This is a genomic window from Nocardia sp. JW2 (genome assembly GCF_051843015.1).
GTDB classification, from domain to species: Bacteria; Actinomycetota; Actinomycetes; order Mycobacteriales; family Mycobacteriaceae; genus Nocardia; species Nocardia coubleae.
This window is the reverse complement of sequence record NZ_JBPXLK010000004.1, coordinates 283,550-338,837: the sequence shown is the minus strand read 5'-3', so window position 1 is coordinate 338,837 and position 55,288 is coordinate 283,550. Positions and strand designations below refer to the sequence as shown.

Genomic DNA, 55,288 nt, shown 5'->3' with positions numbered 1-55,288 from the left:
CGGACACCGACCGCAACTGCATGCCGTAGAGCGCACCGCCGAGTCCGGCGATCGCGGCCGACAGCGAGAACACGAGCATCTTGCCGGCCAGCAGGTTGCCGCCGAGCGTGGCGTAGGCCGCCTCGCTGTCGCGCAGGGCGATCATCCGACGTCCGAACGGTGCACGGCGCAGCATCGCGACCGCGAACCCGCACACCGCCAGCGCGATCGCCGCGAAGACGGTGATCTGGGCGGTGCTGGTGAGCTGGGTGCCGAACAGGGCCGGACCCACGAGATTCACCGACCCCTGGTCGAACAGCGCGATCTCGACGCCGAGCACGGAGAACGAGGGCAGGGTGAAGATCCACCGATCGAGGACCACCGCGAATGCCGCCGTACCGAGTGCCAGATATACACCGGACAACCGCAGCGCGGGCAGCGCGATCAACGCGCCGACCGTTCCGGCGATCACCATCGCGGCGGGCAATGCCCACCATTGCCCCTCGGCGCCCAGGTGCGCGTAGGCGACGGCACCGATGCCGGCGATACTCAACTGGCACAGCGAGATCTGGCCCGCGTACCCCGCGAGTGGGACGAACGACAATCCGATCACACCGAAGGCGAAGATCGAGCCGTAGGTGATCAGGTCCGACTCGCTGAGCAGGGTCGCGAGCAGGACACCGACGAGCACGACCACCCCGGCGAACAGGGCCGAACCACGCACGGTCGGCAGGTGCACCGGGCTCAGTCGCCGATCGCGCCCGCGCAACCGTCCGTGAGGGAACAGCAGGAGCGCGACGAGCAGCAACAGCGCGGGCGCGGCCAGCCGCAGCCCCGGCAGGTAGGCGTTCTGCGGCAGGTATCCGGTCAGGTAGCTCTCCAGGCAGCCGACCACGATCGCGCCGAGAAACGTCATCGGGAGACTGCGCAGCCTGCCGAAGATGGCCGCGCTGTAGGCACTCACGATCAGCAGTGACAGTTGCGCGGCGTCGAGCGCGACCATCGGCGCGATGAGAATGCCGCCCACCGCGGCGAGTTCGATGCCGAGGATCCAGGCCACCCGGTTCGCGCGGCGGGGGTCGGCGCCGGTGAGACCGACCAGGGCCCGGTCGTCGACGGTTGCCCGCATCTCGGCCCCGGTCCTGGTGCGATACAACAGGATTCGCAAGCCCACCGCGACCGCTACGGCCACCACCATTGTCAGTGCCTGATGCCAGGTGACGGTCACCGCGCCCACGTGCAGCGGCCGCTGCTCGGCGAAGAACCGGGGCAGTGTGCGCGCCACATCCGGGTTCCAGATCCAGCGCGCCACCAGCATGAGCCCGCTGAGCAACGCCACCGTCATCACCAATTTCTCGGCGTCACCCAGGCCCTGGGCGGGCGCGAGCGCCTGGGCGAACGCCAGCCCGAACAGCGGCGCGAACACCCCGAGCACCACCACCACGGCGAGCGCGGCGGGCAGGCCCCAGCCCACCGTGAGCTGCCAGTAGACGAACGCCGACATCATGCCCGCCGCGCCGTGGGCGAAGTTGAACACACCGGTCGTGGTGAAGGTCAGCACCAGGCCGCTGCCGATGACGGCGTAGATCGCGGCGGTGCTGAGCCCCACGACGCCGAACGCGATGAACTGCTCCATCTACTCGACGTCGCTCATGCTCTTGCCGACGTCCGCCAGCGTCAGCGGGCGGCCGTAATCCTTGGTGTACACATAGGCTTTCATGTCACAGCGGTACGGACCGGTATCCGGTGCGAAGTCGGCCGCGACCCAGCCCTGTGGGGTCGCTTTCATGATGTTGAAACACCTGGGTGCCACGGTCTGGGTCGACATGTCCGCGGGCGCCTGCAAACCGCCTGCCGTCCAGGCTGTTTCCTTGCGAGCGGTCTCGAGCAGGCAGGTGCGCGTCAGGTTGTCGCCGCAGGCGGAGGCGGACTTGGCGAACAGCAACCACTGGGTCAGCGCCCGCAGGCCGAGGAAGGTCAGCTTGCCGTCCGGGGCGTAACGGGCGAACAGATCCTTGGCTCGCTGCACCGCCGCGACACTGCCCGCCGATTCCAGCGGCGCCGTGCCCGACAGATCGGTGAAGTTGTTCTGTGCGGTCAACGCGGTGGCCGCGAGTTCGAGGAACGCCGGGTTGTAGGCGTTGCTCGTGGCGTCGACCCAGTCGAGCTTGTAGTCCATGCTGGTGAGCACGTCCTCGAGCTTGGCGAGGCTGCGGAAGTCACCGAGGAAGATCAGCCCCTTCACCCCCTTGGCCTTGATCGACTGCGCGTACGGCGTCCAATCCGACACGCCCGCAGCGGGATACAGGTCGTTGTAGATCACCGTCGCACCCTCGGCGGGCAGCGATTCCTGGTACCGGTCGGCCATGGACTTCACCACCGGTGAGTCGGCGACGATGATGCCGACGGCACCCGCCGAGGCCGGATAGGCTTCCTTGAACAACCACTGCCGCATGCCGGTGTAGGAGTCGTACGGGCGCGCCGACGACGCCCCGGACCCCACCTGCAGGTCCGAACCGGTGTTCTCCACCTGGCTCACCTGGGCCGGGAACTCCGGCAGTGTGCACGAGAGCCGGTCCTTCACGCCGAGACCGTCGAGTGCGGCGGAGCCGGCGACCAGGGCGAAGTCCTCGCGGCAGGCTTCCAGCATCCGCTGGCGGACTTCGAGCAGCTTCGCGTCGCGCACGGTGTATTTCAGTGTGCGGCCGTTGATTCCACCGTTGTCGTTGCACCAGGAGGTGAACACCTTCGCGGCGTCGACGAGTTCCGGGTTCTTGGTGAAGCCCATGTCGGTGAAGACACCGACCTCGATCTCCTTCGCGGTCACCCCCTGGGTGGGCGAGCTCGTCGAAGTGCCGGGCCCACACACCCCGGTCAGGTCACCGAAATCGGCGGTCACCGGAGCGCTCGGCGCCGCGCCCTCTTCGGTGCCACTGCCGGTCCGGCCACCACAACCGGCCACGAGCAACGTGGTCGCCATCATGGCGACGAGAATTCGCTGCGATCTCACTGCTGTCGTCCTTATCGGCACGCGGGCGAGGTTCCGCCCTGGATCGCCATCAGGGCGCAGTAGGTGGCCGCGGCCACCTTCCATTTCCCGCCCTCGCGCACTGCCTGACCCGTCTGATCGGGCAGCACCGGGGTGCCGTTCATCAGCAGCGAATAGGTGACGTCGGCGGCGTCGGCGCCGGTGGTCTTCACCGCGCTCACGGTGACCGAGGTGGTCTTCGCCTGCGGGTTCTCGCCCTGCGCGCGCAGCACCGGTTCGAACTCGGCGCCCTTCTCGACCACGGCGATCTTCTCCTCGGCGGAGACCTTGCCGTCGAAGAACAGCAGGTATGCGTCGGAGACCGCCCGGACGGTCGCGGCATCGGCCGTCGCCGCAGCCGCGGAGGTCACGACGCTCGACGTGCGCGGGGCGGCGGTCGACTCTTCGTCGTCACCGCAACCCGCGACCGCCACGGCGGCGAATGCCACCACTCCGCAACAGGTCATCGCCTTGCGGCGCAGCATGTTTCGCATCACTCGATCCTCTGTTTCATCTCGTCCAGTGCCATCAGGATGGGGAAGCCGTTGACGCTCAGCGCGTTTCCGTGGCCGGTCGAGTGCACGTCGAAGACGGACTGGATCGCGGCGTAGAAGCCCTGGACGTCGAGAGTCTGATTGACCGCTCGTTTGGCCTGTCGCAGGCCGAAGGGCGGCATGGCGGCGATGGTGGTCGCCAGTGCGCGGGTCTGCGCGTCGAGCTCCTCGCGCGCGACCACCTTGTTCACCATGCCGACCTGCTCGGCTTCGCGTGCGGTCACCGCGCGGCCGGTGAACAGGATCTCCTTGGCCTTGCGCGCGCCGAGTTCCCAGGTGTGCCCGTGGTATTCGACGCCGCCGATGCCCATGAACACCACCGGATCGGAGAAGAGCGCGTCCTCGGCGGCGACGATGAGGTCACACGGCCAGCACAGCAGCAGTCCCCCGGCGATGCAGCGGCCCTGCACGGCCGCGATCGAGGGTTTGGGCACGTTGCGCCAGCGCAGGGAGTACTCGAGATAGCGGCGGCTCTCGGTCTGGTAGATCCATTCCAGCGTGATGTCCTTGGGCGCGGGCCAGCGATCCTTCAGGTCGTGACCGGCCGAGAAGTGTTTTCCTTCACCGCGAAGCACGATCACCGCGACGTCGTCGTCGGTGGCGGCTCTGGTCCAGGCGGCGTCGAGTTCGTCGAGCAGGTCCGCGTTCTGCGCGTTGGCGGCCTGGGGCCGGTCGAGGGTGATGGTCGCGATCTTGTCGGCGACCTCGTAGCGGATGTACACGGCGAGCTCCTCAACTCCGGGGGAGGCCGAGCACACGCTCGGCGATGATGTTGCGCTGGATCTCCGAGGTGCCGCCCGCGATGGTGCCTGCGAAGCTGCGCACGTATCGCTCGAACCAGCTGCACGAGAAGTTGTCCAGATTCAGCGGATCGAACGCCCGGGTGATCGCCGGGTGCACGAGGCCGTCGGCGCCCGAGGCGAGCAGTGCCTGTTCGGCCGCGCTCTGCACGGCCTCCGAACCGAGGACCTTGAGTACCGACAGTGCGGCGACATCGCTCTCGCCCCTGGCCGCTCTGGCCAGCGCGGCGGAACCGAGCAGGCGCAGGGCCTGGTTGTCCATGATCGCCGTGGCGTAGCGGTCGCGCTCGAGCACGGTGCTGGGCCGGTAGTCCTCGATCAGTTCCCGCAGCCGGTCGGCGAAGCTGAGCCACAACAGTGTTCGCTCGTGCCCGAGGGAACCGTTGGCCACCGTCCAGCCGCCGTGCAGGGGTCCGACCAGGTTCTCGGCGGGCACGACGACGTCCTCGAAGAACACCTCGTTGAAGTCCAGGTCGTGCCGGTCGCAGATCGAGGCGAACGGGCGCCTGGTCACGCCCGGGGTGTCGGTCGGGATCAACAGCACACTGATCCCTTTGTGTTTGGGTGCTTCGGGGTCGGTGCGGACGAAGGTGAGCAGGACGTCGGCGTCGTGGGCCCCGGAGGTCCAGACCTTCTGCCCGTTGACGACGAAGTGGTCGCCGTCGAGTACGGCGCGGGTGCGCAGGCCCGCCAGATCGGAGCCGGCCCCCGGTTCGCTCATGCCGAGTGCGGCGGTGATCTCGGCCCGCAGGATCGGCACCGCCCACCGGCGCTTCTGCTGTTCGGTGCCGAAGGACAGCAGGGAGGCGGCGATGATGCCGAGCCCCTGCGGATTGAAGCTGTGATACATGTGCCGCCTGGACAGCTCCTCCAGGTGCACGTACTGCTGCAGCAGCGTCGCGTCGCGGCCGCCGAACTCCGGTGGATTGCCGGGAAGCAGCCAGCCGCTGTCGAATTGGCGGCGCTGCCATTCGCGCGACCACGCGGGAATGTCCGCGCTCGACCGGGCTCGGTCGCGGGCGGCGAGCGCGGGGTCGGGGCCGTGTTCGGCCAGGAAGGCCACGAATTCGGCACGGAAGGATTCGACGTCGCTGTCAAAAGTCAGTTGCATGGTATTCCTCGGCGATCAGGGCCCGGTGGATGTGCGCTCCGCCGAGCAGCAGCTCGCCCGCCTTGGCCCGCTTGAGCGCGAATTGCAGGTCGTTCTCCCAGGTGAAACCCATGGCGCCGAACAACTGGACGCCGTGCCGGAACACCGAGGACTGGCATTCACCGGCGGCGGCCTTGGCCATCGAGGCCGCGATCCGGCGGCGCGGATCGTCGGCGGCGATGGTCAGCGCCGCGAAATAGGCCAGCGCCCTCGCCCGTTCGATGGCTATCTGCATATCGGCGGCCTTGTGTTTGACCGCCTGGAAGGTGCCCAGCGCCACCCCGAACTGCTGCCGGGTGCGCACGTGCTCGAGCACCATGTCCAGAATGCGCTGGCAGGCACCGACCATGGTCAGCGCCAGCCCCGTCAGCGCGAGGTGGCGGGCCCGTTCGGGGTCGGTGTCCACGCGGAAGTCGTCGCGCACCCGCACGTCGGCGAAGCTCACCTCGGCGATGTGCAGTACCGGGTCGAAGACCGAGGTGCGCCGGGCCGTCACGTCGGCGGCGGGGACCACGAACACTCCCGCGCCCGTGACGACAGCGAGCTGCTCGGCCCGATCACCGTCGAGCACGTGTTCGGCGGTGCCGTTCAGCAACCAGTCGCTGCCGTCGCGGCGCGCGCTGACACCGTCGAACACCGCCGACCCGGTGCCGCCCGGCCGCGCGAATCGCGGTGCCAGGGGGGCGAAGTGGGTCATGGTCGCCAGATAGGGCGTGGGATCGGTTGCCCGGCCGAGCGCTTCGAGCACGATGGCCAGTTCCACCGCGTCGGCGGCATCGGTCAGCTCGGTCCAGCCCTGCTCGACGAAGGTCTGCCAGAGCGGGGCGGGATCGGCGTCCTGGTCGGCGATCGCACGAATCAGTGTCGGCGGACATTCCTTGACGAGAACGGCGTGCACGGTCTCCTGCCACAGCCGTTGATCGGAGTCGAGCTCCACAAGCATCCCGACGGCCTCCTCGTTGATTACCGCGATGAACAAACAGGAGAATAGCATTCTCGTCAAAGGAAAGTAATAGTCTCGCATCAGGTCGTTCCGGCGTGCCTGGCGCCGATGAATATGACGTTCTCCGGTACAGTGCACTCATGTTCTGCACAGATGACCGAGAACTGAGGCGCCCGTGACCAGCGTCGGCGAAGAGCCCGCGTGGAAGCAGCGTGCCGTCGAGCGCTCACTGCGCAGCGCGAAACTGCGCGCCGAGCAGCGGGTGCAGAAGTTCCTCGACGCGGCGCAGGCGATCATCACCGAGAAGGGCAGTACCGACTTCACCGTGCAGGAGGTCGTCGACCGCTCACGGCAGTCGCTGCGCAGCTTCTACCTGCAGTTCGACGGCAAGCACGAGCTGCTGCTCGCCCTGTTCGAGGACGCGCTGAACCGGACGGCCGATCAGCTGGCCGCGGCCGCCGAGGGCAAGAAGACGCCGCTCGAGCGCCTGCAGGTCGCCGTGGAGCTGCTGTTCGAATTGTGCAGGCCCGACCCGACCGCGCAGCGACCGCTGTTCACCGACTTCGCACCGCAACTGCTGGTCTCCCACCCCGCCCAGGTCAAGGTGGCCCACGCACCGCTGCTGAGCCTGTTCACCGAGCTGATGGAAGAGGCCAAGAAGGCCGGTGAGATGCGCGCCGACCTCGAACCGCGCCGGATGGCCGCCGTGGTGATGCAGACGGTGATGTTCACCGCGCAGTCCGCGGGCGGCTCCGACGAGGACGGCACGCACCCGATCACCGCGGGCGAGATCTGGAACTTCTGCGCGTACGGGTTCGCGGTGGCGTGAACCCCGGGTGACCGCTCGGTCACCCGGGACAGGTCACGGCGCGGGCACCTCGATGACGGTCGCCGACCCCATGCCACCGCCGGCACACAGGGCGGCGACACCGAAACCGCCACCGCGCCTGCGCAATTCGTGCACCAACGTGACGATCAGCCGGGCACCGGTCGCCGCGACCGGATGCCCGAGCGAGCAGCCGCTCCCGTTCACGTTGACGAGTTCGGGATCGAGGCCGAGCGTCTTGATCGCCGCCAGCGGTACCGAGGCGAACGCCTCGTTGATCTCGAACAGCCCGACATCGCCGAGCGAGATACCCGCCCGGGCCACAGCTTTGGTGATCGCCTCGATCGGCGCGAGTCCCATCAACGCCGGATCGATACCGACCGAAGCCCACGACCGGATGACACCGAGCACCGGCCAGCCGAACCGGTCACTCGCGATCATCATGGCCGCGGCACCGTCGTTGGCGCCCGCCGCATTGCCCGCGGTGATGCTGAAGCCCTCGATCTCGGGGTGCAGCACCTTCAGCCCGGCCAGTTTCTCGGCACTGGTGTCGCGGCGGGGATGCTCGTCGACCTCGAACAATCCGTGTGGGGTCTCGAGCGGCACGATCTCGTCGACGAAGCGGCCGGTGTCGATCGCCTCGATCGCCCGCCGGTGCGAGCGCAGCGCCCAGGCGTCCATCTCGGCGCGGGTGAGCCCGGTCTCCACCGCCGTGTTCCACCCGACCGTGATCGACATGTCCTGGTTGGGCGCGTCGGGACGGTCGGGGTGGGAGGGCGAGGTCCAGGGCTCGAGCCACTCGTCCTCGCCGACGCGGAACCGCTGCCGGGGCGCGGTGGAGTCGGAGTTCACCCCGCCCGCGATGACGAGCCGGTCCATCCCCGCACGAATGTTCGCGGCCGCGGTCTGCACCGCGGCCATCCCGGCGGCGCAGTGCCGGTTGGTGGCCAGCCCGGGGACCGTGGTCAGCCCGGCGGTGACGGCCGCGTGCCTGGCGAGCACACCGCCGCCGTAGCGCCCCTCCCCCAGCACCACGTCGTCGATGTGGCCGGGCTCCCAGTCCTGCGCCACGGCGGAGACCACGTGATCGGCCAGGACGAACGCGTCCGTGTCGCGCAGCGTCCCCTTGCGCGCGGTGCCGATGGGGGTCCGCACGGCGGAGACTATGACTGCTTCAGGCATCGGTGTTCTCCATTTCGGCGACGAGGTTGCGTCGCAGTAGTTTTCCGGTCTCGGTCTTGGGCAGTTCGGCGCGGAAGACGACGGCGTCGGGCGTCTTCGACGAGCGCAGACGCGAGCGCACCCACTCCTTGAGGTCGTCTTCGTCGCCGGTCCCGACGACCACGGCGACGAGTCGCTGCCCCCACTCCGGGTCCGGAACACCGATCACCGCCGCCTCGGTGATCCCGGGGCAGGCGAGCAGCACGTCCTCGATCTCGGCGGGTGCGATGTTCTCCCCACCCCGGATGATGGTGTCGTCGGCGCGGCCCTCGATGTACAGATAGCCCTCGTCGTCGAGGCGCCCCAGATCGCGGGTGGGGAACCAGCCCTCGGCATCGAGCGCGGTGTGCCCGCCGTACTCCCCCGAGATCTGGTCACCACGGACGTACACCAGTCCGGTGTCACCGGTCGGCACGGGTTCGCCTGTCGCGGTGCGTATCTCGAATTCGATGCCGGGCAGCGCGCGGCCGACGGACCCGAGCCGGGCCCGCACCGCCGGGTCCTGGGAGCTTGCCGCCGCGCGGTGGTCGTCCGGGCCGAGAACCGCCACCGAGGACGCGGTCTCGGTGAGCCCGTAGGCATTGACGAAGCCGGTCGACGGGAAGACCCGCAGCGCGCGCTCGATGACCGGGCGCGGTGTCCGGGAACCGCCGTAGGACAGGGTCGCCAGCGACGGGGTGGCGGCATCGGGGCCGTCGACGTGCGCCACGATGCGGGCCAGCATGGTCGGCACGAGCATGGCCTGGGTGATCTGTTCGCGGCGCACGGTGGCCAACCAGTCGGCGGCGTCGAAGGCGGGCAGGTAGACCACCCGGCGCCCGGCGTAGAGGTTGGAGAGCAGGTTCGTCAGGCCCGCGATGTGGTACGGGGGCACCGAGACCAGGGCCGCGTCGGTCGCTGCGGCGGAACCGAATTCGACGGTGTTGAGCAGGTAGGCCATCAGGTGCCGGTGCCGCAGCAGCGCGGCCTTGGGTTCGGAGGTCGTGCCGCTGGTGTAGATGATCACCGCGACCGCGTCGCCGTCCCACGGTGTGGGTAGCTCCGGCGCGGCGGCAGTCGGCGTCGGGGTGACGAGGGCGTCGAGATCGCCGGGTTCCAAAACCAACGCGCCGGGGTGCCTGCGAAGCAGCGCTGCCGTCTGCTCGGCACCGAGCCGGTAGTTCAGCGGCACGAACGGCACACCGGCCAGGACGGAGCCGAACAACGCGACCGGATAGGCGAGGTGACTGGTGCCCAGATACAGCACCGCGGAGTACTCCCCGAAGCGTGGTGCCGCGCGCCGGGCGTAGTCGAGCAGGCCCGCAGCCGTCAGCGAGCGGTCGCCGACCGTGATCACCGATCGATTTCCGGCCGAAGCCGCCATGTCTAGAATCATGCCAATGTTCATGAGAACATTATTCTCTCAATAAGAGAGTATTGATTTCAAGAGAGGGCATCATCATGCAGATCAGCGGTAGCTCCGCACTCGTGGTCGGCGGCACCGGCGGGCTCGGCGCGGCGACAGCGCGCCGCCTCCACGCCGCGGGCGCGAAGGTCGTCGTGGCCGATGTCGCCGACGACAAGGGCAAGGAACTCGAGAACGAACTCGGGATCCGCTACGTGCACACCGATGCCACCAGCGAGGAGTCGGTCGGTGCCGCGATCGAGCAGGCGCAGGCGCTCGGCCCGTTGCGCATCTCGGTGGATGCCCACGGTGGGCCCGCCAGCGGAGGTCGGCTCGTCGGCAAGGACGGTAAGCCGTTGCCGCTGGAGGGCTTTCGCACCACGATCGAGTTCTATCTGACCTCGGTGTTCAACGTCCTGCGGCTCTCGGCCGCGGCCATCGCCGAAGCGGAACCGCTCGCCGAAGGCGGCCGCGGCGTCATCGTCAACACCGCCTCGATCGCCGCCTACGAGGGGCAGGTCGGTCAGCTCCCCTATGCCGCCGCCAAGGGTGGCGTGGTCGGGATGACGTTGGTCGCCGCCCGGGATCTGGCCCCACTCGGCATCCGGGTCGTCACCGTCGCACCCGGCACCTTCAACACCCCCGCCTACGGCGCGGCCGCCGACCGACTGGAGGCGCACTGGAGCACACAGGTTCCGCACCCCAAGCGGATGGGGCGTTCGGCCGAGTACGCGCAACTGGTGCAGGCGATCATCGACAACGACTACCTCAACGGCGAGGTGATCCGGCTCGACGGCGCCCTGCGGTTCCCGCCGAAATAGCCTGTGCCCCAGACCGATCGCCGGTCAGGCGGGACGGCGGGTGAGCACCGCGTCGGCGGCGGCCCAGTGCTCGTCCGCGACCCACAGTCGCGCGAAGGCGCCGACCGCCTCCTCGGGCGTGACACCGCCGACCACCCGCTTGATCTCCCCGGCCTGCGGGGTGGCGAGCGCACGGGCCAGCGCGCGCCAGCCGTTCTCGAAATCCGGCCGCTCCCAGACCTGGTCGATCAGCCCGAGCCGCTCGGCCTCGGCCGCGCCGAGAATCGTCCCCGCGCCGGCCAGCATGATCGCCCGGCCCTTACCGACCAGGGCGGCGAGCCGTTCGGCGCCGCCCCAGGCGGGCATGATCGCCAGCGCGGACTGGTTGAAGCCGATCTTGATGTCGGCCGCGGCGACCCGGATGTCGGCGGCCACGGCCACTTCGGCGCCACCACCGAACGCATGCCCGTTCAGAGCCGCGATCACCGGTCCGGGAAACGCGGCGAGCCGGTCGCAGATGGTTCGCATCCGCCAAGCCATCGCGGCGGCCTGCTCTTCGGTGCGCAGCGCGCTGAGTTCCTTGAGGTCCCCACCGGAGACGAATGCCTTGTCACCGGCGCCCCGGATCACCAGCACATGCGCCTCGTCGGCGGCGTCGAGCGCCTCGTCGAGCTGGTCCATGGTGATCGGCGCGATCGCGTTGCGTGCCTGTGGTCGGTCGATCGTGACGACCGCGACGCCCTGCTCCAGCTCCAGCTCGACCATTCGGCATTCTCCCGTCTGAGATTGTCATTCTTGCTGCGAGAGAATAACATCACCGAGACGTTTTCTCGGTTCGGGCATCGGAGTCTCACGTGCGCACTATTCCCGCCGATCTGATCGAGCAGTACCGGGCCGACGGCTGGTGGACCGGCGAGACGATCGGCGAGCTGCTGAGCCGGGGTCTGGCTGCCGCGTCCGATACCGAGTTCCGGGTGCACTCGGCGCAGCGGCCGTGGGCGGGCACGGTAGGTGCTGTCGAGCAGCAGGCCCGCCGCCTGGCAGCGGGATTGCGCGCCCGGGGTGTCGGCCCCGGAGATGTGGTGGCGTTCCAGCTGCCGAACTGGGTCGAGGCCGCGACGACGTTCTGGGCGTCGGCGTTCCTCGGGGCGGTGGTGGTGCCGATCGTCCACTTCTACGGCCGCAAGGAACTCGCCTACATTCTCGAGTCCACGCGGCCGAGTGTGTTCGTCACCGCGGACCGGTTCGGGCGGATGGAGTTCCAGCCGGATCTGTGTGCCGATGTGCCGATCGTCGGGGTGGTCGGGCGCGACTTCGAGGCGCTGTTCGACGCGGATCCGCTGACTGGTTCGCTGCCCGTCGACCCGGCGGGCCCGGCCTTGATCGCGTTCACCTCGGGCACCACGAGCGCACCGAAAGGTGTTGTGCACAGCCATGAAACGCTCGGGCACGAGACCCGTCAGCTCGCCGGGCTGTACCCATCGGACCGCGATACCCAACTCACCGCGGCCCCGGTGGGGCATTTCATCGGGATGATCAACGCCTTCCTGATCCCGGTGCTCGCGGGCACCCCGATCCATCTCACCGATGTCTGGGATCCGGGTCGGGTGCTGGGCCTGATGCGCGAGCACGGTCTCGCCGTCGGCGGTGGTGCTACGTATTTCGTCACCAGCCTGCTCGATCACCCGAACTTCACCCCCGAATATCTGCCGAGGATGCGGTATGCCGGACTCGGCGGGTCGTCGGTCCCCGCCGCGGTCACCCGGCGTCTCGATGATCTCGGCATCACGGTGTTCCGGTCCTATGGCAGCACCGAGCATCCCTCGATCACAGGATCGCGGGTCACCGCGCCAGTGGACAAACGGCTGTTCACCGACGGGAATCCGCTGCCGGGTGTGGAGGTCCGGCTCGCGGCCGACGGGGAGATCCTCAGCCGAGGGCCCGAGCTGTGTCTCGGCTATACCGACGAAGCCCTCACCGCGGCCGCCTTCGATGCCGAGGGCTGGTACCACACCGGCGATATCGGCACCCTCGACGCCGACGGCTATCTCACGATCACCGATCGCAAGGCCGACATCATCATCCGGGGTGGCGAGAACATCAGCGCCCTCGAGGTGGAGGAGGTGCTGCTGACGATGCCGGGGGTGGCCGAGGCGGTAGTGGTCGCCGCACCCGACGACCGGTTGGGTGAACGCGCGGCGGCGGTACTCCGGTTGCGCGCGGGTCATCGATTGCCGACTCTCGACGAGGTCAGGGCGCATTTCGCGCGGGCCGCGATCGCCACTCAGAAATGGCCCGAGGAGCTGCACGAGGTCACGGATTTTCCGCGGACGGCCAGTGGCAAAGTGCGCAAGTTCGAGGTTCGCCGCGCCGTCGCGCAGCGTTCGATCACCCCGACGGTGCGGTGATGTCCGCCACGGCCCGGTACGGCGATCCGCTGCTCGACGACGGGACCGCGCTCACCGAGTCGGGTGTGCCTGCCCGACCGCTCGTCGTCCTCGAACTCGACGACCTGTGTGGCGCACCGGCCGAGCGGGTCGAGCTGACGGCGAGCCGGATCCGGGATTCGGTGGCCCTGGTGGTGGGTGTGCTGCGTCGGCCACCGACCGAACGCCTCGAGCCCGCGCTCACCGCGACGACCCTGACCTTGTCCGAGCTGCCGGCACCCGCGCAGCTGAAATCTCTTGTCACCGTGCCGGATATCGATGATTCCCTGGAGATTCTGCGGACCGCCGTGGCTCGGTCACCGCAGGCTGCCCTGTGCCTGGGGCAGTTGCTTCGCCGCAACGCGGCACAGCCGACAATGCCCGCACTGGCCGCCGAGGCCGCCGTGTACTCGATGCTGCTGGGCGGAACCGAGTTCGCCCGGTGGCTCGGCGAGCGCGGGCCACTCCCCCAGGCGGTCGACACTCCGGATCCCCTGGTCCGGCTGCACCGAACCGGGCAGCACCTGGCGATCGTCCTCGACCATCCCCGCCGCCGCAACGCCCTGAGCGTGCGGCTGCGAGAGGAACTGCTCGCCGCCGCACAGGTCGCGGCCGCCGATCCCACGATCACCTCGATCGAGCTCAGCGGCGCGGGACCGGTGTTCTGTAGCGGTGGCGACCTGGCCGAATTCGGGATGTCGACCGATCCGGTCGCGGCCTACCTGGTGCGCCTCGAGCGCGCGCCGTGGCGGGTATTCGACCGCCTCGCCGACCGCCTCGTCGTCCACACGCACGGCGCCTGCATCGGCGCCGGTGCCGAACTCGCCGCGTTCGCCGGTACCGTAACCGCCACCGCGCGAACATATTTCCGCTTCCCCGAGGTGCGGATGGGACTCGTTCCCGGCGCGGGTGGCACGGTCGGTGTGCCGCGTCGCATCGGCCGCTGGCGTGCGGCCTGGCTGATGCTGAGCGAGCAGCGGCTGGACGCGCGGTCAGCGCTGCGGTGGGGGCTGGTCGACCGGATCGTCGATGAGAGGGGCTGAGATGCCACACGACCGTTGTCGCACAGCCGAACCGCAGCCATCACTTCGGACGCGGTCCTCGAATGGCAACAGGGCCCAGGTCCGGGGAACCCGGCCCTGCGGCGCGTGCTGGACGCTGGGCCGGGCAGGGTCGATCTGCGAAGGGTGGCGCTGAGATGTCACGACATTCGCTGCGCCGCAGTGTGACCGGAGCACCCACTCCAGAAGAGGTCGTCAACGCTTGGTTGCGCACACTCACCGACTCGGTGCCTACCGAATTTCCAGGTGCTGTCGAATGTCCGGCGCTGGGTTGGGCCGGTTCGGGTGCGATGGCCTTGACCGGGCATCCGGAGGCTGCGCCGGATCCGTCTCCCGCGCCCGCGTTCGCCTTGCTCGGCGCCGCGCTGCGGGCATTGTCGTGGGTCACCGGGGAGATCGGTTCGCGAGTGGATCTCGAGCCAGGGGCCGTGCTGACTGCGCGGGCCGAGGAAGGGGGTCTGCGGCGGGCCGGTCGCCGTTCGGCCGGGGGTGCGAGCAGGCTGGTTCGGACGGCGGACGGATGGTTCGCGCTGACGCTCGGTCGGCGCGACGATATCGAGGCGGTTCCCGCGCTGCTTGGCGGGGTGTTCCAGGGGGATGCGTGGGGGGCGATCGAGGCTGCGGCGGTGGGGTTCGGGGCACGGGCGCTCGCCGAGCGCGCGCAGCTGCTCGGCATACCGGCGGCGGCCCTCCCCGATCGAGGTACACGTCTGCGTCGAACTCCCCAGCCCTGGAAGGTTTCTCGCATTGCCGCGCCGGTGGCGCAAAGATCGCTGCGCGGACTGGTGGTGGTCGATCTGACCTCGATGTGGGCCGGGCCGCTGTGCGGCCGGATACTCGGGGCGGCAGGTGCACACGTGATCAAGGTGGAGAGCCCACACCGGCCCGACGGTGCCCGCGCCAATCCGGGCTTCTTCGACTGGCTGCACGCCGGGCAGGAGTTCCGCACTGTCGACTTCCGCACGCCGGCGGGCCGCACCGCCCTGGTCCACCTCCTCGATTCGGCGGATGTCGTGCTCGAGGCTTCCCGGCCCCGGGCGCTGGCTCAGCTCGGTCTCGCACCCGAAGACCGCACGCACCCGGACGGGCAGATCTGGTTGAGCCTCACCGGTTACGGCCGCTCGGAGCCCCTGCGGGTGGCCTTCGGTGACGACGCCGCCGTAGCAGGCGGTCTGGTGGGCCGCCACCATGGCGAGCCGGTGTTCTGCGCCGATGCGATCGCCGACCCGCTGTCGGGTGTCTGCGCGGCCCTGGCGGTAGCGAGTGCGCGACGGTCCGGTGGCGGGGTGCTGATCGATCTGTCGATGCGTGACACCGCAGCGGCTTTCGCCACCGCACCCTCGATAACGCACGGACCCCATACGGTGCGCGACCACGACGGCACCTGGGTAGTGGAATGCCCACTGGCACAATGTCATCACCCCGTGCGCGAACCAGCACCACGGTCCTCATGGCGCTCTCCCGCCCCGGCCGACCCACACAGCACCAGCGGCACCGGTACAAACCCACGCTCCGGAATGGCCCCGGCATGACACTCATCCGGCGGGCCCGCGTCTTCGGGGCGGAACACACCGACGTTCGCTGGCACGGCACAACGATCGTCGAGTGCGGGCAGGGGCTGCGGCGAATTCCGGGGGAAGACGAGATCGATGCGGCGGGTGGGTGGCTGCTGCCGGGGCTGCACGATCATCACCTGCATCTGCGATCGCTGGCTGCGACCGCTGATTCGCTGACGCTCGGGCCGCCGCAGGTCCGCACCGCCGCCGAGCTCCGGTCCCGGCTCCGGCGAGCCGAGGCGGACCTGCGTCCCGGTGCGTGGATTCGTGCCGTCGGCTACCACGAATCTGTTGCCGGACAACTGGGTCGGCACACGCTGGATCTGGTGACCGCAGAACACCCGGTCCGTATCCAGCACCGTTCCGGCGCCCTCTGGATGCTCAATTCGCGTGCCTGCGCCGAGCTGGGCCTCGATGACGACCCGCACCCAGGCATCGAGCGCGCCGCCGACGGCCGCGCCACCGGACGTCTCTTTCGAATGGACGGCTGGCTCGGTGCGCGCCTCACCGCGCAAGCCGGCGAGCCGGGGTCCGCACGGCTCGATCTGGCGGCGGTCAGCGCACGGGCGGCCGCACGCGGAGTCACCGGTCTCACCGACGCGACCCCGGCACTCGACCAGGCGGCGGTCGACGATCTGGCCCGAGCCGTCGACGACGGTCGCATCGTTCAGCGCGTGCACTGCATGGCGCCACCGGATATCGAGGTGCCCGGTGTCGAGCGATTCTCCCTGGGCCCCACCAAGATCCTGCTCGACGACACCACCCTGCCCGACCTCGACCGGTTCGTCGACCGGATCCGCGAGACCCACACCGCGGGCAGGCCCGTAGCGGTGCACTGTGTGACCCGGGTCCAGTTGATCCTCACGATGACCGCACTCGACATCGCGGGTATCCGGTCCGGGGACCGCATCGAGCACGGTGCGATCGTGCCGAGCGAGACGATCGACTGGTTACGCACCCGGCGGGTTCCGGTGGTGACCCAACCGCATTTCCTCGTCGAACGTGCCGAGCAGTACGGGCGCGAGGTCCCGGCGACCGACCGGCCGGACCTGTGGCGCCTCGGTTCCCTCGTGCGGGCGAATGTGTGCGTGGCCGCCGGGACGGACGCACCTTTCGGCAGCGCCGATCCGTGGCGCGTCATCGATGCCGCCGTCAACCGCCCGCCATATCACGATGTGCCCGAACATCTTTCGCTCGAATCGGCAGTGCGCCTGTTCACCGGCCACCCCGACCGTCCGACCGTACCGCGCGCGATCACACCCGGCGCGGTCGCCGACCTCACTCTCTTGGCCGTACCGCCGGAGGACATGCCAGCGGTGCTCGCCGACCCGCCGATCGCGGCCACCGTCGTCGATGGCCGCGTCGTCCACTAGTAACCGTCGCCCGAGGACAGGATCGTCACAGCCGATACCGCCGTCGGCCCACCGACAGTGTGCGCCAAGCCGATTCGCGCCCGATCGACCTGATTCGCCGCGGTACCACGCAACTGCTCGAACAGTTCCACGCACTGGGCGACCCCCGTCGCGCCCGGCGGGTGCCCCTTCGCCTTCAGACCGCCGCTCGGATTCACCGGCAGGGCACCACCCACACTGGTGACCTCCGACTCCAGCAGCTTGTACGCCTCGAACCGCTCGGCGAAACCGAGGTCCTCGTAGCTCATCAGCTCGATGCCGGTGAAGAAGTCGTGGACCTCCGCGACATCGACATCACGGGGCGTCAGGCCCGCCATGGCGAACGCCTGCTTGGCGGCGCGCACCGTCGACGGGAAGGTCGTCATGTCCCGCTTGTGCTGGTGCATCACCGAATCCATGCCGAGACCGACACCGCGGATCCAGACCGGGTGATCGGTGTAGCGGTCGACGACGTCCGCGGCGGCCAGCACCAGCGCGGCGGCGCCGTCGCTCTGCGGCGCGCAGTCGTAGAGACCGAACGGGGTGACGACGGTCGGCGCCGCGAGCACGTCCTCGATGCTGATCTCGAAACGCAACCGCGCCTTGAGGTTCCGCACACCGTGCCGGTGATTCTTCACCGCCACCATCGCCATGTGTTCCCGGGTCGCCGGGGATTCGTGCAGATAGCGCGCGACGTGCAGGGCGAAGCCCGCCGGTGCGACGAGCCCGAGCGGATAGTCCCAGGCCATGTCGCGGGTCATCGCCTCCCACTCCCACAGCATGTCCTTGGACGCCGATTCACGCAGCTTGTCCGCGCCGACCACCAGGGCCACGTCGAACGCGCCGGAGGCGATGCCGAACAGGGCGTTGCGCACCGCGTCGTGCCCGGTGGCACAGGCGTTTTCGACCCTGGTCACCGGAACCTCGGGCAGCCCGAGGGTGTCGGCGAGGATGCCGGAGGGGAATCCGTCGGTGGTGCCGAGTTCACCGAACCACGCGGCCTGGATATCGGACCTGCGCAACCCCTTGTCGACGCTGCTCGCGCATTCGGCGAACGCCATCGGCACCAGATCCTTGATACCCAGGGCGAAATGCTCGGCGAACGGCGTCATCCCGGCACCGACGATCGCGACTCTTCTCATGCTGCGGCCTCCTGTTCCAGCGGGCTCTCGGGTTCGAAGGCGTAGCCGTAGTCCGGCACTCCCGACCGCACGGCCACCCGGCGCAACACCATGCGACCCCGGGCACCGATCGCGACCGAACCCGGTTCGGCACCGGTGACTTTCACCAGCGCACGGACACCCACCCCGTCGAGTTCGACGATGACCAGCGAATACGGTGTCGTCAGCCCCGGCACCGGAACATGCACGGTCACCGCCGTGTACACCACCGCCGTGCGTGGCAACGGCACCAAGGTGTAGCCGGTGTGCAGGGTGCCGTCCTCGTCGACGCGATACCTGGGCGGGAAGTCCAGTTCACTCGACCCCTCGTGCCGACCGGCGACCCACCGCACCTTCGCCTCGAACGCTCGCTCGTAGGCGGCCAGCGAGATCGGGATATCGGCACCGGAAACCAAGGCGCCCAACGGTTTCCCCCGAGGTGGCGATTCGCGACGGTGGACCTGCGCGGTGCCGGCCCCGACGGTCAGCGCGGACAGACTGCCCTGTTCCACTCCGACCAGCGGGCCGGCTTGTGCGGCCTCGATCATGGCCGTCAGCGCGAACAACCCCGAACCGGCTCCCAGGGTAGGGAGCACCGGCGGCGTACCGAGACACAGGTCGGCGGCCTGTCCGTGGTCGATCCCGGCCACGGCGATCGGGGTGTCGAGCCAGGCGGCCGCCAGCGAACCGAGCAGTCCCCGATCGCGCAGCAACCGGGGGTCACCGTAGTCGTGCACGACACCGGTGGCGGTGCGCGTGCGCACCGGCAGGCTGCGTGCGATCCGGGCGGCGGTCCTGACCGGCACTCCGCGCTCGGCGGTGATCGCGGCGGCCGCGCCCGCGGGTTCGAGATCGACACCGATGACCAGGGTGCGCGGGCGGGCCGAGCCGAGCGCGTCCAGCGCCGCCGGTGCGCCGCCGAGCCGCTCGGCCACCTCGAGTTCGGGGTCGAGCCCGAGCCCGGCCAGCAGGACGGCGGCGTGCCCGCCCTCGAGCAGGGGCAGGTCCCGGCTCACCAGCACCACGTGTTCCACGGCGGACCCGGCGGCCAACGCGGCGCGGCCCGCTTCGACGGCGAGAGTGACCGCGTCCTCGTCGTCGCCGGGTATGCGCTGTTCGGCGGTCCCCCAGCACGGCAGATAGGTGCCGACCGAAGCGATATACGGCATTCCGCTCTCCAGACATAGCGACGATAATGTGATTCTCACTATAGAGAATGAATGATCAGTCTGGAAATAGTAGCGTTCTTGACATACGAACGGAGACTGCCTTGACCGAATCCATCGGCGCGCGAACAGGTCTGCTCGGGCCTGGCGACGAAGCGCCCGTCAGCACCCATGTCGTGGAGGTCGACGGCATCCCGATGTCGGCGCTGCTGGCCGAGGCGAGCGACCCGCGCGCCGTCATCGTCGCCCTGCACGGCGGTGCGACGACCTCGGCGTACTTCGATTGCCCCGGCCACCCGCGACTGTCGCTGCTGCGCACCGCGCCCGCTCTCGGGTTCACCGTGCTCGCTCTTGACCGGCCCGGCTACGGCAGCTCCGCGCCGTTCGCCACCGAGATCTCGGCCGCCGAGCGGCGCGTCGAACTCGCCTACGGCGTCGTCGAGCGGTTACTGGGCGCGCGGCCGCGCGGTGCCGGGGTCTTCGTCCTCGCGCATTCCGCCGGGTGCGAGTTGGCGGTGCGGATGGCCGCCGACGTTCGCGGTGCCGACCTGCTCGGTGTCGAGCTGTCGGGCACCGGCCGTGAGCACCACGCCGACGCCGTCCGCGTGCTGTCGGTGGCCGGACAGGATCGCGGTGCCCGGCTGCGCGAACTGCTCTGGGAACCGAGCGCCCTGTATCCCCCGGAGATCTTCGGCGGCGCGGCGATCGCGGCACGCGGCCCGATGTACGAGGCCACCATGATGCCCACCTGGACCACCCACGACTTCCCGCGGCTGGCCGCCCGGATCGCGGTGCCCGTACAGCTGACCGTGGCCGCACACGAAAGAGTCTGGCGCACCGACCGACTCGCGCTGGCGGAGATGCTCGCCCTGTTCGCCGGGGCACCGCGCGTGGTGCTCAACGAACAGGCCGACAGCGGGCACAACATCAGCATGGGGCACTCCGCGACGGCCTATCACCTGAAGGTGATGTCGTTCGTCGAGGAGTGCGTCCTCGTCAGAGACCCAGCGATTTGGCGACGATCACCTTCATGACCTCGCTGGTCCCCGCGTAGATGCGGGCCACTCGGGCGTCGGTGTACAGCCGTGCGATCGGATATTCGGTCATGTACCCGTATCCGCCGAACAGCTGCAGGCACCGGTCGACCACCCGGCCCTGCATCTCGGTGGTGAACAGCTTCACCCGCGCGGCGTCGGCCCCGGACAGCTCCCCCGCCACCAGATCGAGCACGGCGCGATCGACCATGGTCTGGGCGGCCTCGAGTTCGGCCGACATCGCCGCGAGCTCGAACTTCGTGTTCTGGAACGACGCGACCGAGATGCCGAATGCCTTGCGCTGCTTGACATACTCGACGGTGGCGCCGATCGCGGCCCGCGCCTGGGCCACCGAGCCGACGGCCACGGTCATCCGTTCCTGCGACAGGTTGCTGCCGAGATAGCCGAAGGCCGCGCCCTCGGCGCCGAGCCGGTTCGCGACCGGCACCCGGACGTCGTCGAAGGACAGCTCGACGGTGTCCTGCACCTTGCAGCCCATCTTGTCCAGCACCCGGCCCCGCTCGAAGCCGGGCATGCCGTCCTCGACGACGAGCAGGGTCAGGCCGGCGCGCCGATCGAGTGCGTCGGTCGAGGTCCTGGCCACCACGATCACCAGGTCGGCCAGTAACCCACCGGTGATGAAAGTCTTCGCGCCGTTGAGCACGTAGTCGTCGCCGTCGCGGACCGCGCGAGTGCTCATCCCCGCCAGATCCGAGCCGGTGCCGGGTTCGGTCATGGCGATGGCCGTCAGCAGCGTCCCGTTCGCCAGACCGGGGAACCAGCGTTCGCGCTGCTGGTCGTCGGCATAGGACAGGAAGTACGGCAGGATGACGTCGAGCTGGGTGCGCACGGTGCTCAACGTGACGAGTGCGCGCGCCGCCTCCTCCTGCAACACCGCGTTGTAGCGGTAGTCGCGCAACCCGGCTCCCCCGTATTCCGGTGGGATCGCGACGCCGAGAATGCCTGCCGCCCCGAGCTTTTCGAAGACCGCGCGGGGCATCTGCCCGGCCTTCTCCCAGTCGGCGTAGTGCGGAACGACCTCCTTCTCGATGAACTCCGCGGCCAGCCCACGGAAGGCTTCGTGGTCCTCGGTATAGATTTCCCGGCGCACCGATGTCTCCTTGTGGTCAGGCCGCGGATTCGACGACGGTGGCGTTGGCGGTGCCACCGCCCTCGCACATCGTCTGCAGGCCGTAGCGAATGTCGTTGTCGCGCATGTGATGGATCATGCGCACCAGCAGTCCCGCGCCGGAACCGCCGAGTGGATGACCGAGGGCGATCGCCCCGCCGAGCGGATTGACCAGCCCGGGGTCGGCGCCGGTTTCGGCGAGCCAGGCCAGCGGCACCGACGCGAACGCCTCGTTCACCTCGAACACCCCGATGTCGGACAGGGCGAGACCGGCTTTGCGCAGCACCTTCTCGGTCGCCGGAATCGGGCCGGTGAGCATGAGCACCGGGTCGGCGCCGGTCACCGCGCCCGCGCGGTAGCGCACCAGCGGGGTGAGGCCGAGTTCGCGGGCGCGCCGCGGCGTGGTCACCAGGACAGCGGCGGCGCCGTCGGAGATCTGGGAGGAGTTGCCCGCGTGGATCACCCCGTCCGGGCGGAACGCGGGCTTCAGCGCGGCCAGGGTGGTCGGGCTCGTCCCCCGGCGCACACCTTCGTCGGCGGCGACGGTGCCGCCGTCCGTGACCACCGGCACGAGCTGGCCGTCGAAGGCGCCACTGTCCTGGGCGGCGGCCGCACGCTCGTGCGACAGCGAGGCGAATTCGTCGAGCCGCGCCCGGGAGAGGTTCCACTTCTCGGCGATCAGCTCGGCGGAAATGCCCTGGTTGAAGGAGAAATCGTCATAGCGCGCAAGGGCTTTCGGTCCGTACGGCGCGCCACCGGCCTTCGCGGCACCCAGCGGTACCCGGCTCATCACCTCCACACCACCGGCGACGGCAACGTCCTGCTGTCCCGACATCACCGCCTGCACCGCGAACTCCACCGCCTGCTGACTCGAGCCGCAGGCCCGGTTCACGGTGGTACCGGGAATGCTCTCGGGCCAGCCGGCGGCCAGCACCGCGTAGCGTCCGATATTGCTCGATTGGTCGCCCACCTGCGAGACACAGCCCCAGATCACGTCGTCGATCACGACCGGATCGATTCCGGTGCGCTCGATCAGCGCGGTGAGCACCAGCGCCGACAGATCCGCCGGATGGGTTCCCGCCAGCCCGCCGCGCCGTTTTCCCCACGGTGTACGGACCGCTTCGACCACTACTACCTCGCGCATGGGCGCTCTCCGTTCGATCTACTGATGGTGGCGATCCGGTCGCCGCTCGACTGCCCAGCGACCGGTGAAGTTCGGTTCCCGGCCCGCCGCGAAGGCGGCGAACGCCTCCGGTGCGTCGGCGGTCGCGAGATTGATGCCCTGTACCCGCGCCTCGTTCGCGAGGGCGTCGCGCAGGGTGCGGTCGGCGCCCTCGTTCAGCAACGCCTTGGTCTGGGCGAGGGCCACCGGCGCCCCGGCGGCCAGCCGTTCGGCCAGCCGCACCACGAAGGCGTCGATGTCCGGTTCGGGCGCGATCCAGGTGACCAGGTTCAGCGCCTTCGCCTCGGCGGCGTCGATGGTCTCGGCCAGCAAAGCCAACCGCTTGGCCTGCTGCAACCCGACGAGTCGCGGCAGCAACCAGGAACCACCGAGATCCGGCGAGAGCCCACGCCGGGTGAAGATCTGCGAGAACCGCGAATCCGGCGTCGCCACCACGAGATCACAGCCCAGCGCCAGATTCCAGCCTGCCCCGACCGCCACCCCACGCACCTTGGCGACAGTCGGCATCGGCAGCTCGTGCAGCAGCAACGCGACCTCGGTGAGCACCCGCATCCGGTACACCGGGTGGCGCGGATCCGGGGCGGAGATATCGGCTCCCGAGCAGAACGCGCCGCCCGCACCGGTGAGGACGAGCACGCGGACATCCGGGTCGTTGCCCGCCGCGTCGAGCGCCGTGCGCAGGGCCGACCACAGTTCGCCGTTGATCGCGTTCTTGCGTTCGGGGCGGTGCAATGTCAGCGTGCGCACCCCGTTCCGATCCTCGGTGCGCAGGACCTGTTCGGTCGTCGTCACTGGTGACCGCCCGTACCGATGAGCCCGTACACGCCGAGCAGGGCGATCTCGTCATCGGTGAGACCGATCTCGGCGAGCACGGCGAGAGTGTGTTCACCCAGTGCGGGCACCGCACCCATCGGCGGGTCGAAACCGGCGATGATCGGCGGGGGAAGCAGCGACGGGATCGGGCCCACCGGAGTGTCCACGGCGCGCCAGCGGGCCCGGTCGGTGAGCTGGGGGTGGACGAGCACCTCGGCGGGGGTGTTGTAGCGGGCGTTGCCGATGCCCGCCGCGTCGGCCACGCGCTGGATGTCGGCCAGATCATGGTCGGCACACCAGGCGCGGATCTCGGTGTCGAGCAGGTCGCGGTGGCGCACCCGGTCGGGGTTGGTCCGCAACCGTGGATCCTCGGCCAGATCCGGGCGGTTCATCAGTGCCCGCGAGAACCGTTGCCATTCACCGTCATTGGTGGTTCCCAGCACCACCGTCTGACCGTCGCGAGTCGGGTACGCGCCGTAGGGTGCCACCGCGGGCGAGCTCATGCCGAGCGGTTGCTGTTCGATGCCCGAGTGCCGGGTGTAGGTCAGCTGGTAACCCATCACCTCGGCCATCGTGTCGAACAGGCTGACGCTCACCGCCGACCCACGGCGACCACCCTGTGCACGGGCGTACAGCGTGGCCAGGATCGAGATCGCCGCATACAGACCCGCACTCACATCGGCCACCGGCGGACCCGGTTTGGCGGGCGCACCGGCTAGCCCGGTCACCGCGCACACCCCGGCCTCGGCCTGGACCAGCAGGTCGTAGGCGCGCTTGCCCGACAGCGGCCCACCCGCACCGAAACCGTCGATCTCCACCGCGATCAGATCGGGATGGTGTTCGGCCAGTTCGGCGGGAGCGATGCCGAGCCGCGCGGTGGCACCGGGCGCCAGGTTCGACACCAGCACATCGGCGTGGTCGAGCAGCCGGTGCAGAACTTCCAGTCCGGCGGCCGATTTCAGGTTCAGCGCCACCGATTCCTTGCCGCGGTTCACCCACACGAAGTGTGCGGCGAGGCCCTCGACCACGTCGTCGTAGTGCCGCGCGAAATCACCGCCGTCCGGATTCTCCACCTTCAGCACCCGGGCGCCCAGGTCGGCGAGGGTGCGGGTACACATCGGCGCCGACACCGCCTGCTCGAGCGCCACCACCGTGACACCCGCGAGGGGCGCCCTGCGGTGCTCGCCCATCACATCACCATGCCGCCGTCCACCGGCAGCACCTGCCCGGTGACGAACGAGGCGGCATCGGAGGCGAGGAAGACGAACGCGCCCGCCACCTCGTCGGGTTCGGCCCAGCGCCGCAACGGGATCCGGTTCAGCATCTGCGGTGCGAAACGCTCGTCGGTGCGCAGCGTGCTTGTCATCGGTGTGGCCGCGAGCGGGGCGAGCGCGTTCACCAGGATCTGTTTGCGGGCCAGCTCGCGCGCCAGCGATTTCGTCACGCCGATGAGCCCGGCCTTGGCCGCCGAGTAGTTCACCTGCCCGAGGGTGCCGACGATGCCCGCCGACGAGGTGACATTGATGATGCGGCCGGTGCCGTCGGTCGCGAGCTTCGGCAGCGCGGCCTGGGTGCAGCGGAACGTGCCGAGCAGGTGGATGTCGAGCAGCCGGCGCACCGATTCCTCGGTGGTGTCGGCGAACATCGCGGGATCGGTGACCCCCGCGTTGTTGACCAGGATGTGCAGGGTGCCGCCCGTCAGCTCCGCGGCGGCCGCCACCGCTGCCTTCGCCGAGGCCCGGTTGCGCACGTCGAGAACCGCGCTGCGGGCGATGCCGGATGCGGCGACGATCTTGTCCGCGACCGCGGCCGCAGCTGCCCCGTCGAGGTCGGTGACCAGCACCGACGCGCCCGCCTCGGCCAGCGCACCGGCGACGGCGGCGCCGATGCCGCCCGCCGCGCCCGTCACGAGTGCCGAGCGTCCGGTGAGATCGAAACGTGTTGTCTTGGTGGTCATTCAGTAGCTCCTCGGCATTCCAAGCGTGTGCGATCCCAGGTAGTTCAGGATCATTTCCTGACTGATCGGCGCGATCTTCATCACGCGCGCCTCGCGGAAGTAACGGGCGACGTTGTATTCCTCGGCGTAACCCATCCCGCCGTGGGTCTGCAGGGCCCGGTCGGCGGCGGCGAAACCCGCTTCGGCGCACAGGTATTTGGCCGTGTTGGCCTCCCGGCCGCAGGGCCTGCCGTTGTCATAGAGCCAGGTGGCCTTGCGCAGCACCAGCTCGGCGGCGTCGAGGTGGGCCAGCGAATCGGCAAGCGGGAACTGGACGGCCTGGTTCATCCCGATCGGCCTGCCGAAGACCTCGCGCTGGTTCGCGTAACGCACGGCGCGGTCCACCGCCACGCGGCCGATGCCGAGCGCCTCGGCGGCGATGAGCATCCGCTCGGGGTTCAGGCCGTCCAGCAGGTAGCGGAAGCCCATCCCCTCCTCCCCGACCCGGTCCTCGACCGGAACGCGCAGGTCGTCGATGAACAGCTCGTTGGAGGTGACGGCATTGCGGCCCATCTTGGCGATCGGCCGGATCTCCACGTGGGCGCGGTCGAGATCGGTGAGGAACAGGGTCATCCCGTCGGTCTTCTTCTCGACGTCCTCGTACCGGGTGGTGCGGGTGAGCAACAGGATCTGTTCGGACTCGAGGGCTTTCGAGATCCACACCTTGCGCCCGTTCACCACGTAGTGGTCGCCGTCGCGCCGGGCGAAGGTGCTGATGCGGGTGGTGTCCAGGCCCGCGCCCGGTTCGGTGACCCCGAAGCACACGTGCAGGTCGCCGGTGGCGATCCGGGGCAGCGTACGGCGTTTGAGCTCCTCGGAACCGTGCACGACCACCGGGTGCATGCCGAAGATCGACAGGTGGATGGCGCTGGCGGCGTTCATGCCGCCGCCGGAGCGCGCGACCTGTTCGAGCAGCAGCGAGGCCTCCGTGATGCCGAGGCCGTGCCCGCCGTACTCGGGTGGGATCGTGATGCCGAGCCAGCCGCCCGCGGCGACGGCGTCGTAGAACGCGGTGGGGAATTCGTGTGCCTGATCCCGCTGCATCCAATAGGTGTCGTCGAACTTCTTCATCAGCTCGGCCACGGAATCGCGGATCAGCTGCTGGTCGTCGCTGAGCGCGAAGCTCATTCCCCCTGACATGCCCGTTCCCCTCAGTCCGAGGCGGGCAGCGCTTTGGCCGCCTTGATCGTCATCGGCTCGCCGTCACAGCTCAGCGCGCCCGAACCCGGTGCGGTACAGAGCACTTCCACGCTGTCGGTGGCATCGACATAGCGCTTGCCGAGCAGGGTGACCGCCGCGCCGCCCCCGACGGCCGGCGCGGCGGTGACGGTGGTCGCGGCGACCATCGGGCTCGCACCGCAGGCGAGCACGGGGATCCGGTCGGCAGGCACCCGGATCACCACGACCCGCGTGCCGCAGACGGTGCTGGCGAGTTGATCCCCGGGACGCAGTGGCGCTGCCGTCATGATGGATCTCCCTTCGATGAAAGTGTCATTCTCGTCAGTTGAAAGCTAGCTTCTCATTCGGAGAGAATCAATGGGGCGTTGACTCGGTCGGCAACTCGTGGAAACCTTACAGTTCAAATCTGAGAATGTAATTCTCCTACCCGAGAGGCGGAATCAATGCGGCTACCACCGCTGCCGGCGGACCGTTGGGACGACCAGGTCCGTGGCGCCTTGGCCGGGATGATCCCGCGCGACCGGCAGCACCCGGCCGGCGCCGGAAACGCGCTGGCCACCCTGGTCCGGCACCCCGACCTGACCCGGGCCTACCTCGGTCTCGGTGTGCACCTGCTGTTCCGGTCCACGCTGCCGCCCCGGGTTCGCGAGCTGGCGATCCTGCGGGTCGCGCACCGGCGCGGCTGCGCCTACGAGTGGGACCACCACGTGGCCACGGCCGAGGCCGTCGGGCTGACGGCCGCCGACATCGCGGCGGTCGAGGGCGGACCGAGCACCGACGAATTCGATCGTGTGGTCCTCGACGCCACCGACGAACTCGATGCCACCTCGAACCTCAGCGACGCCACGTGGGCCGCGCTCGGCACCCGGCTCGACGAACGCCAGTGCATGGACCTGGTTTTCACGGTCGGCGGCTACTGCATGGTCGCCATGGCCTTCAACACCTTCGGCGTCGAAGTCGAACAGACGGAAAGGTAAACCCTTGCCCCACTTCACCAAACCGGCCGCGGGTAGCTGGACGGAGCACTACCCCGAACTCGGTACCGAGCCGGTCGACTACACCGACTCCATCGATCCGGCCTTCTACGAGGACGAGCGCAACGCCATCTTCAAGAAGAGCTGGCTCAATGTCGGCCGCGTAGAACGGCTCCCACGTGGTGGCAGCTACTTCACCAGGGAACTGGCCTGTGTTGGCACCTCGCTCATCATCGTCAAGGGCACCGACGGTGTCGTTCGCGCGTTCCACAACATCTGCAGGCACCGCGGCAACAAGCTGGTGTGGGACGACTTCCCCAACGAGGAGACCTCGGGCACCTGCCGCCAGTTCACCTGCAAGTACCACGCCTGGCGCTACAGCCTCGACGGTGCGGTGAACTTCGTCCAGCAGGAGAAGGAGTTCTTCGACCTCGACAAGCAGCTCTACGGCCTGAAATCGGTGCGCTGCGAAGTCTGGGAGGGCTTCGTCTTCGTCAATCTCGACGAGGACGCACCGCCGCTGACCGAGTATCTCGGCCCCCTGATCACCGGCGTGCAGGGCTACCCGTTCCACGAGTTCACCGAGGTCTACAGCTACCGCGCCGAGATCGGCAGCAACTGGAAGCTGTTCATCGACGCCTTCGCCGAGTTCTACCACGCACCGATCCTGCACATGAAGCAGGCGGTGAAGGACGAGGCCGACAAGCTGGCCGGTGTCGGCTACGAGGCGCTGCACTACCAGTTGCAGAGTCCCCATTCGATGATCTCCTCGTGGGGCGGCATGGCTCCGCCGAAGGACCCGAAGATGGTCAAGCCGATCGAGCGGGTACTGCGCAGCGGCCTGTTCGGGCCGTGGGACCGCCCCGATATCGACGGTCTCGACACCCTGCCCGAGGGGATCAACCCGAGCGGCCACCGCGCCTGGGGCGTGGACGAGTTCGAGATCTTCCCCAATATGTCGCTGCTGTTCTGGGCGCCGGGCTGGTACCTCACCTACCACTACTGGCCGACGGCGGTCGACCGGCACATCTTCGAGGCGAACCTCTACTTCGTGCCCCCGAAGACCGCCAGGGACCGGCTCGCGCAGGAACTGGCCGCCGTCACCTTCAAGGAGTACGCGCTGCAGGACGCGAACACCCTCGAAGCCACCCAGACGATGCTGGCCACCCGCGTCGTGTCCGATTTCCCCCTCAACGATCAGGAGATCTTGCTGCGCCACCTGCACAAGGTCGCCAAGGACAAGGTCAAGGAGTACCGAGATGCCGCTGCTGCCCGCTGAATTCGCCGATCTGGAACGCTTCGCCGCGTGGGCGCTGCCCACCGAACCCGAGCGCTACGCCAAACGTCTGGCCTCGGGCATGCCCGAGATGCAGGACTTCTACGACACCGCGTTCCCCCGGCTGGAGGACGCGATCACCTACTGCGACAAGTTCCCCTTGGCCGATCTGCCCGCCGACGCGCGCGCCCTGATGCATCTGATGCAGGCGCTGGTGAATGTGTCCTTCCCCGTGGAGGTCTGGAAGCAGGCGCGGGTACCCGACAGCGGCGCGGCCATGGTGGAACTGATCCGGGAGCCGGTGGTCTGACCGTGCTGACGCTGCTGGCAGCGGGGCTGCTCGACATCGACGCCGGAGAAATCGTCCGGCCCGGCGTGGTGCGGATCGAGGGCGACCGGATCGTCGGTATCGGCGGCGAACCGGAGGGGGAGGTCATCGAGCTGGGTCCGGTCGTCCTGCTGCCGGGCCTGATGGATATGGAGGTCAATCTCCTGATGGGCGGGCGCGGCGAGACCGGGCTGGCCTCGAGCGTGCAGGACGATCCGCCGCTGCGGATGCTGCGTGCGGTGGGCAATGCCCGCCGCACGCTGCGCGCGGGTTTCACCACCGTGCGCAACCTCGGCCTGTTCGTGAAGACCGGTGGCTATCTGCTCGACGTAGCGCTCGGCAAGGCCATCGACGCGGGCTGGGTCGACGGCCCACGGATCGTGCCCGCCGGCCACGCCATCACCCCGACCGGCGGGCATCTGGACCCGACGATGTTCGCCGCGTTCGCGCCGCACGTGCTCGACCTCAGCATCGAGGAGGGCATCGCCAACGGTGTCGACGAGGTACGCAAGGCGGTCAGGTACCAGATCAAGCACGGTGCTCAGCTGATCAAGGTGTGCGTCTCGGGCGGGGTCATGTCGATGACGGGTGCTCCTGGGGCACAGCACTATTCGATGGAGGAGCTGCGCGCCATCGTGGACGAGGCGCACCGGCGTGGACTGCGGGTGGCCTCGCACACCCACGGCGCCGACGCCGTGCGCGCCGCCGTGGAGGCCGGCATCGACTGCATCGAGCACGGTTTCCTGATCGACGACGACGCCATCGCGCTGATGGCCCGGCGCGGCACCTACCTGGTGCCGACCACGCGCCTGGCCGATGCCATGGATGTCTCGAACGCGCCGCCGGAACTGCAGGCCAAGGCCGCGCAGATGTTCCCGCGCGCCCGCACCTCGGTGCTGGCCGCCTACCGGGCCGGGGTGAAGATCGCCGTTGGCACCGATGCCCCGGCGATCCCGCACGGCCGCAACGCAGACGAACTGGTCGCGCTCGTCGAGCGAGGCATGAGCCCGTTGGCCGTGCTGCGCGCCGCGACCGTCACGGCTGCCGAACTGATCGATGTCACCGACCGGGGCCGGCTGGCCGAGGGTCAGCTCGCCGACATCATCGCGGTCCCCGGCGACCCGCTCCAGGACATCACCGTCACCCAGCGGGTGCGGTTCGTGATGAAAGGTGGAAAAGTCCATGTCCACAAGTGACGATGTGATCGCGATCGAACAGTTGCTCGCGCGCTACGCGGTGACCATCACCCAGGGCGATATCGAGGGATTGGTCTCCGTCTTCACCTCCGACGGAACCTACAGCGCCTTCGGCGACACTTATCCGCTCGACGAGTTCCCCGACCTCGTCGCGGCGGCGCCGAAGGGCTTGTTCCTCACCGGGACTCCGGCCCTCGAGATCGACGGCGACACCGCCTCGGGCACGCAGCCGCTGTGCTTCGTCGAGCAGTCGACCCACGACATGCGCATCGGCTACTACCGCGACACCTATGTCCGCACCGAAACGGGCTGGCGGTTGCGCACCCGGGCCATGACCTTCATCCGCCGCAACGGGGACCACGATTCCGGCCGCCCGCACGCCTTCCACCGACCGAGTGCGTGAACCGCGACGACTTCCGGGCCGGGCTGCGGGCCTGGCTCGACACCAACGACCTCTCTCCCGGCGCGCACCGATCGCTCGACGACCAGGTCGCGCAACTGGCGAGAGTGCGGCGCGCGCTCTACGACGCGGGCTGGATGCGTTACGGCTGGCCCGTCGAGGTCGGCGGGCTCGGTGGCAGGCCGGTGCTGCGGGCGATCCTCGGCGAGGAGGTCGCCGCACGCGATCTGGCCGAGCCGGGGATCTTCTCGATGATCGAGGTACTCGCGCCGACGATGATCTCCTACGCCGCACCGGAGTTGGCGGCGCGGATGGTGCCACGCCTGCTCAGTGGGCGTGAGCAATGGTGTCAGGGATTCTCCGAACCGGGCTCGGGCAGCGATCTCGCCTCGTTGCGCACCAAGGCCGAGCGACGCGGTGAGCACTGGGTGATCTCGGGCCAGAAGGTGTGGACGAGCCTGGCCCAGTACGCGCAACGCTGTGTGCTGTTGACCCGCACCGGAATCGGGCACGACGGGATCACCGCGTTCTTCGTCGACATGGACTCCCCCGGCATCACCGTGCGGCCGTTGCGCACGATGCACGGCATCGACGAGTTCGCCGAGGTGTACTTCGATGATGTGGTCGTGCCCGCCGACCGCATGCTCGGCAGGCCGGGCGACGGGTGGCGGGTGGCGATGGATCTGCTTCCGCACGAACGCTCCACCTGCTTCTGGCATCGGATCGCCTACCTCTACACCCGCCTCGACCAGTTGCTCGCGCAGGCGAGCGAACCCGGCGATGCCGAACTCGGCGCCGTATATCTGGCGCTGCACACCGTGCGCTGCCGCTCGCTGGCCACCCAGGAGCGGCTCGACGCGGGCGCGGCACTCGGGCCGGAGACCTCGGTGGACAAGGTGCTGCTCGCGACCGCCGAACAGCACCTGTTCGACACCGTCCGCGAACTGTTGCCCGGTGTCGTCGAACTCACCGATTCGCCGTGGCGCCCGGAGTTTCTGTACTCGCGGGCCGCGACGATCTACGGCGGCACCGCCGAGATCCAGCGCAACATCATCGCCCGGCGACTACTCGACCTGGGCAAGGAGTGATTCATGGATGCCGCCGATCTCGATCTGCTCGCCACCACCCTGCGCGCGGCGATGACCGGTGCGACAGGTGAGGACCTGTACGCCGCGCTCGTCGACCTCGGCTGGCACGAGATGCTCAGCGAGGCAGCCGATTCCACTGTGCCGCTGGTGTTCCGGCTACTCGGGGAGACAGGCGCGCACGCCCCGCTGCTCGACGACGTGATCCGCGCGCAGGGCGGCCTCCAGCACGCCGCTGCCACCGGACCGCTCACGCTGCCCTACGCCGGCGGACGCTGGGTGCGCTGGGAGCGGGCCGACCCGACCGACAGCGCACTGCTCGATCCCGATCTGCCGTTGCGGGAGGTGTCGACGGGTGGCGCGGTTCCGCTCGCCGCGGGCCGGGTCGCGGTGGGTTGGTGGCTGACCGGTGCGAGCCGGGCGATGCTCGCGCTCGCGCGGACGCACGCGCTCGATCGCGTCCAATTCGGCCGTCCGATCGCCTCGTTCCAGGCCGTCCGGCACCGGCTCGCCGAGGCCTTCGTCGCCGTCGAAGGGGCCGAAGCCACCCTCACCGCCGCCACCGGCGATCTCGGTTCGGCGCTGGCCAAGGCCGCGGCGGGCCGGGCCGCGCTGGTGACGGCTCGGCACTGCCAGCAGACGCTCGGCGGTATCGGATTCACCGCCGAGCACGCCTTGCACCGCCACATACGGCGGGCACTCGTGCTCGACGGCTTGCTCGGCAGTTCCCGTGAACTCGTTCGCGAAGCCGGCGCGACCATTCGGGTCGCGGGCACGGCGCCACGGCTGGTGGGGCTGTGAGCGAGCGGGTGCAGCGATTTCTGGATGCGGCGCTGGCGATCATCGGTGAGAACGGCAGCACGGATTTCACCGTGCAGGAGGTGGTCGAGCGTTCACACCAGTCGCTGCGCACCTTCTATCTGCAGTTCGACGGCAAGAACGCGCTGCTGCTCGCCCTGCTGGAGAACGCCCTCGGCCGGGCGGCCGACCGGATCCGGGCCGCCGTCGCGGCCGAACCGGATCCGCTCGGGCGGCTCGCGGTCGCCGTGCGGCTGCTGTTCGCGCTGTGCCGCGACGATCCGGGCGGGCGGGATCCGCTGTTCACCGATTTCGCACCGCGGCTGCTGGTCACCCATCCCGCCCACGTCGAAGCCGCGCACGCCCCGCTGCTCGGCCTCTTCGTCGAGCTGGTCGGCGACGCCGCCGCGGCGGGCGCGCTGCGGCCCGGCCTGAATCCCCGCCGGATCGCGGCGATCACGATGCAGACCGTCATGTTCACCGCGCAGGCCGACGGCGCCGACGAGTCCTCGCTCACGCCCGAAGAAGTCTGGGAATTCTGCACATCCGGTGTCAGCACCATCGCGAGAATGTAATTCTCGCTATTGGAGAACATCAATTACACTAGGTGTATGGACGATCTCTGGAACCCCCTGCTCGAATGTCTTGACCTGCGCCCTCCGGAATCCGACACCGGCACGATGGATCTCCCGCCGGACCGATTCGACGGGAGCCATCTGCCCCTCACCTATCGCAGGCTGTTCGGCGGGCAGATCCTCGGACAATTCGTCCGCGCGGCGGAACTCGCCTGCCCGGACAAGACGGTGAAATCGATCCACACCCTGTTCGCCAAGGAGGGCCGCTACGACGAGCCGATCCGGTACGAGGTGGCCCGGCTGCACGAAGGCCGCTCGTTCGCGAGCCTGGCGATCACGGCCACACAGTCCGGGCGACTCGTCGCCGGCGCCTCGGTGTCCATGCACATCGAGGAGGAGGGTCCGCAGCATCAGCGGGTCGACGGCATCGCCGACCTACCCGGCCCCGAACACCGGGTGCGCTTCGACCTGCTGCCCTGGGAGACGCGCGCCGTCGACGACCTCGACGCCACCACGGCGGAACCACCCGAGTACGAATTCTGGATGCGCACACCGGAAGTCGGCGTCGAACTCGCCGCCGCGCTCACCGCCTACGCCACCGACCTGACCCTCATCGGCACCGCCCTTCGCCCGTTCGAGGGCGTGAATCAGCGCGGCAACGGCACGGTGTTCACCTCCGCCGTCACCGCACACACCCTGTGGTTCCACCGCCCGTTCCGCACCGACGACTGGCTGCTGCTGCGTCAGCACAGCCCACTGCTGGCCCGGGGTCGCTGTTTCGGTCGTGGCGACGTGCTCACCGCGGCAGGCGAACTCGTGGCGTCGTTCGCGCAGGAAGCGGTCGTGCGCTTCGACAGTGCTGCCGCACAGAAGTTTTCGCCGGCGGGTGCGGCACAGTCCGCGTGAGGACGGACAGTCACCGATGCTGGTCTACGGCGGCGGCCAGCAGCCGCTCGGCCGCACCGTAGGCATCGTCACGACCCGTCGCGACGGCGGCGGCGAGTTCGTCCAGACCCGGATGGGCCCGCAGCCGCGACTGCGCGAGGGACAGAATCTGCGCACGCGCACGCGCGGCACCCCGCGCGGCGGAATCGGCGCGATGATGGGCGTCGATCGCATCGATCAAGGCATCGATCCCGGTGCCACGGGCAGCGATCAACTGCAGGATGGGCAGACCGGTCTCCAGGTGGAGTTCCCGGGCGGTCTGCTCCGCCCCGTCGCGGTCGGCCTTGTTCACCACCAGGATGTCGGCGACCTCGAGCAGGCCCGCCTTGGCCGCCTGAATCGCGTCTCCCGCACCGGGATTGAGGATCACGACCGCCGGATCGGCGACCGCGGCGATCTCGATCTCGGACTGCCCCACCCCGACCGTCTCCACCAGGATCACGTCGTAGCCGAGCGCACCGAGCAACCGGATCGCCGCGGGCACTGCGGCCGCGAGTCCGCCGAGGTGCCCCCGCGCGGCCACCGAGCGGATCAGCACGCCCGGGTCACCGATATGCGCGGCCATCCGGATGCGATCACCGAGCAGCGCACCACCGCTGTAGGGCGAGGAGGGATCGACGGCGAGCACCGCCACGCGCAAGCCCCGCGCACGATAGCCGGTGACCAGCGCCGCGACGGTGGTGGACTTGCCGACGCCCGGTGGCCCGGTCAGCCCGATCACCGGCACCGGCACCGGCACCGGCTCGAGTTCGGTGAGCACCTGCGCGCGTCGTGGGCTCTCCACCAGGCTCAGCAGCCGCCCTGCCGCGCGCACCGAACCGGTGCGCGCCAGCCCGATCAGCTCGGCGATGTCCTCGGGCATTGGGCTTCGCTATTTCTTTCCGGCCGTGAGGCGTTCGATGGTCGCGTGGAAATCGGCTGTCTGGAACGACAGGTCCTCGGCGGTGGTCGCGTAGTCGAGACTGGCGAGCACCGCGCGTTCCAGATGCAGATTCAGTAGGCGCTTGGTGCTCTCCACCGCCTGTCTCGGCAACGCGAGCATGCGCTCGGCGCAGGCCAGAGCTTCGGCCATCGGGTCGGCGACCACGTGATTGACCAACCCCATCTCCCCGGCCCGTTCGGCCGGAATACGCGCACCCGTCAGCGCGAATTCCTTGGCGAAGAGCAGGCTGGTGTGCAGCGGCCAGGTGAGCGGGCCGCCGTCGGCCGCGACCAGCCCGACCTGGACGTGCGGGTCGGCCAGATACGCCGTCTCGGCGATATAGACGATGTCGCTGAGCGAGACCAGGCTGCAGCCGAGGCCGACCGCCGGACCGTTGACCGCCGCGATCACCGGAACGCGACAGCGCGCCATGCCGAGCACGATGTCGCGGCCGTGCGCGATCGTCTTCGCCCGCAGCTCGGCGTCGCGGCTCAGCTCGGCGAGATAACCGAAGTCACCACCCGCCGAGAAGGCCTTCCCGCTGCCCGTGAGAATCGCGACGCGGGCGTCGCGGTCCTCGCCGAGGCGCGGCCACAGGTGGGCCAGACCGGTGTGCAGATCGTCGTTGACGGCGTTGAGGGCGTCGGGGCGGTTCAGCGTGATGATCCGCAGCGGCCCCTCGGCCCGGACGTCGATCTCGACGGGCAGGTCATACATGGTCAGGCTCCCAATCCGAGAATGCGCGAGGCGATGATGTTCTTCTGAATCTGTTCGGTGCCACCCATCACGCTCTGCGCGCGGCTGTAGAGGTAGGCACCGAGCAACTCGGGGTCACGGGTGCCACCGACCGCGAGGGCCGCGTGGCCGACGGACTGTTCCACCCAGGTCATGAGCAACTTGTCGAGCGAGCCCTCCGGCCCGTGCGAGACACCGTCGAGCTGTTCGGACAGCCTGCGGCGCACATGCAGGCGCAGCATCTCGGTCTGCACCACGGCCCAGGCCAGGTCGGCGGGCAGCGCGCCGGTGGTGCGCGCCGCGAGCCGGCGCACGAGCTTGCCGTAGCGAGCGGTGTAGCCGAGCGTCGACGGTTCGCGCTCATGCCCGACCACCGTCATCGCCACCGCCCAGCCGTCGCCGGGCACACCGACCATCTGATCGGCGGGCACGCGCGCGCCGTCGAACTGCACCTGCCCGAATTCGGTGGTGATCCCGCTCATCATCCGCAGCGGCAGCTGCCGCACGCCGGGTTGTTTCATCGAGACCACGAAGGCCGAGATGCCTTTGTGCCGTGGCACGTCGGGATCGGTGCGCGCCAGCAGCAGGCACCAGTCGGCCACATCGGAGTAGCTCGTCCAGATCTTGTGTCCCCGAAGGACATACGAATCACCTTCGCGGGTGGCGGTGGTCCGCAGCGACGCCAGATCGGAACCGGCCTCCGGTTCGCTGAACCCCTGGCACCAGCGCTGGGTGCCGTCGATCATCCCGGGCAGGAATCGGCGGCACAGTGCGGTGTCGGCGTGCCTGCCGAGCCCCTGGATCAGGTAGCCGAGGCTGGGCCGGGGTGGCGCACCGGCACGCGCGAGTTCTTCGTCGAGGATCACGTCGTAGACCGGCGGCAGATCGTGGCCGCCGTATTCGCGAGGCCATGACAAACCGAAGAACCCGGCCGAATACAGCGCCCGGTGCCATTTTCCCTGGGTGGCCCAGTATTCGTCGCCGGAGGTCGGGAACTGCCCGGCGACCTCGGCCAACCAGCCGCGCAGCCGGTCGCGGAATCGTGCTTCCTCGGGCGAATCACGAAAGTCCACTGTCGATCTCCTCCAGGCTCGTGGCGAACAGCTCGGTGGAGGTGAGCGCCCGCCGTAGGTACAAGTGCGCCAGGCACTCCCAGGTGTTTCCGATCCCGCCGTGCACCTGCACCGCCGTCTCGCAGACCGTGCGTGCCGCGCGGGCGCAGTACAGCTTGGCGATGACGGCCGCCCGCACCGCCTCGTCGGGAGACAGCTCGTCGACCGCCCATGCCGCGTGCCGCAACACACTCACCGAGCCCTCGATCAGCGCCAGACCCTCGGCCAGCAGATGCGCTACCGCCTGATGGGAGCCGATCGGCTTGCCGTACTGCACACGGACTCTGGCGTACTCGGTGGCGAGCGCGTGGGCTCCGCGTGCGGCGCCGACCAGGTCCGCGCAGGTGGCGACCAGCGCGAGCGATCGCCATTGCGCGGCCTGGGCCGGGGACAACTCGGCGAGCAGGGTCGGTGCGCCCGTCAGTTCGGCTTCGGGCCGGGTCGGATCGGCACCGGTGGCGACCGGGCCGATCGCGCTCGACCAGATGGTTTCCTCCCGCAGCACCAGGGCGTGGGTGCTGCCGCGGGCGTCGACCGCGCGACCGTCGACGGCGACCGTGCACAGCGTGTCATCGGCTGACGTGGGCCGGATGTCGTCGACCAGCATCGGGCCGAGGAACGCCACGTCCACCAGCCCGCGGCCGAATTCTTCGGCCACGATCGCGACTTCGACACCGGAGGCGCCGTCGGAGCGCAGCGCGCGCCATCCGGTCCGCGCGACCGCTTTGTCGAGCCGCTCGACACGCGCCTCGTCGGCGAGGTCGTGCACGGCGCCGGGGCCGAGGTCGCCGGCCAGGTCGGCGGCGGCATCGCGCAACTGCCGCTGTTCAGAGGTCAGCCGGACGTCCATGACGCTCCTTCAGTTCTCGGCGCAGCACCTTGCCCGAAGGCAGACGCGGGATTTCGGGGACGAACACCACTCGGCGCGGACGCTTGTACGAGGCGAGGCGGGTGCCGACCAGGTCGACGAGTTCCTCGGCGGTGACCGCGCCGTCGACGAGCACAGCGGCGACGATCTGTTCGCCGTCGGCGGCGTCGGGTTCACCGAACACCGCGCAGTCCAGGACCGCCGGATGGCTGTGCAGTACGGATTCGACCTCGGCGGGCGCGACCTGGAAGCCGCGCACCTTGATCATCTCCTTGAGCCGGTCGGTGATCCGTAGCCAACCGTCGCTGTCCAGGTAGCCGACGTCGCCGGTCCGGTACCAGCCGTCGGCGTACGCGGCCGCAGTGGACTCCTCGGGCAGATACCCGGCCATCAACGACGGTGAGCGGGCCTGGATTTCGCCGATCTCGCCGGGTTCGACCTCGGCTCCGGTAGTCGTCGAGACCACCCGGATCCCGACGCCCGGCACGGGTCGTCCGACGCTGTCCAATCGTGCGCCGTCGAGCGGGTTGCAAGCGATCACCGGGAGCTCACTGGCACCGTAGGCGGGCACCCAGCCCACGCCGGTGCGACGGGTGACCGTCTCCGCGACACTCGCCGTCACCGGGGTGGCACCCCACATGATGTAGCGCAACGAGGACAGGTCGTAGGACTCGAGGTCGGGGTGGGCGGCCAGCGCGAGTGCGATGGGGGCCACCGCCATCTCCACCGTGATCCGGTCGGCCTCGATGTGGCGCAGCATCCGGTCCAGCTCGAAACGGCGATGCAGCCGCACCCACGCACCGGTGCGCAGCGCGAGCACGATATTGAGCAGGCCGAGGATGTGCGAGGGTGGTGTCACGATCTGGATCCGGTCCTCGGCCCCGAATCCGAGTGCCGTGCGCCAGTGCCGCACCGCCGCGTCGAAGGATGCGTGCGTGTGCCGGACCGCCTTCGGCAAACCCGTTGTGCCGGAACTGAAGACGAGCACCGCATCCGACTCCGGCGCAGGCGGTGCAAAGCTCGTCGAGCCGGGTGCGATGGGCTGGTCGAGCGAGAGCATGGGCATCGCCTCGGCCAGCACCGGCTGATCGCCGACAGCGTGGGTGGGTCGGGTGACGGCCAAGGCGTGCCGCACGTCGTCGCGTTTCCAGGCCGGGCTCAGCAGCACCACCGCCGCACCGGTCAGCCAGATCGCGCCGACCGCGACCACGAACTCCGGCCGGTTCGACGACATCAGCGCGACCCGATCACCCTGGCGCACACCACGTTCGGTCAGCGTCTCGGCCAGTCCGGCGGTCAGCGCGTCGAGTTCGGCGTGGGTGTAGTGCCGATCGTCGAAACTCAGCGCGATCCGGTCGTTCATCTCGCCTCCACGGCCGGGATTGAGAAGATCCCATCTCGCGAGAGAGAATAGTATTCTCTTTCCATAAGAATCTTCATACCAGAAGGAGCCGGTCCATGGCGAGAACTCCCCTGTTCCAACGGGCGACGGTGACCCGGATCATCAAGGAGACAGCGGATGCCCGCACTTTCGTCCTGGCACCGCACTCGGGTCCGATGCCCTATCTGGCCGGGCAGTTCTGTACCTTCCGGGTGCGGGTCGACGGCACCGAGCTGTTCCGGTCCTATTCCATGTCGAGCGCGCCCGAGACCGACGCCGAGCTCATGACAACGGTCAAACGGGTACCCGGCGGCGCGGTGTCGAACTGGCTGATCGACCGGGTCGGTGAGGGCGACGAGGTCGAGATCAGCAGGCCCGCAGGGCGTTTCTGCCTGCGAGCCAGTTCCGGCGCGCTGCTCGGGTTCTGCGGCGGCAGCGGCATCACGCCCATCCTGTCCCTGACCAAGAGCGCCCTGGCCACCACCGATCGCCGGGTGCGGCTGCTGTGCGCCGACCGGGACCGGGCGTCGGCGATCTTCGATTCGGCTCTCGACGATCTGGTGGCGCGCTATCCCGGCCGGCTCGAAGTGACCCGGCATCTGGATGCCGAACGGGGACTGCTGGATCCGGCCGCCGTGCGCGCCTTCGTCGGTCCCGACGTAGCCGCCGACAGCTATCTGTGCGGTCCGGAACCGTTCATGGCGATGGTCGAGGACGCGCTGCCCGGGCCCGGCCAGGTCTACAGCGAGCGGTTCGGCACGACCGAGCCGGTGCCCGTCGCCGAACCCGCACCCACCGCCCCCGCGGGCACCGTCACGATCGTGCTCGGCCGCACGACCACGACCGTGCCGCGCAATGCGGGCGAGACGCTGCTCGAGAGCGCGCGGCGCGCGGGCTTGACGCCGCCGTTCTCCTGCGAAGCGGGCAACTGCGCCACCTGCATGGCCGTGCTCACCCGTGGTTCGGCGACGATGCGGGTGAACGACGCGCTCACCGACGACGAGGTGGCCGACGGCTATGTCCTGACCTGCCAGGCCGTTCCGGACAGCGACGAGACGACCGCGCGCTACGAGTGAGCGCGACGGCCTCGGGATCTCCTCCCGGGGCCGGGGTCGGCTCAGATGTTGTGTTCGCCCAGGCGCGGCGGCGGTCCGTAGCGCGGCGTGTGACCGGCGATCCGGATCGGACTGCCGACCAGGCGGTGCTCACCGGCGTCGACGAGGACTTCCGGTGTGGCCGCCAGTGCCTCGGGCAGGGTCCGCACCGCGGCGGCAGGCACGCCGAGCGGGCGCAGCCGCGCTTCCCAGCCGCGCGCGGAGTCGGCGGCGAGTGCGCGGGTGACGGCCGCCAGGACCTCGTCGCGCCGTGCTGCCCGCTCGGCCATGGTGGCGAAGCCCGCGACCTTCGCCTCCCCCGCGAAGCTCCGCCAGAATCCGTCGTGGGTGATGAACAGCGCGAGATACCCCTCGGCCGTCGGAAAGATCTGGGCGGGAACGTAATACGTGTGCGCGCCGAAGGGGCGGCGCTGCGGGGTCACCCCATCGTTCAGGAAGGCCGAGGCGTGGTAGTTCAGCTGCGAGAGCATCACATCGCGCAGCGACACCTCCACCTGGCCACCGAGGCCGGACACGATCTGGGCGAGCAGGCCGAGGGCCGCGGCCAGTCCGGTGGAGTTGTCGGCCGAGGAATAGCCGGGCAGGGTCGGCGGCCCGGCCGGATCCCCGGTCAGCGCGGCGATTCCGGTCGCCGCCTGGATCACGTAGTCGAACGCGGGGTCGTCACCGGCCGACAGCCCGAAGCCGGTGATCGCCACGCACACGATCTTCGGGTTCCACCGCCGCAGCGCGGCGTAGGTCAGGCCGAGCCGGTGGATGGCCGAGGGCTTCAGATTCACCAGCAGCGCATGGGCATCGGTCACCAACTCACCGAGCTGGTCCTGTCCCTGCGGCGTGGTCAGATCGAGGCAGATACTGCGTTTGCCCCGGTTGAGGCTGGCGAAATAGCTGTCGCCGACCTGCCGGGAGATGTCGCCGCCGGGTGGTTCGAGTTTGGTGACCTGTGCGCCGAGATCGGCCAGCAGCATGGTGGCGTACGGCCCGGCCAGCATGGTTCCCACCTCGAGGATCCGGATACCGGCCAGCGGGCCGTCGGTTCGCGCCGCGTCGGGCCGGTCGCGGGTGCCACCCGCCTCGCCGCGCAGGCCGATCACCGCAGGTCCTGAGCGAGTGCGGCGATCATCTCCCTCGTGCGGCGTTTGGACGCGACCAGTTCGTCGCGGGTGCCGCCGATGGGAAGCAGGCGTACCGAGATGTCGGTGGCGCCCGCGTCGGCGTAGCGCCGGAGGCCCGCGGCGATGGCCTGTTCGTCACCGGCCACGCAGATGTCGCCGATATCGCGCGCGTCGCCTGCCTCGAGCAGCCGCTGATAGTTGGGTGACACCTCGGCCTCGCCGAGGATGCGGTTGGCCCGCGCCTTGGCCTCCTCGACCTCGTCGGGTCGGCACAGGCAGATCGGCAGGCCGGCGACCACGCGCGGCCGCGGCCTGCCCGCTGTTTCGGCCGCCTTCGTGATCCGGGGGACCACGTGGTCGCCCACCGCTCGCTCGTCGGCCATCCAGAGGACCGTGCCGTCGGTACGTTCCCCCGCTATCCGCAACATCACCGGCCCCAGGGCGGCGATCAGTACCGGCAGCGGCGCCACCGGACCCAGATCGAGCGGGTTGTGCACGGTGAACGTCGCGTTCTCCACGTCTACCGGGCCGGGCCCGCGCAGTGCCGAGGTGAGGACGTCGAGATAGTCCGAGGTGTAGGCGGCGGGCCGCTCGTAGGGCAGTCCGAGCATGTCGGCCACGATCCAGTGATGGGAGGGGCCGACGCCGAGCGCCAACCGTCCGCCCGCCGCCGCCTGTGCCGAGAGTGCTTGGCGCGCCAGGGCGATCGGGTGCTGGGCCTGCAACGGCACCACCGCGGTGCCCAATTCGATCCGGGTGGTCACCTGCCCCATCAGGGCCACGGTGACGAGCGCGTCGAAATCGTTGGGCACCTGGGGAATCCAGGCGGTGTCGAGCCCGGCGGCCTCGGCCCAGGCGATGTCGTCCAGCATCCGGGTGAGCTTGCGGGCGGCGTCGCCCTTCTCCGGCCCGATCATCACTCCGATTCGCATGAGCTGCTCCCTGTCATCACGTCGGTGAGGGCCCGCATCTCGGCCACCAGTGTCTCCAGCGACGTGCCGGTCGGAAACACCGCGGCGGCACCCGCTTCGAGCAACCGGGGCACATCGGCGCCCGGGATGGTCCCGCCGACGATCACCGCGATATCGCTCGCCTCCGCCGCACGCAAGGCCTCGACGGTGCGCGTGGTCAGTGCGATGTGCGCGCCGGACAGAATGCTCAGGCCCACCACGCTGACGTCCTCCTGCAGCGCGATGGACACGATGTCCTCGATCCGCTGCCGGATGCCGGTGTAGACCACCTCGAAACCGGCGTCACGCAGGGCCCGGGCGACGATCTTCGCGCCGCGATCGTGCCCGTCGAGACCGGGTTTGGCGATCAGCACGCGCGCGCTCATCAGAACACCACCGGCTGCTGGAACTCGCCCCAGACCCGCTTCAAGGCGCCGGTCATCTCCCCCACCGTGCAATACGCGGTGGCGCAGTCGATCAGGTAGTGCATCAGATTCTCGTTTCCCTCGGCGGCCGTGGACAAGGCGGCGAGCGCGGCCCGGACCGCCGCCGGATCGCGCTCGGTCTTCACCCGGGCCAGCCGCTTCAGTTGCAGATCGCGGCCCTCGGCGTCCAGTTCGTAGGTCGCGATCTCGGGGGCGGGCTCGTCGGAGACGAAACGGTTCACCCCGACCACCGGCCGGGTGCCCGCCTCGATGTCCTGGTGGATCCGGTAGGCCTCGTCGGCGATCAGGCCCTGCAGATAGCCGTCCTCGATGGCGCGCACCATGCCGCCGTGGCGCTCGAGGTCGTCCATGATCGCCACGATGCGGGCCTCGGTCGCGTCGGTGAGCGCCTCGACGAAATAGGAACCGCCGAGTGGATCGGCGACCTTGGTGACCCCGGTTTCGTAGGCCAGGATCTGCTGGGTGCGCAACGCGAGCGTGGCCGATTCCTCGCTCGGCAGCGCGAACGGCTCGTCCCACGCCGCGGTGAACATCGACTGGACGCCACCGAGCACCGACGCCATCGCCTCGTAGGCGACCCGCACCAGATTGTTCTGCGCCTGCGGCGCGTACAGCGACGCACCGCCTGCCACACAGCCGAAGCGGAACATCGACGCCTTGTCCGAACTCGCACCGTAGCGCTCGCGCACCAGCGTGGCCCAACGTCTGCGCCCCGCACGGTATTTGGCGATCTCCTCGAAGAAGTCGCCGTGAGTGTAGAAGAAGAACGAGATCTGGGGTGCGAACTGGTCGATCGTCATCCGGCCGCGCTGCACCACGGTGTCGCAGTAGGTGACGCCGTCGGCAAGGGTGAACGCCATCTCCTGCACGGCATTGGCGCCCGCGTCGCGAAAGTGCGCGCCCGCCACCGAGATCGCGTTGAATCGCGGGACCTCGGCCGCACAGAACTCGATGGTGTCGGCGATCAGCCGCAGCGACGGTTCCGGTGGCCAGATCCAGGTGCCGCGCGAGGCGTATTCCTTGAGGATGTCGTTCTGGATGGTGCCGGTGAGCTTCTCACGCGGCACACCCTTCTTCTCGGCCGCCGCGACATAGAAGGCCAGCAGGATCGCGGCGGTGCCGTTGATCGTGAAGCTGGTGCTGATCTTGTCGAGCGGGATGCCGTCGAAGAGGACTTCGGCGTCGGCCAGAGTGTCGACGGCGACGCCGACCCGCCCGACTTCCTCGGTCACCTCCGGATCGTCGGAGTCGTAACCACATTGGGTCGGTAGATCGAGCGCGACCGACAGCCCGGTACCGCCCTGGTCGAGCAGATAGCGGTACCGGCGGTTGGACTCCTCCGCCGTCCCGAACCCGGAGTACTGGCGAAACGTCCACAGTCGCCCCCGGTAGCCGGTGGCGAAATTGCCGCGCGTGAAAGGGAAGCCACCCGGTGCGGGCGGTTCGGCGGCCAGGTCCGCCGGTCCGTAGACCGGCGAGAGCGGGATGCCGGACGAGGTCTGGATGGGATCGTTCATCGATGAATACGGTACTTGCAAAAAATGAGAATGCCAATACCATCAGAGGGGAACGCCGCGTTGACCAGCGGACTCACCACCCCGAGGAGATCGATGTCCACCGAGCGCGCCCCTCTCACCGACCGAACGCTGGTCGTCTCCGGCGGCTCCCGAGGCATCGGGCTCGCCATCGCCCTCGCCGCGGGCAGGCAGGGCGCAAACGTTGCGGTGCTGGCGAAGACGGCACAACCGCATCCCCGGTTGCCCGGCACCGTGCACACCGCCGTCGCCGCGATCGAAGCCGCCGGCGGCAAGGCCGTGGCGGTGGTCGGTGACGTCCGCGACGAGGCCGATGTCCAGCGCGCGGTGGAGACGGCGGTGGAACGATTCGGCGGGATCGATATCTGCGTGAACAACGCCAGCGCGATCGCGGTCGAGCCGACCGAGGCGCTGACGGCCAAGAAGTTCGACCTGATGGCCCAGATCAATCTGCGCGGGACCTTCCTGCTGACCAAAGCCTGCTTGCCGCACCTGCGTTCGTCGGCCAACCCCCATGTGCTCACCGTGTCGCCACCGGTGAACATGAATCCGCGCTGGCTCGGCGCCCACCCGGCCTACACCTTGTCGAAGTACGGCATGACCCTGCTGTCGCTCGGGTGGGCGGCCGAGTTCGCGGAGGCGGGGATCGCGGTGAACTGCCTGTGGCCGCAGACCTATATCGCCACCTCCGCCGTCGCGAACATGGCCGACGGCGAACAGCTGATCGGCTCCGCGCGCAGCCCGGAGATCATGGCCGACGCGGCGATCGAGATCCTGTCGCGCCCGGCGCGCGACACCAGCGGCCACTGCTACATCGATGCCGAGGTACTCACCGCCGCAGGCGTCGACGACCTTTCCCGGTACGGCGGCGGCGACGCCCCGACGCTCGACCTTTTTCTCGACTGACGCGGCAGGAGGAGAACCGTGCCCGCAACCGTTCACATCACGATCCGCCCGATCCTGGACTACTACGGGAAGTGCCCCCGCTGCGGATATCCGGCGGGAGCCGCGGAAACGGTGCGCAAGTCGCTCGACGGCAAGGTCGAACGGCTCGTGGTCGCCACCTGTGAACTGCCGTGCGGTTGGTACGGTCCCGCGGCGCGAACCACCATGACAGGCGGCACGGCCGCGGACGACCCTGCCGCCTGATCCGGTTCAGTCCTCGTCGAGGACGATCGCCATCGTCGGGCAGGCCGAGGCCGCCGAGCGGACCTCCGACAGCACTGCCTCTTGCGGACTCTCCTCGATCACCACCGCCAGATCGTCGGCGTTCACCTCGAACACCGTCGGCGCGATTCCCGCGCACAGTGCGTGACCCTCACATTTGGTCCCGTCGACCGACACCTTCATTCCCATTCTCCGCGTTCATGATTCGCCGGCCCGTGCCGTGCGCCCACCGGTGCGTAGACGGCGCCGCGCCGACCACGACGGTGGGTTCTCGTGGCCGGCGCGGCGGGGTGGCTACTTCAGCATGCCGCCCGCGTCGATCGGCAAGGGCACACCGGTGACGTAGCGGGCCTCGTCGGAGGCCAGGTACAGCACCGCGTTGCTCACGTCTTCGGGCTCGATCCAGGCCACCGGCAGGGTGTGGAACATCCTGGCGATCGGCACGAGGTCGTCGGGCCCCGGGCTCTCCAGGTCGGGGCGGAACAGCTTGTAGGTGCCCTCGTTCATCACCATCGGCGTGTTCACGTGCGTGGGATGCACCGAGTTCACGCGGATCGAGTGCTGTGCCAGTTCCACGGCGAAGGTCCGCATGAGCCCGACCACGCCGTGTTTGGCGGCCACATAGTGCCCGATGTTCGGGTAGGCCTTGAGCCCGCCCACCGAACTGGTCAGGATGATCGAGCCACCACGTTCACCCGCGACCAGGTGCGGCACAGCGGCTTTCACCGACTTCCAGACACCACCGAGGTTGACGTCGATCATGTCGTCCCACAGGTCCTCGCGCAGATCGGCCAGCGCACCGCCCTCGTTGCCGATGCCCGCGTTGGCGACGACGATGTCGAGCCGTCCGAGTTCCTCGACGCCCGCGTCGAGGGCGGCCTTCACGCCGTCGTAGTCGCGCACGTCCACCTCGGCGGTGACCACCCGCCTGCCCTCGGCCCGGACCAGGTCGGCGGTGGTCGCCAGGTCCTCCGGGGTCGACATCGCGAACGGCACGTTGTCGAGTTGTTTGCAGACATCTATGGCGATGATGTCCGCGCCTTCCTGCGCCAAGCGCACCGCGTGACTGCGGCCTTGACCGCGCGCCGCTCCGGTGATGAACGCGACTTTGCCTTCGACCCGTCCGGTCATGTTTGTTACCTCGGTTCTCTCGTGGTCAGGAGTGGGGAGTGAAAGTGATGTGCAGTTCGCTGAGCCCGCGCAGCAGGAAGGTGGGTTCGTAGGCGTACTCGCGCGCACCCACCGGACCGTGGTGCTCGGCGTCGATCTGGAGATCGAGCAGGCGGTCGAGGATTCGTTCGATCGACACCCGGCCTTCCACCCGGGCGAGCGGGCCCCCGGGGCAGGTGTGCACGCCGCGACCGAAGGCGATGTGCTCGCGGAAGTTGTCGCGGTCCAGGCGGAATTCGTGCGGGTCCTCGAATCGGCGGGGGTCGCGGTTGGCCGCGCCCGGGCAGAACATCACCAGCCCGCCGGCGGGGATCGCCACGTCACCCACGGTCGTCGCGCGCCGCGCGAGCCGGAACCCGCTCTTGACCGGCGCGTCCATCCGCAGGGTCTCCTCGATGAAGGTCGGGATCAGGCTGCGGTCGGCACGCAACCGCTCCTGCACCTCCGGTTGATCGCCGAGCACGCGGATCGCGGCGCCGAGCACCTTGGCGGTGGTTTCCTGACCCGCCGCGAACAGGAAGGTCGCCGAGCGCACGACGTCGATGACCTCCGGGGTGGTGCCGTCCGGGTATTTCGCCAGCGCCAAGGAGGTCAGCACGTCGTCGCGCGGTTCCGTACGGCGGTCGGAGATATAGGAACTGAACTTCTCGTCCAGCCACGCCAACGGGTTGCTCGACAGCGCTTCGTTGTCGATGGCGCCGGGCCGGGCACCCGGCCGTTCGGCACCGAGGACCACCCGGAATTGCTCGTGGTCGGATTCGGGAACGCCGAGCATGTCCGCGACGACCAGCAGCGCGAACGGCTTGGCGTATTGGGAAAGAAATTCACAGCGACCCTCGGCGGCGAATTCGTCGAGCTGGCGGTCGGCCAGCCGCCACATGAATTCCTCGTTCTCTTTCAAACGGGCCGGAGTGAGCAGACGATTCAATACCGACCGCGCGAAAGTGTGTTGCGGCGGGTCCATCGTCACCATGTGCTCGAACATCGGCAATTCCGACCGGTGCTGCTCGATGAGGTCGCTGATGTCGTCGCCGACCGGCGTGAACGGCAGCGGCGGGAAAGGCCCACCCACCGCGACGGCCGAGGAGAAGATCGCCGAATCCTTCAGTACCTCAGCGGATTCCTCGTATCCGGTCACGGCGTAGACACCGTAGTGCGGCTCCTGGGTGACCGGGCACTTCGACCGCAAATGATCGAAATACGGATGTGGATCGGGAATCAGCTCGGGGTCGGTGAAATAGTTCACAGTGTCGAAATCGGTCATGGAGAGCTCCTGACGATCGAGAAGCCGCGAAAAGCGCGCACTTCGATGGTAACAACCATATTCATATTTGAGAACCTCATTCCCGCTGGGCGGCAACGGACCCGCGCCACTGCTTGGGACGAGAATTAGGGCAGGTAGACCCGGCTCGCCAGCCAGCGGCCGTCGACCAGTTCCATCGTCATCTGGACCCGGCTGTGGTCGACGCGCGGATCGGTGACCGCGGCGTTGGTGACGGTCTGATCGATGAACAGCAGCACTTCGACCTTGGTCTCGGTCTTGGTCTTCACCGCCGCGTCGAGCACCGTTCCGGTGCCGGTCGCCTTGTTGTCCAGCAGCAGCTGACGCAACTGGCCGCTCGACCTGGTGTACATGTCCTTGAATTCGCCGGTCGATCCGTCGAGTACGGCGGCGAAATCACGGTCGAGGTGGTTGGAGTCCACGCTGGTGAGGGTGACGGCGTAGGCGCGCGCGGCCGCGAGGCCCGCCTCACCGGCGGCATCGATATCGGATTTCTCGTCGAGCTTCCAACCGAGGAAGCCGGCCACCGCGGTCGCCAGCACCGCGAGCACCACGACCGCCGGAACCGCGAGCTTGCGTGCGGTTCCGGCCCATCGGATGCGCCGGGCGGCCCGCACGTCATCCGGCTCACTCACCTCGGGGCTCTCGTCCGGCGTGGTCGCAGCCTCCTCGGCGACCGCAGGCTCCTCGGTGACGGGTTCCCGTGTGTCGGTGTCGTTCATGGTGATTCCTAACGTGGATGGTTGCTTGTCGCGCGGGCGGCCGGGTCACCGTGGTACCGGTGTCGGCAGCTCCGGACCGCCGTAGGTGAGCGGGATGGTCCATGGCCCCAGTGGCGTGGGAATCGCCTGGGTGTCGGCCGCTCGTCCCGGCGGCGGCGCACCGGGAATCGCTTCGCCGGGCGGCCGTGGCGCGTTGCGGGCGCCACGGATGAGCACCGACGGGTCGTCGTTCGGGCAGTAGGTGTAGAGGTACGGTTCCGGAAAGTCCGGCTGCGAGGGCGGGTGCCTCGGGAGGTCGTAGTCGCAGGAGTACCTCGGGTAGAGGTTGACCAGCCCCCACAGGCCACCGTCGTGGAACGCCGCGGTCAGGTTGCCCAGGGTGGAGCCGGGTCGTTCGGTCGGGAAGAAGAATTCGCTCAGCGCGGGCACCCGGGAGTTCGCCATCGCCGAAACCGCGCCGAGATTGCCGAGCAGACCGGTGACGGCCTGCGCATTCTGTGCCATCACCGCGTCCAGCGCGCGCAGCGTTCCGGGTGCGACGCCGAGCAAGTCGACGAACCCGCCGGTCTTCGCTTCCACACCGGCCATCAGACGCTTTGTATCCGAGGCGAATTCGCGCAGGACGGGGGCGCCGTCGGCGGCGGCGGTGAGGACGGTTCGGCCGTCGCGGATCAGGCTCACCGTTTGCGGCAGGACCGAGTCGAGGGTGGAGATCAGGAAGACGCCGCCGTCGATGATGTCGGCCAGTTTGCGCGGGCCCGCCTCGCTCACACCGAGTTCGGCGACGATCGCGCCCAGCTGTGCCGGATCCACCTGGGCGAGCGCGGAATCGAGCTGGGTGAGCGTCTGCCACAGCGGCACCGGCGTCGAGGTGCGGTCGACGCCGATCTCGGCGCCGTCGCGCAGAGCGGGCCCGCCGTCCCCGGCCGGGCGGAAGTCCAGGTACTGCTCCCCCGCCGGCGACAGGCTCGCGACGCGCACCGCACCGTCGGCGGGGACGGCGATATCCGCGTCGATGGTCGCGGTCGCGAGCAGACCGGTCGGGGTGAATTCGACCGACTCGACCCGCCCGATCGGCACCCCACGCAGCGTCACGTGCTGTCCGGGCAAGAGGCCGCCGGACTGGGCCAGGTGCACCCGGACCGTCATCGTGGCCGCCGTGGGATCGACACCGAGCGAACCGAAGACCAGATAGGCGGTCCCGAGCACGAGGGTCGCCAGCAGCGCGGTTCCCGACAGCAAGGATCGGTGCCGCTGCCCCCACCGCACCGAGGCGAGGACCATCCGGGCAGGCGCGTCGACCGATTCGGCCAGGCGCCCGCTCATCGGGCCGGTCCCGTCACTCGCTGCTGCAACCTGAGCAGGGTGTAGGTGAGGGTTCCGACGAAACTCTGCCAGTCGCTCGCGTCTGGCACGCGGCTCCCCGGATCGCCCGGGTGTGCCGGGTCGGGCAGCGAGCCGATCGTGATGTCCTGCAGGTCGGCGTTCACGTGGGCCGAGGTGCCGTTGGTGACATTGATGATCGGGCCGAGGATGGCGTTCATCGCCGCCAGGCTCGCGTTCGGCTCGGTCGCCGCGGCATCGAGGCCCGCGGAGATCCGGTTGATATCGGCGACCATGCCGACCGCCGCGGTGCCATCGATCGCGGGGAATTCGGCCAGTTCCCTGCTGATCGCGTCGATCTGCCGGATCAGCGTGAGCGCCTGCTGGGAGCCGCCGGTGACCACCGACAGCGCCGGGCCTGCCAGCTCGACCAGTTCACCGAGCGGACGACGCTGCTCGCGCAACTGCCGGGTCAGCGCCTCGACTTCGACCAGGGCGGTGCGAATATCGGCCGATCGCGCGGCCAGCGCCTGCACGACCCGCGTCGACCTGTCCAGCAGCGCGGCGAGATTCGCGCCGCGATCACCCACCGCGCGACCGAGCCCGTTCACGATATCGGTGAGGTTGCGGATGACACCACCATTGACCAGCAACGACGCGGTGGTCAGCAGTTCCTCGATGGTGGCGGCGGCCTGGGTGGAGGCGAGCGGAATGGTGTCACCGTCGCGCATCAGCGGCCCGCCGGGCGCGGCGGTCTCCGGTGGCGTGAGGGCCACGAAAACGTCGCCGAGCGGTGTGGCCGTGCGCAATTCGGCGCGGGTGCCCACCGGCAGGGCAACCCCGTCCTGGATCCGCATGGTGACCACGGCGGTGTAGTCGCGTACCGACATCTCGGCGACCTCACCGACGTCGGCACCGAGTACCCGCACCTTGGCCCGCTCGGGCAGATTCAGGGCGTTGGCGAACCCGGCGTGGATCTCATAGCTCGCCCCGCCCACACCGGGTGCGGGCAGCGGCAGGTCACCGAGGCCGGTCGAGCAGCCGGTCGCCGAACTCAGGACGAACCCCGTCACCAGGACGGCGGTCGTGCGACATCGTCTGGTCATCGCGGCAACCTCGACATCGCCTCCAGCATGTCGGTGATCCCGAAGTCGGGGCCGAAGTCTTGCAATGTTCCTGTGCTGCAACCGAGTTGGCGCAGGCCGAGAATATTGCAGATCTCCTTCACCAGCTGGCCGTCGAAGAACACCTTGTCCAGCAGCGCGTGCACGCGTACGCCCCGGTAGTCGACGTCGATGGCGTTGTAGGCGTTGTTGAGCAGGAGCGGGGTCACGTCCAGGAACTCCGCGACCTCGGTGCGGTAGTCGGCGAGCGCACGGGTCACCGTGTCCGCGTGCTGGACGGTGGAGCGCAGGCTCGCGCTGTTGTGCTCGAGTAGTTCGGTGCTCTGCCGCATGATCTCCACGATCTGCGCGCCCGTGTCGCCCGCGCCGATGTCGAGCTCGGCCAGGACGTCGCCCAATTGCGCGGTCGCACCCCCGAATTCGCGGATCGCGCGGTCGTTGTCGGCGGCGGAACGCACCAGCACCGACAGTTCGTCGACGACCGCGGCGATCGCCGCCCTGGTCTCCGATCCCCCGTCCGCGCCCAGCCGAAGGGCGGTGGACAGTTCGTTCAGCGTGGTCCGCAGTTGCGGGCCGCTACCCGACGCGATCTCGGCGGACACCGCGAGCAACCGCGCGATCGGGCCGTCGGTGGGTGTTTCCCCGGACAGCTCGGCGGCCATGCCGTCGGCGGCACCGAGCAGGCGGTCGAATTCGACCGGTGTTCGGGTGCGTTCCAGGCCGAGTCGTGCTCCGTCGGCGAGGGTTTCGCCACCCCGGTACACCGGTGTGAACTCGACATGCCGATCGGTGAGCACCGAGGTCGACACGGTCACGGCGGTCACGTCCGCGGGGATGGGCACGTCCCCCTCGACGCGCAAACCCACCTCGACGTGGGAACCGCGCGGGGTCACCGAGGTGACCTCGCCCACCGGCATCCCGAGTACGGCGACCGCGTTGCCGACGTACAGGCCCGCGGCATTGTCGAAGTGGGCGGTGACGGTGATCGCTTCGTCCGCCGGATCGACCGCGCACCCGGCGAGCCCGCCGAGAGCGAGAACCAGGGCGAACCGGACCACGGTGGTGAGTGCGTTCATCGACAGTCCTGGAAGTAGGGCGGCATCGCGAGCTGATCGGCGCGACCGCTCAGGGCGCACATCCACGAGTCGATCAGCGGCCCGGCGGGGGCGGTGAAATCGACCTCGTTGGCGGTGCCCGAGGCGTTCGCGAAGTTCCGGATGGGGACGGGCAGGATGTGCAGGATGTTGCGCAGCAGGTCGTCGTGCCTGGCCAGACTGCCGAGCAGTCCGTCGAAACCACGCAGCAACTCCTCGATCCGTGGGCGGTCCTCGACCACGAGAATCCTGACCTCATCCGCCAGGCGCCGCGTGGCGTCCATCAGGGTCTGGAGGGCGCCGCGCCGGGCGAGGATCTCGGTGACCAGGTCGCGGCCCTGTGTCGTGATCGCCGCCAGGTCGCCCTGTTGCTCGGCGACCACCGTGGTCAGCTGCCGCACGCCGGTGAGCAGGCTGCCGAGCTCGTCGCGGCGACCGCCGAGGATCGCGGCGAGCGAGCGCAGATTGTCCAGCAGACCGGGCAGGACCGTCGGCACACCGTCGAGTTGGTTGGCCAGCGCGTCCAGGGACGTGGCGATCCGGCCGGCATCGATCTGCTCGAAGGTCGTCGTCGCATTGTCGAGCGCCTCCTGCAGATCATAGGGAACAGAGGTATGGGACAGGGCGATCCGGTGATCGGCGATCTCGCCGTCGCCTGCCGGGCTGAGTTCCACATAGCGGGCACCGAGCAGCGTGGTGAGCTTGATAGCCGCCCGGGTCTCGGCTCCGAGCTGGGCCGACCGATCGACGCTCAAGGTCACCAGTACCCGGTCGCCTGCCAACCGCTGCCGTTCGACGGTGCCCACCGGCACTCCGGCGATGGTGACACCGTCACCCACGCGCAAACCGGCGGCCTGCGTGAATTCCACCTCGTAGCGCTGCTGCCCGACATGCAGGGAGTTGAACCCCACCGCCCCGGCGACCACGGCCAGCAGCAGGCCCAGTGCCAGCAGCCCGAGCATGCTCTTGGACAAATGCTTCGTCATTGCCTCACCTGCAGATCGGTGATTGTCGGATGGTGCCGGTCGGCGAGGCCAGCCCCACGATGGTCGGGACGAGCGTCGTGAGCCCGGGCAGGAAGGTCACACCCATGTTGCACAGGTAGGTGTTGAGGTAGGAGCCCTCCTGGCTGACCCTGGCCAGCCCCTTCAGCAGCGCGGGCAGGTTGAAACCGAGGTAGGCGAAGCCGTCCTTGTTCTCCATGAAGTGACGAGTGAATCCCGGTTCCCGAGTGAGGAATTCGTGCGCGTGGGGACGCACATTCTCGACGACGGTTGCCAGTCGTCCGGTCGTCGACGCGGCCGTGGTCAACGCGGTGAGCACCTCGTCGCGGTGCCGCGAGAGCCCGTCGATGATGGAGCGCGACCGGGTGAGCAGGGTGCTCACCGAGCCGCTGTGCCGCGACAGGTCCGCGACCACCGCGCTGAGGTTCGTGATGACGGCACCGAGCACCTGATCCGGCCCGGCAAGGGATTCGGCGAGGGTGGAGACCTGCGCGATCAGCAAGACCAGCGAAGTGTTGTCGCCCTGCAACGCGGTGACGAGCGCGGCGGTCACATTGTCGACCTGGTGCGGGTCGAGCCCGCCGAACAGCGGCTCGAAACCGTTGAGCAGCGACGAGATATCGAACGAGGGTTCGGTGTGTTCGAGCGGGATCCGCTCGCCGGGGGCCAGTTGGCGCGGGTCGCCGAAGTCGGCCGGGGTGAGCCCGAGATAGCGCTGGCCGATCACGTTCTGATAGGTGATGGCGGCTCTGGTGTTGCCGTACACCTTCTGGTCGGATTCCACCCGGAACCGCACCTCGGCGCGGTTGCCGACCAGCGAGATGCCGTCGACGCGACCCACCCGGACACCCGCCATGCGTACGTCGTCACCGACGCGCAATCCGGTGACATCGCTGAAGAGCGCGGAATACGTGGTGGTCGAGCCGTCTATCCCCCGGTGCAGTGTCACGAAGGTGACCCAGATCAGGCCGAGGGACACGGTGACGAACAGGCTCAGTCCGAGCAGGGATCGCCGGAAACTCATCGTCCACCTCCCAGCGGCAGTGGGCCGTCCGAAAGCAGTTGCGCCAGAACGAGTTCCGCGGCGTCACCCTGACCGCTCAGTACCCTGCGGATCAGCTCCTGAATCTCGGGTGACAGGTCGGGCACCGGGTAGGAAGCCGGGTCCATCGTCGGTGCCGGCTCCTGTTCGGCGATGGTGGTCGGTGCCGTGGCGCAGCTCGGTGCGGCCAGCTCGCCGTAGCGGGGGCAGTCCGCGCGGGTGTAAGGCGTGTGCGGGCTCAACCGGAACTGGAATTTCCCGGTGCCGGTGTTGGTTTCGGAGTTCCAGAACTCGGCGAACCACAGGTCGGAGATCGTTTTGATCCGTACGACGATCGGCGCGAAGGCACCCGCACCCGCACCGACCACGTCCAGCACCGGATCCAGATCTTTTGTCACAGTGACGATCTCGTCGCCGTGTTCGGCCAGACCGCGCGCCAGTGTCGAGGTGGTGGTCGCGCCCGCCGACAGCAGGTTCAGCAGCTCGGCTTGTCGCTCGACGACCGTGCGCAGCGGCAGTACCGCCGAGTGCAGCGTATCCAGCAGATCCGGTGCCGCCGCGTTCAAACCGCGGACGGCATCGGCCATGGCGGCGAGCGTGGAGGGACCGCCGTCGGGTGCGATGAGCGCGTCGAACTCCCTGGTGATCCGGTCGAGTTGCCGACCGGCGCGGACGAGGTCGTCGCCCCGGCGGTCGGTGGCCTCGGCCACCGCGGCGAGCAGGCCGACCGTCCCCGCCGACCCGACCCGCGCGGTGCTCGCGATGATCTCGCGCAGCTTGGTCAGCGCCGTCTGTAGCTGGACGGTGGCCAGGCTGCGATCCTGC

At 69.0% G+C, this 55,288-nt stretch carries 56 protein-coding genes (2 of these 56 cut by a window edge); 19 read left to right on the top strand and 37 right to left on the bottom strand.

The window, feature by feature from the left end; all coding sequences use genetic code 11:
- The 6 genes in view from ACSVDM_RS09215 to ACSVDM_RS09190 are tightly spaced (at most 38 nt apart) and all read right to left on the bottom strand, a layout consistent with a single transcriptional unit that may run on beyond the window.
- On the bottom strand, nucleotides 1-1,615 hold the 5' portion of the coding sequence (locus ACSVDM_RS09215) for a branched-chain amino acid ABC transporter permease (RefSeq protein ID WP_439264007.1). It extends 506 nt beyond the left edge of the window; the window shows 1,615 of its 2,121 coding nt (coding positions 1-1,615); its start codon is at nucleotides 1,613-1,615; its stop codon lies off the left edge, out of view.
- Nucleotides 1,616-2,962 carry an ABC transporter substrate-binding protein gene (locus ACSVDM_RS09210; RefSeq protein WP_439264024.1) on the bottom strand — a complete coding sequence of 449 codons (1,347 nt, stop codon included), beginning with the start codon at nucleotides 2,960-2,962 and terminating at the stop codon, nucleotides 1,616-1,618. It lies immediately after the preceding gene.
- Nucleotides 2,963-3,000: 38 nt separating this feature from the next.
- A complete protein-coding gene (locus tag ACSVDM_RS09205; RefSeq protein WP_439264006.1) occupies nucleotides 3,001-3,501 on the bottom strand; it encodes a hypothetical protein in 501 nt (166 codons plus the stop codon).
- Entirely contained in the window at nucleotides 3,501-4,283 is a 783-nt protein-coding gene (locus ACSVDM_RS09200; RefSeq protein ID WP_439264005.1) for an enoyl-CoA hydratase, read from the bottom strand. Before ACSVDM_RS09200 ends, ACSVDM_RS09205 begins: the two co-directional genes overlap by 1 nt.
- A 10-nt stretch (nucleotides 4,284-4,293) precedes the next feature.
- Complete coding sequence (locus ACSVDM_RS09195; RefSeq protein WP_439264004.1) at nucleotides 4,294-5,472, bottom strand: acyl-CoA dehydrogenase family protein; 1,179 nt, start codon at nucleotides 5,470-5,472, stop codon at nucleotides 4,294-4,296.
- Nucleotides 5,456-6,454 carry an acyl-CoA dehydrogenase family protein gene (locus ACSVDM_RS09190; protein ID WP_439264023.1) on the bottom strand — a complete coding sequence of 333 codons (999 nt, stop codon included), beginning with the start codon at nucleotides 6,452-6,454 and terminating at the stop codon, nucleotides 5,456-5,458. Before ACSVDM_RS09190 ends, ACSVDM_RS09195 begins: the two co-directional genes overlap by 17 nt.
- Before the next feature lie 175 nt (nucleotides 6,455-6,629).
- On the opposite strand from ACSVDM_RS09190, the gene ACSVDM_RS09185 reads away from it, so the two are divergent.
- Nucleotides 6,630-7,283, top strand: a complete 654-nt coding sequence (locus ACSVDM_RS09185) for a TetR/AcrR family transcriptional regulator (RefSeq protein ID WP_225280065.1) — start codon at nucleotides 6,630-6,632, stop codon at nucleotides 7,281-7,283.
- A gap of 33 nt (nucleotides 7,284-7,316) precedes the next feature.
- On the opposite strand, the gene ACSVDM_RS09180 is transcribed toward ACSVDM_RS09185, so the two are convergent.
- Nucleotides 7,317-8,462, bottom strand: a complete 1,146-nt coding sequence (locus ACSVDM_RS09180; RefSeq protein ID WP_181696094.1) for a thiolase family protein — start codon at nucleotides 8,460-8,462, stop codon at nucleotides 7,317-7,319.
- Complete coding sequence (locus ACSVDM_RS09175; protein WP_439264003.1) at nucleotides 8,455-9,888, bottom strand: class I adenylate-forming enzyme family protein; 1,434 nt, start codon at nucleotides 9,886-9,888, stop codon at nucleotides 8,455-8,457. Before ACSVDM_RS09175 ends, ACSVDM_RS09180 begins: the two co-directional genes overlap by 8 nt.
- Nucleotides 9,889-9,941: 53 nt before the next feature.
- Here ACSVDM_RS09175 and ACSVDM_RS09170 point away from each other — a divergent pair, with 53 nt between their 5' ends.
- Nucleotides 9,942-10,706, top strand: a complete 765-nt coding sequence (locus tag ACSVDM_RS09170) for an SDR family NAD(P)-dependent oxidoreductase (protein ID WP_439264002.1) — start codon at nucleotides 9,942-9,944, stop codon at nucleotides 10,704-10,706.
- A gap of 24 nt (nucleotides 10,707-10,730) precedes the next feature.
- Here ACSVDM_RS09170 and ACSVDM_RS09165 read toward each other — a convergent pair whose 3' ends face one another.
- On the bottom strand, nucleotides 10,731-11,450 hold the full coding sequence (locus tag ACSVDM_RS09165) for an enoyl-CoA hydratase/isomerase family protein (protein ID WP_439264001.1): 720 nt from the start codon (nucleotides 11,448-11,450) through the stop codon (nucleotides 10,731-10,733).
- Between the two features lie 89 nt (nucleotides 11,451-11,539).
- Here ACSVDM_RS09165 and ACSVDM_RS09160 point away from each other — a divergent pair, with 89 nt between their 5' ends.
- The 4 genes from ACSVDM_RS09160 (at nucleotide 11,540) to ACSVDM_RS09145 (ending at nucleotide 17,101) form a co-directional block, all read left to right on the top strand.
- Nucleotides 11,540-13,093 carry an AMP-binding protein gene (locus tag ACSVDM_RS09160; RefSeq protein ID WP_439264000.1) on the top strand — a complete coding sequence of 518 codons (1,554 nt, stop codon included), beginning with the start codon at nucleotides 11,540-11,542 and terminating at the stop codon, nucleotides 13,091-13,093.
- A complete protein-coding gene (locus ACSVDM_RS09155; RefSeq protein WP_439263999.1) occupies nucleotides 13,093-14,154 on the top strand; it encodes an enoyl-CoA hydratase/isomerase family protein in 1,062 nt (353 codons plus the stop codon). Before ACSVDM_RS09160 ends, ACSVDM_RS09155 begins: the two co-directional genes overlap by 1 nt.
- Nucleotides 14,155-14,309: 155 nt before the next feature.
- The gene (locus tag ACSVDM_RS09150) at nucleotides 14,310-15,704 is read left to right on the top strand and encodes a CoA transferase (RefSeq protein ID WP_439263998.1); all 1,395 of its coding nucleotides are present in this window, start codon (nucleotides 14,310-14,312) and stop codon (nucleotides 15,702-15,704) included.
- Entirely contained in the window at nucleotides 15,701-17,101 is a 1,401-nt protein-coding gene (locus tag ACSVDM_RS09145; RefSeq protein ID WP_439263997.1) for an amidohydrolase family protein, read from the top strand. Before ACSVDM_RS09150 ends, ACSVDM_RS09145 begins: the two co-directional genes overlap by 4 nt.
- Here ACSVDM_RS09145 and ACSVDM_RS09140 read toward each other — a convergent pair.
- Both ACSVDM_RS09140 and ACSVDM_RS09135 read right to left on the bottom strand, forming a co-directional pair.
- A complete protein-coding gene (locus tag ACSVDM_RS09140; protein WP_439263996.1) occupies nucleotides 17,098-18,261 on the bottom strand; it encodes a thiolase C-terminal domain-containing protein in 1,164 nt (387 codons plus the stop codon). The two genes, ACSVDM_RS09145 and ACSVDM_RS09140, sit on opposite strands and share 4 nt — an antisense overlap.
- The gene (locus tag ACSVDM_RS09135) at nucleotides 18,258-19,448 is read right to left on the bottom strand and encodes a Zn-ribbon domain-containing OB-fold protein (RefSeq protein WP_181696102.1); all 1,191 of its coding nucleotides are present in this window, start codon (nucleotides 19,446-19,448) and stop codon (nucleotides 18,258-18,260) included. Before ACSVDM_RS09135 ends, ACSVDM_RS09140 begins: the two co-directional genes overlap by 4 nt.
- A 101-nt stretch (nucleotides 19,449-19,549) precedes the next feature.
- Here ACSVDM_RS09135 and ACSVDM_RS09130 point away from each other — a divergent pair, with 101 nt between their 5' ends.
- Nucleotides 19,550-20,479, top strand: a complete 930-nt coding sequence (locus ACSVDM_RS09130; protein ID WP_439263995.1) for an alpha/beta fold hydrolase — start codon at nucleotides 19,550-19,552, stop codon at nucleotides 20,477-20,479.
- Here the strand turns inward: ACSVDM_RS09130 and ACSVDM_RS09125 are convergent.
- From ACSVDM_RS09125 to ACSVDM_RS09095, 7 genes are read right to left on the bottom strand one after another with little or no spacing between them, the layout of a single operon-like run.
- Complete coding sequence (locus ACSVDM_RS09125; protein ID WP_439263994.1) at nucleotides 20,442-21,590, bottom strand: acyl-CoA dehydrogenase family protein; 1,149 nt, start codon at nucleotides 21,588-21,590, stop codon at nucleotides 20,442-20,444. The two genes, ACSVDM_RS09130 and ACSVDM_RS09125, sit on opposite strands and share 38 nt — an antisense overlap.
- Before the next feature lie 16 nt (nucleotides 21,591-21,606).
- On the bottom strand, nucleotides 21,607-22,752 hold the full coding sequence (locus ACSVDM_RS09120) for a thiolase family protein (RefSeq protein ID WP_439263993.1): 1,146 nt from the start codon (nucleotides 22,750-22,752) through the stop codon (nucleotides 21,607-21,609).
- An 18-nt stretch (nucleotides 22,753-22,770) separates the two neighbouring features.
- Nucleotides 22,771-23,583, bottom strand: a complete 813-nt coding sequence (locus tag ACSVDM_RS09115; protein ID WP_439263992.1) for an enoyl-CoA hydratase/isomerase family protein — start codon at nucleotides 23,581-23,583, stop codon at nucleotides 22,771-22,773.
- On the bottom strand, nucleotides 23,580-24,794 hold the full coding sequence (locus ACSVDM_RS09110) for a CaiB/BaiF CoA transferase family protein (RefSeq protein WP_439263991.1): 1,215 nt from the start codon (nucleotides 24,792-24,794) through the stop codon (nucleotides 23,580-23,582). Before ACSVDM_RS09110 ends, ACSVDM_RS09115 begins: the two co-directional genes overlap by 4 nt.
- Nucleotides 24,794-25,561 (bottom strand): SDR family NAD(P)-dependent oxidoreductase, encoded by a 768-nt coding sequence (locus tag ACSVDM_RS09105; protein ID WP_439263990.1) that lies wholly within the window; start codon nucleotides 25,559-25,561, stop codon nucleotides 24,794-24,796. The genes ACSVDM_RS09110 and ACSVDM_RS09105 overlap by 1 nt, the downstream gene beginning before the upstream one ends.
- The gene (locus tag ACSVDM_RS09100) at nucleotides 25,562-26,740 is read right to left on the bottom strand and encodes an acyl-CoA dehydrogenase family protein (protein WP_439263989.1); all 1,179 of its coding nucleotides are present in this window, start codon (nucleotides 26,738-26,740) and stop codon (nucleotides 25,562-25,564) included.
- A gap of 11 nt (nucleotides 26,741-26,751) precedes the next feature.
- Nucleotides 26,752-27,066: a hypothetical protein gene (locus ACSVDM_RS09095; RefSeq protein ID WP_181696109.1), complete on the bottom strand. Its 315-nt coding sequence runs from the start codon at nucleotides 27,064-27,066 to the stop codon at nucleotides 26,752-26,754.
- Nucleotides 27,067-27,222: 156 nt separating this feature from the next.
- On the opposite strand from ACSVDM_RS09095, the gene ACSVDM_RS09090 reads away from it, so the two are divergent.
- Genes ACSVDM_RS09090 through ACSVDM_RS09050 form a run of 9 tightly spaced genes read left to right on the top strand, consistent with a single transcriptional unit; the run spans nucleotide 27,223 to nucleotide 34,317 of the window.
- Nucleotides 27,223-27,756 (top strand): carboxymuconolactone decarboxylase family protein, encoded by a 534-nt coding sequence (locus tag ACSVDM_RS09090; RefSeq protein WP_225280082.1) that lies wholly within the window; start codon nucleotides 27,223-27,225, stop codon nucleotides 27,754-27,756.
- Between the two features lie 4 nt (nucleotides 27,757-27,760).
- Nucleotides 27,761-29,032 carry an aromatic ring-hydroxylating oxygenase subunit alpha gene (locus ACSVDM_RS09085; protein WP_439263988.1) on the top strand — a complete coding sequence of 424 codons (1,272 nt, stop codon included), beginning with the start codon at nucleotides 27,761-27,763 and terminating at the stop codon, nucleotides 29,030-29,032.
- A complete protein-coding gene (locus tag ACSVDM_RS09080; RefSeq protein WP_439263987.1) occupies nucleotides 29,013-29,339 on the top strand; it encodes a hypothetical protein in 327 nt (108 codons plus the stop codon). Before ACSVDM_RS09085 ends, ACSVDM_RS09080 begins: the two co-directional genes overlap by 20 nt.
- Before the next feature lie 2 nt (nucleotides 29,340-29,341).
- Nucleotides 29,342-30,553, top strand: coding sequence for a metal-dependent hydrolase family protein (locus ACSVDM_RS09075; protein WP_225280085.1), 1,212 nt, complete (start codon nucleotides 29,342-29,344; stop codon nucleotides 30,551-30,553).
- A complete protein-coding gene (locus ACSVDM_RS09070) occupies nucleotides 30,540-30,956 on the top strand; it encodes a nuclear transport factor 2 family protein (RefSeq protein WP_439263986.1) in 417 nt (138 codons plus the stop codon). Before ACSVDM_RS09075 ends, ACSVDM_RS09070 begins: the two co-directional genes overlap by 14 nt.
- Nucleotides 30,953-32,041 carry an acyl-CoA dehydrogenase family protein gene (locus ACSVDM_RS09065; RefSeq protein ID WP_439263985.1) on the top strand — a complete coding sequence of 363 codons (1,089 nt, stop codon included), beginning with the start codon at nucleotides 30,953-30,955 and terminating at the stop codon, nucleotides 32,039-32,041. The genes ACSVDM_RS09070 and ACSVDM_RS09065 overlap by 4 nt, the downstream gene beginning before the upstream one ends.
- A 3-nt stretch (nucleotides 32,042-32,044) precedes the next feature.
- The gene (locus tag ACSVDM_RS09060; RefSeq protein ID WP_439263984.1) at nucleotides 32,045-32,839 is read left to right on the top strand and encodes an acyl-CoA dehydrogenase family protein; all 795 of its coding nucleotides are present in this window, start codon (nucleotides 32,045-32,047) and stop codon (nucleotides 32,837-32,839) included.
- Nucleotides 32,836-33,411 carry a TetR/AcrR family transcriptional regulator gene (locus ACSVDM_RS09055; RefSeq protein ID WP_439263983.1) on the top strand — a complete coding sequence of 192 codons (576 nt, stop codon included), beginning with the start codon at nucleotides 32,836-32,838 and terminating at the stop codon, nucleotides 33,409-33,411. Before ACSVDM_RS09060 ends, ACSVDM_RS09055 begins: the two co-directional genes overlap by 4 nt.
- A gap of 36 nt (nucleotides 33,412-33,447) precedes the next feature.
- Nucleotides 33,448-34,317: an acyl-CoA thioesterase gene (locus tag ACSVDM_RS09050; protein WP_439263982.1), complete on the top strand. Its 870-nt coding sequence runs from the start codon at nucleotides 33,448-33,450 to the stop codon at nucleotides 34,315-34,317.
- Nucleotides 34,318-34,327: 10 nt separating this feature from the next.
- Here ACSVDM_RS09050 and meaB read toward each other — a convergent pair whose 3' ends face one another.
- From meaB to ACSVDM_RS09025, 5 genes are read right to left on the bottom strand one after another with little or no spacing between them, the layout of a single operon-like run.
- Nucleotides 34,328-35,218, bottom strand: coding sequence for a methylmalonyl Co-A mutase-associated GTPase MeaB (gene meaB, locus ACSVDM_RS09045; protein ID WP_439263981.1), 891 nt, complete (start codon nucleotides 35,216-35,218; stop codon nucleotides 34,328-34,330).
- 9 nt (nucleotides 35,219-35,227) lie between these two features.
- Nucleotides 35,228-35,995 (bottom strand): enoyl-CoA hydratase/isomerase family protein, encoded by a 768-nt coding sequence (locus ACSVDM_RS09040; protein WP_439263980.1) that lies wholly within the window; start codon nucleotides 35,993-35,995, stop codon nucleotides 35,228-35,230.
- A 2-nt stretch (nucleotides 35,996-35,997) separates the two neighbouring features.
- Complete coding sequence (locus tag ACSVDM_RS09035; RefSeq protein ID WP_439263979.1) at nucleotides 35,998-37,086, bottom strand: acyl-CoA dehydrogenase family protein; 1,089 nt, start codon at nucleotides 37,084-37,086, stop codon at nucleotides 35,998-36,000.
- Entirely contained in the window at nucleotides 37,073-37,975 is a 903-nt protein-coding gene (locus ACSVDM_RS09030) for an acyl-CoA dehydrogenase family protein (RefSeq protein WP_439263978.1), read from the bottom strand. The genes ACSVDM_RS09035 and ACSVDM_RS09030 overlap by 14 nt, the downstream gene beginning before the upstream one ends.
- Entirely contained in the window at nucleotides 37,953-39,356 is a 1,404-nt protein-coding gene (locus ACSVDM_RS09025; RefSeq protein ID WP_439263977.1) for a class I adenylate-forming enzyme family protein, read from the bottom strand. The genes ACSVDM_RS09030 and ACSVDM_RS09025 overlap by 23 nt, the downstream gene beginning before the upstream one ends.
- A gap of 95 nt (nucleotides 39,357-39,451) precedes the next feature.
- Here ACSVDM_RS09025 and ACSVDM_RS09020 point away from each other — a divergent pair, with 95 nt between their 5' ends.
- A complete protein-coding gene (locus ACSVDM_RS09020) occupies nucleotides 39,452-40,450 on the top strand; it encodes a 2Fe-2S iron-sulfur cluster-binding protein (protein ID WP_439263976.1) in 999 nt (332 codons plus the stop codon).
- A gap of 41 nt (nucleotides 40,451-40,491) precedes the next feature.
- On the opposite strand, the gene ACSVDM_RS09015 is transcribed toward ACSVDM_RS09020, so the two are convergent.
- From ACSVDM_RS09015 to ACSVDM_RS09000, 4 genes are all read right to left on the bottom strand, one after another.
- A complete protein-coding gene (locus ACSVDM_RS09015; RefSeq protein ID WP_439264022.1) occupies nucleotides 40,492-41,481 on the bottom strand; it encodes a CaiB/BaiF CoA transferase family protein in 990 nt (329 codons plus the stop codon).
- A 98-nt stretch (nucleotides 41,482-41,579) separates the two neighbouring features.
- The gene (locus ACSVDM_RS09010; RefSeq protein ID WP_439263975.1) at nucleotides 41,580-42,536 is read right to left on the bottom strand and encodes an LLM class F420-dependent oxidoreductase; all 957 of its coding nucleotides are present in this window, start codon (nucleotides 42,534-42,536) and stop codon (nucleotides 41,580-41,582) included.
- Complete coding sequence (locus ACSVDM_RS09005) at nucleotides 42,521-42,940, bottom strand: cobalamin B12-binding domain-containing protein (protein ID WP_181696126.1); 420 nt, start codon at nucleotides 42,938-42,940, stop codon at nucleotides 42,521-42,523. Before ACSVDM_RS09005 ends, ACSVDM_RS09010 begins: the two co-directional genes overlap by 16 nt.
- Entirely contained in the window at nucleotides 42,940-44,517 is a 1,578-nt protein-coding gene (locus ACSVDM_RS09000) for a methylmalonyl-CoA mutase family protein (protein ID WP_181696127.1), read from the bottom strand. The genes ACSVDM_RS09005 and ACSVDM_RS09000 overlap by 1 nt, the downstream gene beginning before the upstream one ends.
- A gap of 93 nt (nucleotides 44,518-44,610) precedes the next feature.
- On the opposite strand from ACSVDM_RS09000, the gene ACSVDM_RS08995 reads away from it, so the two are divergent.
- Together ACSVDM_RS08995 and ACSVDM_RS08990 are read left to right on the top strand one after the other, a co-directional pair.
- Nucleotides 44,611-45,441, top strand: a complete 831-nt coding sequence (locus ACSVDM_RS08995; RefSeq protein WP_181696128.1) for an SDR family oxidoreductase — start codon at nucleotides 44,611-44,613, stop codon at nucleotides 45,439-45,441.
- An 18-nt stretch (nucleotides 45,442-45,459) separates the two neighbouring features.
- A complete protein-coding gene (locus ACSVDM_RS08990; protein ID WP_181696129.1) occupies nucleotides 45,460-45,684 on the top strand; it encodes a hypothetical protein in 225 nt (74 codons plus the stop codon).
- Between the two features lie 6 nt (nucleotides 45,685-45,690).
- On the opposite strand, the gene ACSVDM_RS08985 is transcribed toward ACSVDM_RS08990, so the two are convergent.
- The 10 genes from ACSVDM_RS08985 to ACSVDM_RS08940 form a co-directional block, all read right to left on the bottom strand.
- Nucleotides 45,691-45,885: a ferredoxin gene (locus ACSVDM_RS08985; protein ID WP_181696130.1), complete on the bottom strand. Its 195-nt coding sequence runs from the start codon at nucleotides 45,883-45,885 to the stop codon at nucleotides 45,691-45,693.
- Nucleotides 45,886-45,996: 111 nt separating this feature from the next.
- Nucleotides 45,997-46,833: a mycofactocin-coupled SDR family oxidoreductase gene (locus tag ACSVDM_RS08980; RefSeq protein WP_225280100.1), complete on the bottom strand. Its 837-nt coding sequence runs from the start codon at nucleotides 46,831-46,833 to the stop codon at nucleotides 45,997-45,999.
- Nucleotides 46,834-46,858: 25 nt separating this feature from the next.
- Nucleotides 46,859-48,136 (bottom strand): cytochrome P450, encoded by a 1,278-nt coding sequence (locus ACSVDM_RS08975; protein WP_439263974.1) that lies wholly within the window; start codon nucleotides 48,134-48,136, stop codon nucleotides 46,859-46,861.
- A gap of 125 nt (nucleotides 48,137-48,261) precedes the next feature.
- Complete coding sequence (locus ACSVDM_RS08970; protein ID WP_439263973.1) at nucleotides 48,262-48,876, bottom strand: hypothetical protein; 615 nt, start codon at nucleotides 48,874-48,876, stop codon at nucleotides 48,262-48,264.
- A gap of 45 nt (nucleotides 48,877-48,921) precedes the next feature.
- The gene (locus ACSVDM_RS08965) at nucleotides 48,922-50,202 is read right to left on the bottom strand and encodes an MlaD family protein (protein ID WP_439263972.1); all 1,281 of its coding nucleotides are present in this window, start codon (nucleotides 50,200-50,202) and stop codon (nucleotides 48,922-48,924) included.
- Entirely contained in the window at nucleotides 50,199-51,305 is a 1,107-nt protein-coding gene (locus ACSVDM_RS08960) for an MlaD family protein (protein ID WP_181696135.1), read from the bottom strand. The genes ACSVDM_RS08965 and ACSVDM_RS08960 overlap by 4 nt, the downstream gene beginning before the upstream one ends.
- Nucleotides 51,302-52,399: an MCE family protein gene (locus tag ACSVDM_RS08955; protein ID WP_439263971.1), complete on the bottom strand. Its 1,098-nt coding sequence runs from the start codon at nucleotides 52,397-52,399 to the stop codon at nucleotides 51,302-51,304. The genes ACSVDM_RS08960 and ACSVDM_RS08955 overlap by 4 nt, the downstream gene beginning before the upstream one ends.
- Complete coding sequence (locus tag ACSVDM_RS08950) at nucleotides 52,396-53,403, bottom strand: MCE family protein (RefSeq protein ID WP_439263970.1); 1,008 nt, start codon at nucleotides 53,401-53,403, stop codon at nucleotides 52,396-52,398. The genes ACSVDM_RS08955 and ACSVDM_RS08950 overlap by 4 nt, the downstream gene beginning before the upstream one ends.
- A 4-nt stretch (nucleotides 53,404-53,407) precedes the next feature.
- On the bottom strand, nucleotides 53,408-54,445 hold the full coding sequence (locus ACSVDM_RS08945) for an MlaD family protein (RefSeq protein WP_439263969.1): 1,038 nt from the start codon (nucleotides 54,443-54,445) through the stop codon (nucleotides 53,408-53,410).
- Nucleotides 54,442-55,288, bottom strand: partial view of an MlaD family protein gene (locus tag ACSVDM_RS08940; RefSeq protein WP_439263968.1) — the 3' portion only. The gene runs 419 nt beyond the window's last position; the window shows 847 of its 1,266 coding nt (coding positions 420-1,266); its start codon lies off the right edge, out of view; its stop codon occupies nucleotides 54,442-54,444. Before ACSVDM_RS08940 ends, ACSVDM_RS08945 begins: the two co-directional genes overlap by 4 nt.

Coding starts and splice junctions, on each gene's coding strand:
- ACSVDM_RS09210 (WP_439264024.1), bottom strand. CDS start 2,962: ATGATGGCGACCACGTTGCTCGTGGCCGGTTGTGGTGGCCGGACCGGC.
- ACSVDM_RS09205 (WP_439264006.1), bottom strand. CDS start 3,501: ATGCGAAACATGCTGCGCCGCAAGGCGATGACCTGTTGCGGAGTGGTG.
- ACSVDM_RS09195 (WP_439264004.1), bottom strand. CDS start 5,472: ATGCAACTGACTTTTGACAGCGACGTCGAATCCTTCCGTGCCGAATTC.
- ACSVDM_RS09190 (WP_439264023.1), bottom strand. CDS start 6,454: ATGCTTGTGGAGCTCGACTCCGATCAACGGCTGTGGCAGGAGACCGTG.
- ACSVDM_RS09180 (WP_181696094.1), bottom strand. CDS start 8,462: ATGCCTGAAGCAGTCATAGTCTCCGCCGTGCGGACCCCCATCGGCACC.
- ACSVDM_RS09175 (WP_439264003.1), bottom strand. CDS start 9,888: ATGAACATTGGCATGATTCTAGACATGGCGGCTTCGGCCGGAAATCGA.
- ACSVDM_RS09170 (WP_439264002.1), top strand. CDS start 9,942: ATGCAGATCAGCGGTAGCTCCGCACTCGTGGTCGGCGGCACCGGCGGG.
- ACSVDM_RS09165 (WP_439264001.1), bottom strand. CDS start 11,450: ATGGTCGAGCTGGAGCTGGAGCAGGGCGTCGCGGTCGTCACGATCGAC.
- ACSVDM_RS09155 (WP_439263999.1), top strand. CDS start 13,093: ATGTCCGCCACGGCCCGGTACGGCGATCCGCTGCTCGACGACGGGACC.
- ACSVDM_RS09150 (WP_439263998.1), top strand. CDS start 14,310: ATGTCACGACATTCGCTGCGCCGCAGTGTGACCGGAGCACCCACTCCA.
- ACSVDM_RS09145 (WP_439263997.1), top strand. CDS start 15,701: ATGACACTCATCCGGCGGGCCCGCGTCTTCGGGGCGGAACACACCGAC.
- ACSVDM_RS09140 (WP_439263996.1), bottom strand. CDS start 18,261: ATGAGAAGAGTCGCGATCGTCGGTGCCGGGATGACGCCGTTCGCCGAG.
- ACSVDM_RS09135 (WP_181696102.1), bottom strand. CDS start 19,448: ATGCCGTATATCGCTTCGGTCGGCACCTATCTGCCGTGCTGGGGGACC.
- ACSVDM_RS09120 (WP_439263993.1), bottom strand. CDS start 22,752: ATGCGCGAGGTAGTAGTGGTCGAAGCGGTCCGTACACCGTGGGGAAAA.
- ACSVDM_RS09110 (WP_439263991.1), bottom strand. CDS start 24,794: ATGGGCGAGCACCGCAGGGCGCCCCTCGCGGGTGTCACGGTGGTGGCG.
- ACSVDM_RS09105 (WP_439263990.1), bottom strand. CDS start 25,561: ATGACCACCAAGACAACACGTTTCGATCTCACCGGACGCTCGGCACTC.
- ACSVDM_RS09100 (WP_439263989.1), bottom strand. CDS start 26,740: ATGTCAGGGGGAATGAGCTTCGCGCTCAGCGACGACCAGCAGCTGATC.
- ACSVDM_RS09095 (WP_181696109.1), bottom strand. CDS start 27,066: ATGACGGCAGCGCCACTGCGTCCCGGGGATCAACTCGCCAGCACCGTC.
- ACSVDM_RS09090 (WP_225280082.1), top strand. CDS start 27,223: ATGCGGCTACCACCGCTGCCGGCGGACCGTTGGGACGACCAGGTCCGT.
- ACSVDM_RS09080 (WP_439263987.1), top strand. CDS start 29,013: ATGCCGCTGCTGCCCGCTGAATTCGCCGATCTGGAACGCTTCGCCGCG.
- ACSVDM_RS09070 (WP_439263986.1), top strand. CDS start 30,540: ATGTCCACAAGTGACGATGTGATCGCGATCGAACAGTTGCTCGCGCGC.
- ACSVDM_RS09060 (WP_439263984.1), top strand. CDS start 32,045: ATGGATGCCGCCGATCTCGATCTGCTCGCCACCACCCTGCGCGCGGCG.
- ACSVDM_RS09050 (WP_439263982.1), top strand. CDS start 33,448: ATGGACGATCTCTGGAACCCCCTGCTCGAATGTCTTGACCTGCGCCCT.
- meaB (WP_439263981.1), bottom strand. CDS start 35,218: ATGCCCGAGGACATCGCCGAGCTGATCGGGCTGGCGCGCACCGGTTCG.
- ACSVDM_RS09040 (WP_439263980.1), bottom strand. CDS start 35,995: ATGTATGACCTGCCCGTCGAGATCGACGTCCGGGCCGAGGGGCCGCTG.
- ACSVDM_RS09030 (WP_439263978.1), bottom strand. CDS start 37,975: ATGGACGTCCGGCTGACCTCTGAACAGCGGCAGTTGCGCGATGCCGCC.
- ACSVDM_RS09025 (WP_439263977.1), bottom strand. CDS start 39,356: ATGAACGACCGGATCGCGCTGAGTTTCGACGATCGGCACTACACCCAC.
- ACSVDM_RS09020 (WP_439263976.1), top strand. CDS start 39,452: ATGGCGAGAACTCCCCTGTTCCAACGGGCGACGGTGACCCGGATCATC.
- ACSVDM_RS09015 (WP_439264022.1), bottom strand. CDS start 41,481: ATGCTGGCCGGGCCGTACGCCACCATGCTGCTGGCCGATCTCGGCGCA.
- ACSVDM_RS09010 (WP_439263975.1), bottom strand. CDS start 42,536: ATGCGAATCGGAGTGATGATCGGGCCGGAGAAGGGCGACGCCGCCCGC.
- ACSVDM_RS09005 (WP_181696126.1), bottom strand. CDS start 42,940: ATGAGCGCGCGCGTGCTGATCGCCAAACCCGGTCTCGACGGGCACGAT.
- ACSVDM_RS09000 (WP_181696127.1), bottom strand. CDS start 44,517: ATGAACGATCCCATCCAGACCTCGTCCGGCATCCCGCTCTCGCCGGTC.
- ACSVDM_RS08995 (WP_181696128.1), top strand. CDS start 44,611: ATGTCCACCGAGCGCGCCCCTCTCACCGACCGAACGCTGGTCGTCTCC.
- ACSVDM_RS08985 (WP_181696130.1), bottom strand. CDS start 45,885: ATGAAGGTGTCGGTCGACGGGACCAAATGTGAGGGTCACGCACTGTGC.
- ACSVDM_RS08980 (WP_225280100.1), bottom strand. CDS start 46,833: ATGACCGGACGGGTCGAAGGCAAAGTCGCGTTCATCACCGGAGCGGCG.
- ACSVDM_RS08975 (WP_439263974.1), bottom strand. CDS start 48,136: ATGACCGATTTCGACACTGTGAACTATTTCACCGACCCCGAGCTGATT.
- ACSVDM_RS08970 (WP_439263973.1), bottom strand. CDS start 48,876: ATGAACGACACCGACACACGGGAACCCGTCACCGAGGAGCCTGCGGTC.
- ACSVDM_RS08965 (WP_439263972.1), bottom strand. CDS start 50,202: ATGAGCGGGCGCCTGGCCGAATCGGTCGACGCGCCTGCCCGGATGGTC.
- ACSVDM_RS08960 (WP_181696135.1), bottom strand. CDS start 51,305: ATGACCAGACGATGTCGCACGACCGCCGTCCTGGTGACGGGGTTCGTC.
- ACSVDM_RS08955 (WP_439263971.1), bottom strand. CDS start 52,399: ATGAACGCACTCACCACCGTGGTCCGGTTCGCCCTGGTTCTCGCTCTC.
- ACSVDM_RS08950 (WP_439263970.1), bottom strand. CDS start 53,403: ATGACGAAGCATTTGTCCAAGAGCATGCTCGGGCTGCTGGCACTGGGC.
- ACSVDM_RS08945 (WP_439263969.1), bottom strand. CDS start 54,445: ATGAGTTTCCGGCGATCCCTGCTCGGACTGAGCCTGTTCGTCACCGTG.